Origin of the sequence: Sphingomonas sp., assembly GCF_964263785.1 — a bacterium.
Taxonomy (GTDB): domain Bacteria; phylum Pseudomonadota; class Alphaproteobacteria; order Sphingomonadales; family Sphingomonadaceae; genus Sphingomonas.
The window spans coordinates 1-57,671 of record NZ_CAXVWL010000088.1 but is presented as its reverse complement, the minus strand read 5'-3'; the positions used below and the strand labels follow the sequence as shown (position 1 = coordinate 57,671).

The window sequence follows — 57,671 nt, the reverse complement described above, 5'->3', positions numbered from 1 at the left end:
GTCATCAACACCGCCCGCACGCTCGGCTGAGGAGACCAGACCCATGAGCATCCTCACCGAAAGCGAAGCCTACGCCATCCTCGACAAGGTCGTAAAGCTGTCCAAGGCCGACCAGTGCACCGCGCAGCTGTCGGGATCGATCGACGGCAACGTCCGCTTCGCGCTCAACAACGTGTCGACCAGCGGCATCGTCTCCAACGTCGATCTCGCGGTGGAGGTCGCGTTCGGCAAGCGCGTCGGCATCGCCACGATCAACCAGTTCGACGATGCGTCGCTCGAACGCGTCGTCCGCCGGGCCGAGGATTTGGCACGCCTCGCCCCCGAAAACCCCGAGTTCGTCCCCGCGGTCGGCAAGCAGGACTACAAGCCGACGTCGACCTTCAGCCCCGCAACGGCGGCGATCACGCCCGACTACCGCGCCAAGGTGGCGGCGGATTCCATTGGGCCGTGCCGCGCTGGCAAGCTCGTCGCCGCGGGGTTCCTGCAGGACGGCCAGAGCTTCAGCGCGGTCGTCAATTCCAAGGGCAACCGCGGCTACCAGCGCGCGACCGCGCTCGACTATACCTGCACCGTCCGCACCGACGACGGTCGCGGATCGGGGTGGGTGGGGCGCAGCCTCCAGGATGCGGCCAGTTTCGACGCGGGCACCGAAATCCGCACCGCGATGCGCAAGGCGAGCGCCTCGGCCGACGCCAAGGCGTTGGAGCCCGGCAAGTACACCGTCATCCTCGAACCCGCCGCCGCGGCGGGGCTCATCAGCTTCATGCTGAACTTCTTCGACGCGCGCCAGGCCGACGAGGGCCGCAGCTTCCTGTCCAAGAAGGGCGGCGGCAACAAGGTCGGCGAGCAGGTCTATGCGCCGTCGGTGACGATGTTCTCCGATCCCGGCTATGCGGCGGCCCCGGTGCTGCCGTGGGACGGCGATTTCCTGGCGCGCGAACGGACGCCGATCATCGACAAGGGCAAGGTCGCGAACCTGCAATACTCCCGCTACTGGGCACAGAAGCAGGGCAAGCGCGCGGTCGGCGAGCCGGGCAACCTCATCATGGAGGGCGGCACGAAAACGACCGCCGAACTGGTCCGCACCACCGAGCGCGGCATCCTGGTGACGCGCACCTGGTACATCCGCATGGTCGACCCGCAGACCGTGCTGCTGACCGGCCTGACCCGCGACGGCACCTTCTATATCGAGGGCGGGCAGATCAAATATCCGGTGAAGAATTTTCGGTTCAACGAGTCGCCGGTGATCATGCTGAACAACGTCGAGGAGCTCGGACGGCCGGTGCGGGTGCAGGGTGATGAATCGAACCTGATCATGGTGATCCCGCCGATGAAACTCAGGGACTTCACCTTCACGTCACTGTCGGACGCGGTTTAGGCCGGATTGTGAGGGCGGGCGCGAGCCAAACAATCCTTCGTCACCCCGGACCTGTTCCGGGGTCCAGCGTGCGGCGGGCAGTGCGGTTCCAGGCTCGAAGGTCAGCGCTCACGCCGCCCTGGGCTCCGGCACAAGGCCGGGGTGACGGATTCCTGTGACCCGCTCGGAGTTCCTCCGGCTGGCAACAGCAGGACTTGCCACCGCCCTGCTTCCCCGCGTCCTCACCGCCGCCGCCACCTACGACTTCTGGTTCACCCGCCTCAGCTACCAGTCCGGCGACTGGGACGTCGACCAGCGGATGCCCGCCAGCCTCATCACTGCGCTGATCGACTACACCAATCTGCGCGTCGACTCCAAGGAGCGCGTCGTCGCGCTGTCCGACCCGAAGATGCTGACCGCCCCCTTCTGCTACATCGCGGGGCACAAACTGGTCGAATTCTCCGCCGCCGAGCGCCGCAACTTCGCGGCCTACGTGCGCAACGGCGGCTTCGTGCTGGTCGACGATTGCAACCACGACATCGACGGGCTGTTCGCCAAATCGTTCGAGCGGCAGATGGCGGCGATCTTCGGACCCAAGGCGCTTCGGAAGCTGCCCAACACCCACCCGCTCTACCGCAGCTTCTTCAAATTCCCCGGACCGCCCAACACCGGCCTCGAACTCAACGGCTGGGGCGACGACCTGGTCCACGATTATCTCAAGGGTATCGAGATCGGCGGGCGGCTCGGCGTGCTCTACAGCAACAAGGACTACGGGTGCGAATGGGACTACGACTGGCGCAACAAGCGCTTCCTGGCCGAAGACAATACCCGGTTTGCGGTCAACATCGTCATGTATGCGATGAGTGTCTAGGATGACCGAACAAGAGGTCCAAGACCAGCTCGCCAAGCTCGCCACCCTGCGCGACGCCATCGCGCAGGCGATCGTCGGGCAGAACGACGTCGTCGAGCAATTGCTGATTGCGCTGCTCGCAGGCGGGCATTGCCTGATCGAGGGCGTGCCGGGGCTCGGCAAGACCCTGCTCGCGCGCACGCTCGGCCAGGCGCTTCACCTCGACTTCCGCCGCATCCAGTTCACCCCCGATCTGATGCCCAGCGACATCCTCGGCACCGAGGTGCTGGAGGAGGACCACGGCACCGGCCACCGCGCTTTCCGCTTTCAGCAGGGTCCTGTGTTCACCAACCTGCTCCTCGCCGACGAACTCAACCGCACGCCGCCCAAGACCCAGGCTGCATTGCTGGAGGCGATGCAGGAGCGCACGGTCAGCTATGCGGGCGTCACTCACCAATTGCCCGCGCCGTTCTTCGTGCTGGCGACGCAGAACCCGCTCGAACAGGCGGGCACCTATCCGCTGCCCGAGGCGCAGCTCGACCGGTTCCTGCTCCACGTCCGCGTCGGCTATCCGACCGAGGCCGAGGAGCGCGACATCCTGTCGCAAACCACTGGCGCAGCGCAGGCCGCGGTGCCGCAGGTGATGACCGGCGAGACCGTGCTGGCCCTTCAGCGCTGGGTCCGCGACGTCCACGTGAGCGCCGACCTGCTCGACTGGGTCAACCGCCTCGTCCGCGCGACCCGGCCGGGAGAAGGCGCACCAGACGTGGTTGCGCGCTACGTCCGCTGGGGCGCAGGGCCGCGTGCCGGGCAGTCGCTGATCCTTGCCAGCAAGGCACGCGCGCTGCTCCATGGCCGGCTGGCGGCGACCCGCAACGACGTGGCGGCGCTCGCCGCCCCGGTTATGCGCCACCGCCTGCTGCTGTCGTTCGCCGCCGAAGCCGAAGGGCGCACCACCGACGACGTGATCGCCGCCACCTTGCGCGACGTGGCACCTCCGGCGGCGTGAGGCCGTGGCGCACGACCTGATCCCTCCCGATGTTCGCGCCCGCCTCAAGGGCCTCGTGCTCGTCAGCCGCTGCGCGACCGGTGGCCACGGCCTGGGCCTCCACGCCAGCCGCAGCCGCGGCGCGGGGCTCGAGTTCGCGCAATACCGTGCCTACGAACGCGGCGACGAGCTGCGCCAGATCGACTGGAAACTCTACGCGCGCTCCGACAAGTTCTTCGTCCGCGAGGCCGAGCGCGAAAGCCCCTTGGCGTTGTGGATCTTGGTCGACGGCAGCGCGTCGATGGCGCAGCGGCTCGGCGCGACCAAGGCGCTTGCCGCCTGCCTCGCCGAACTCGCGATCGCAGGGGGCGACCGCTTCGGAATGATGGCGCTGAGCGAGGATGGGCTGGCACTCGTCCCGCCGGGAACGGGCGCGCGCCAACGCGACCGCTTGCTCCTGGCGCTTCACGCGTTCGACGCGGTGGGCGGCTTCCCTGCCGAGGCGACGCTCGCACCCTTGTGGGAACGCATCGGCCAGCGCGACCTCGTCGTCATGCTGAGCGACTGGTTCGACCCCGCGGTCACCGCCGCCGCTACCAAACTCGCCGCAGCAGGCCGTGAGGTGCTGGCTATCCAGCTGTTGACCCCCGAAGAGCGCGACTTCCCCTTCGACGGCGGCCACCGCTTCCGCGATCCCGAGACCGGCGAGGAATTGCTCGCCGACGCACCCGCACTGCGCGCCGGCTATCTGCAACGCTTCGGAGAAGCCCGCTCCGCGCTCCACGCCGAGCTCGAGGCCGCAGGCGTGCGCCACGTCGATTACGTCCTGGATCAGCCGCTGGACGCCCCGCTGAAAGCGCTGTTCGGGTGACCCCGGTGCTGCTGCTTCCGGCTGCGCTGGCGGCGCTCGCCGCCCTGGCGATCCCGCTCGTCATCCATCTTGCGCGCAAGACCGAGCAGCGCCCGACCGACTTCGCCGCGCTGCGCTGGCTGCGCGAACGCCCGCGGCCGCGCCATCGCCCGCGACTCGACGAATGGCCGCTGCTGCTTGCCCGGCTGCTGCTGCTGGCGCTGCTTGCCTTATGGCTCGCGCGCCCGGCGGTGTTCGGGGCAGCGGACACGATTCCGGTGGTTGCGGTCGCGCCGGGCGTCGATCCTAACGGGCTGGCCACCAATGGCATGCGCGCGGTCTGGCTTGCGCCGGGCTTCCCCGACCTCGCAACAGCGCCTCCGCAGCACGTGCCGATCGCCAGCCTCGTCCGCCAACTCGACGCCGAGCTGCCGCCGCAGGTCCGCCTGCGCTTGGTGGTCCCTGCAGTACTGCAAGGCGCAGACGCCGAACGCCCGCGGCTGACCCGCGCCGTCGACTGGCACATCGTCCCCGGCGCGATGGCGCCATCGCCCGCGATGCGCGCCACCGCCCCCGCGATCGCCGTCCGCAGCGCGTCGCGCTACATTGCCGCCGCCGCCAGCGCCTGGGGAGCGCGCGACATCGGCGCGCCCGGTCGCGCGGTCGGCAAGGATGCGACTGCTCTCGCCTGGATCGGACCCGGGCCGATGCCCGCAGCAGCGCAAGCCGTGCTCGACCGTGGCGGCGCGGTCCTGCTCGCCGCCACGACGCCGGTCGGCGAAGGCGCAGCTACCCCGGTCTGGCGAGATGCGCTCGGCGCGCCTTTGGTCGAGAGCATCGCGGTGCCGAGCGGACGTCTGCTCCGCTTCACCCGCCCGCTCGTCCCCGCAGCGATGCCCCAGTTGCTGGAACCCGACTTTCCCAAGCGGCTCCGAGTGCTGTTCACGCCCGATCCCACACCGCCCGCGCGGGTTGCCGCTCGCAACTATGCGCCGACGCCGGGTGCCGCACCCTACCCGCAGCCCGCGATCGACCTTCGCGCGTGGCTGGCGGTCGCGATCGCCGCGCTGTTCCTCGTCGAGCGCCTTCTCGCCACGCGGCGCAAGCGCGCCGTCGCGCCATGACCGCCTACGCACCCGACGCCTTCATCGGACCCGTGCGGACCCGCGTTGCAGCGAACGTCGCTGCCATCGGCGCGCCGCTTGCGATCGTCGCGACGGTCGCAACGCAACGGGTCGGCGAGGTCGCCACGGCAGTCCTCGCCAGCTTAGCGTCCGCGGCAGTCATCGCCGCGGTCGCTTGGCTGCGCACTCGCCGGTACGACGCACGCTGGCTCGTCCGCGGGCTCGACGCGCGGCGCGGCGACCTAGAGGACAGCGCCGACCTGATCTTCACGGGCAACGCCGCGCTGACCCCGCTACAGCAGCTTCAGCGCGCGCGCCTGCTCGACCGCCTCGCTGCCGACGCGGGTCCCGACCTGCGTCCTGCCTGGTCCACCCGCGTAATAGCCGCCGCGTGGGTCGCCGCCGTCGTGGCGGTCGCCGCGCTGCTCTGGCGACCCGCCGACGCACCTCCGACGCTCTCGCCAAGCGCCGAAGGCCTTCCCACCGCGCCCGGGGTGCCGCGACTGACCGGCCAGCGGCTGCGCATCGTGCCTCCGGCCTACACCGGGCTGCCCACGCGCGATGTCGCGACGCTCGATGCACGCGCGCCGGAGGGATCGCGCCTCGAATGGACCCTGGCGTTCGCGCCCCAGCCGAACGGCGCGGCGCTCGCCCCTCAAGACGGCGCGCGCATTGTAATGACCCATCACGACACGTGGCGTGCAGGCATGACGCTCGCGCGCTCGACACTTTACCGCGTCATCCCGACCGGCGCCGACCGGCTGCCCCCGCTCCACCGCCTCGATGCTATAGCCGACCAGCCGCCACGCGTGACTACGACCCAGCCGACGCTCCAGCGCGTCGTGCCCGGCCAACGCGCCTGGACTCCCGCGTTCGACGCCACCGACGACTATGGCGTCGGCACACGCGCGTCGCTCCACATCACCCTGGCCCAAGGCGACGGCGAGAACGTCACCTTTCGCGAACGCAACATCCCGATCGCCGGCAGCGGCTCGCCGCGCGCCCGCCGCTTCGCTCCCGGCCTGAACCTCGCAAGCGTCGGCTTTGGCGGCACGGGCGACCTGATCGTCCAGATCACCGTCAGCGATGCGCGCGGCCACCTCGTCCGCGGCCCGAGCCTGATCCTGCGTCGTCCGTCCGCGACGATCGACGCCGGAACCGGGCTCGACGGCGCGGTAAAGAAAGCGCTGCCCGCCTATTTCCGCAGCCAGCGGCAGATCATCATCGACGCCGAGGGCTTGCTCAGGCAACGCCGCGCGCTCGCTGCCCCCGCGTTCGTCGCGCGCTCGGACGCGATCGGCGTCGACCAGCGGATGCTGCGAATGCGCTACGGCCAATTCCTGGGCGAGGAAGCGGAGGGACCCAGTCTTGCGCTCCCCACCAGCGACGACGAGCAGCCTGCGGACGATCACCCGAACACCGCAGCGCCGGTCGCCGGTCATGCCGAGGACGTGCTCGCCGAATACGGCCACACCCACGACGAGCCAGAGGCGGCGACGCTGCTCGACCCCGACACGCGCAACACGCTGCGGCAGGCGCTCGACCAGATGTGGCAATCCGAACTTCACCTGCGCCAGGGCGATCCCGGCGGCGCGCTGCCTTTCGCCAACCGCGCATTGGTGTTCATCAAGCGCGTTCAGCAGGCGACGCGTATCTTTCTCGCTCGCACCGGGAGTGCGCAGCCCGCGATCGACGAGGCCCGGCGGATGAGCGGCAAGCGCGACGGGTTGGCTGGCGGCACGCTGGGCCTCGCGCCGCCAGCCGCCAACGGTGCCGAGCCGGCCGCGACGTGGCGCGCGCTGGCGGCTCCCGGCGCGATCCGCCTCGACCCGCTCGACCGGTGGCTGCGCGGCGGCGGGCGAGCGCCGGATCGACTGGCACTCGCCGCTGCCATCGATACGGTCCGCCGCGATCCCGCCTGCGCGACCTGCCGGGCGACGCTACGCGCGCTGCTGTGGTCCGCCCTTCCGCGTCCCACACCGCGGGTGACGCGCCGCGATGCGGGCGACGCGGAAAGCCGGCGCTATCTGGACGCGCTCGCACGATGAACGATGCGGTCCTCGCTGCGCTGCTGATCGTCGCGGTCGCGGTCGCCTGGGCACGGCTGGCGTTTTGGCAGGCGCGCGCGCCCATTCACCTGCGCGCGCGCGGATGGCGCGTGGCCCTGCTCGCAGCGATGCAGGCATTGTGCGCAGCGCTGCTGTACCTCACGCTCGTGCCGCCCCCCACGCCCGGTTCCGCGGCGACGCTGGTGGTGGCGACCGCGCATGCGCCGCGTCTGGCCGGATCCGCGAACACGATTGTTGCACTTCCAGAAGCCCCCGCGATCGCCGGTGCAGAACGCGTTCCCGATCTCGCCACCGCGCTCCGCCGCCATCCGGGCACGACTCGGCTGCATATCGTCGGCGCGGGGCTCGAAGCCCGCGACCGGAGTGGACTCCGGGGCATGAGCGTGGCGTTCGATCCGCCTGCCGAACCGCGCGGCCTGGTTCGCCTCGATGCTCCTGCCCCGATTGCGCCCGGCGGCGAGTTCCAAGTCGTTGGCCGCGTCGCACGCGTCCCCGGCGGGTGGGTCGAACTGCGCGATCCTGCCGGAACGGTCGTCGACCAGCGGCCGCTATCGCCCGCGGGAGACTTCGTACTGACCGGCGCCGCGCGTGTTGCGGGGGTGGCGCTCGTCCGTATCCGCGTGCGTGCGCCGGACAAGGCCGTCGTCGAGGCGGCGGCGCTGCCGATCCGCACGAGCGACGACTCCCAGCCCCGCCTGCTGCTGCTCGCCGGCGCGCCGGGGCCGGAAATCAAGTACCTGCGTCGTTGGGCGACCGATGCCGGGCTCGCGGTTACCACGCTGATCGCCGCGGGCGGTGGGGTGGTGCTGGGCGATGCGGCACCTGCGGTGGATGCGGCCACCTTGGCCCGGTTCGACGCCGTGGTCGTCGATGAGCGCAGCTGGGCCGGGCTCGGCGGCGGTCAGCGCGCTGCGATGGCAGCCGCGGTGCGCGGCGGCATGGGGCTGGTCGTCCGCATCACCGGCCCGGTTGCGAGCGAGACGCGCCGCGCCTGGGGCGCGCTCGGGCTGAGCATCGGCAACGCCGCGACCGCCGCCACCGCGCCGCTGGCAGACGGCGTGCCTGCGCTGACCCGGCGGATCGTCGGCACCACGCCGAACGCGGTGGCGGTGTGGCGCGATGCGCGCGGCGCGATCCTGTCCGACTGGCGCGCCGCCGGGCGCGGCCGCGTCGCCCTGTGGCGCGTCGATAACGCCTTCGCGCTTGTGCCGAGCGGCCACGGCGACCGCTACGGCAACGCCTGGGGCGAGACCCTCGCCGCGGTGTCACGCCCGCGCACCGCCCTCACCGTCGACATCCCGCCGCTGCCCCGCGCCGGCGAGCGGATGACGCTGTGCAGACTCGACCGGGGTGCGCGGGTCGACTTCCCGGGCGACGACGCGGTGTTGGCGATCGATCCGGCAAGCGGCCCATGCGCCGGCTATTGGCCGCAGCGCCCGGGCTGGCATCGCCTGATCGACCACGGCGTCATCCAGCCCTTCTACGTCTACCCCGCCGATGCGCTCCCGGGTGTCCGCGCGCACGATCGCGCCGAAGCCACCGTCGCGCTGCGCCGGATGTCCGCATTGCCGGTTCAAAGTGCACCAGACGAACGCGGCGCATCGTGGCCGTGGTTCCTCGCGCTGGTCGCCGCGCTGGGCGCTTTGTGGTGGATCGAGCGCGCGCGATGGGGACGTCGGTCCATCGCACCGCAAACTGGCGCGAATTCCGCATGATCCTGGCAAACCTTGCCATTGACCTAAGGTACGGATCGCGGCACCAAGCGAATACAGTCACTTACGGAATTGGCACGCCGCCTGCAAGGCCACGGATATCGACCGCCGGATGATCCAGCGGCGCGCTACCGAAGGACCCACCATGTCGACCCGTTTCGCCGCGCTCCAGCACACCGCCGCTTCGCTCGCCGCCGCGCTCGTCTTCGCCGCGCTGTTCGTCGGCGCCGCCATCCCGCTCACTCCGATCGCATAAGAGGCCGAAAGCTTAAGTCCTCACCGGTTGGCGCCGCGCCCATCGATCGTCGCGCGCACCTTGGTCGCCAGCTGCTCGACGGTGAAGGGCTTGGGCAGGAACGCGACGCCCGCGTCCAGCACCCCGCCGTGAACCACGGCATTGCGCGTATAGCCGGTGGTGAACAGCGTCATCAGCCCCGGCTGCCGCGACAGCGCCGCATCGGCGAGCTGGCGTCCGGTCATCCCCGGCATGACGATGTCGGTGAAGAGCAGCGCGATGCCTGGCTGCTCGTCCATCATCGCCAGCGCATCCGCCCCGTTGGCGGCGTGGCGCACGGTGTAGCCGAGATCGCGCAACGTCTCGACCGAGATCATCCGGACGCGCTCGTCGTCCTCGACCACCAGCACGATCTCGTTCGCACGACCGGTCGGCAACACGGTGGCCGACGGCGCAACCTTGCCCGGTGACGTGGGCCGTTCGGCGCCGTGCCAGCGCGGCAGGTACAATCTGACGGTCGTGCCGTGGCCGAGCTCCGAATAGATCTTGGCGTGTCCGCTGGATTGTTTGGCGAAGCCGTACACTTGCGATAGCCCGAGGCCGGTGCCCGTTCCCACCGCCTTGGTGGAGAAGAACGGATCGAACGCCTTCGCCAGGACGTCGGGCGCCATGCCCGATCCGGTATCGGTGACGCAGATCGCGACATATTGGCCCGGGGCCACTTCGGGATGTTCCGCGGCATAGCCGTCGTCCAGGTGCGCGTTGGCGGTCTCCACGGTCAATCGGCCGCCGTCGGGCATCGCGTCGCGCCCGTTCACCGCCAGGTTGAGCAGGACGCGCTCGATCTCGTGCGGGTCGGCGTTGACGCTCCACAGCCCGCCGGCCAGCACCGTTTCCACCTCCACGCGCTCGCCCAGGGTGCGCCGCAGGATCTCCGACATGCCCCCGACCAGCCGATTCAGGTCGAGCACCGCAGGCTGCAACGGCTGCTGGCGCGAAAAGGCGAGCAGCCGCTTGGTCAGCTCCGCCGCCCGCCCGGCGCCGTCCTCGGCCGCGGACACGAGGCGCAGCAGACCCGCCGCTGCGTCGCCGCTACCGTATTTGCGCCGGATCAGGTCGAGCGAGCCGATCACGACCGCCAGCATGTTGTTGAAATCGTGGGCGATGCCCGCGGTAAGCTGTCCCAGCCCTTCCAGCTTCTGAAGCTGACGCACCTGCCCCTCGGCGATCTCGCGACGCTGCACCTCGTCGCGCTGCCCCGAATGCGCGGTTTCCAGCTCGACCGCCTGTGCGTCGACCCGCGCCGCCAGCATCGCGGCGCGGTTGCGCTCCGCCTCCATCGCGAGCCGCTCGTCGGTGCGGTCGCGGACGATCTTGACGTAGCCGCTGAGCGTCCCGTCCGGCGTCAGCACCGGCTGCAATTCCCCGCTCGCCCAGAACCGCGATCCGTCCTCGTGCAGGTGCCACCGCTCGTCCTTCGCGAACCCCGCCGAGCGGGCGACCGACATCTCGGCTTCGGGTACGTTCGCCGCGACGTCCTCGGGCGTGAAGAAGAATCGCACGTGACGGCCAAGCGCGTGCTCGGCGGACCAGCCGAAGACGCCTTCGGCGCCCCTGCTCCAGCGGGTTACAAGGCCTTCGGCGTCGCTTATCACGATGCCGAATTCGGTCGCGGCATCGAGCACCAGGTCGAACCGGTCGTTGACTCCGCTGAGCTCGACATCGCGCAACACGGCTTCGCGCCCGAGACGCTCCGTTTCGATCCGCCGATCCTCCAGGCTGCGCGCGTTGCGGGCGACAAAGGTGCGGATATCGCGCGAGACGCGGCGGAGCAGCAGCGGGATCGCGAGCAGCGCCAGCGACAGGACCGCGACCAGCACCCATCCCAGCCGGCTTGCCGATGCCTGCCGCTGTGCCGCAACCAGCGCCGCGCGCGCCTGCAGATCGTCGATCCCGCGCCGGATCGCGATCATCTCCTGCAGCCCGTCGCCCGAGCGGACTCGTGCCAGCGCCGATCGCGCGTCGCCGGCGCGGCGCAACACCACGGTTGTCTCGAGTTCGCGCATCTTGGTCGAGACGCGGCCGCGGACATCGGCGAGCAGGCGTTCCTGCTCGGCGTCGCCCGCGACCCGGACGCGCACCTGCTCCAGCCGTCGCGGCAGCACATCCACCGCCTGCTCGTAAGGGGCCAGGTAGCGATCCTCGCCGGTCATCAGATAGCCGCGTTGGCCGGTTTCGGCGTCCTGCACCGTGGACAGCAATACGGTCAGCGCCGCCCGCGTCTCGACCGACGCCTGCGCCGCGCGCAATCGCGCGTCATAGTTCAGCCCGAGCAGCAGCGCCGCGAGCAGCGCCGTCAGGATCAGGATCGTCACGATCGGCGCCGCCATCGTCGCGAGCGAGCGGCGCGGCGCGATCGACATCGCACCGTCCGGTACTGGCGGAGCTACGTCGGCTTGCATGCTGCGGGCCTATATCCGCCCACGCCATTTTCCAACCACGAACTGCACGACTTTCTAGCCGACACGAACCGCCGAGGATCGGATGGCAAGCGACCTTCCGGGCGCGATCGGAAACCGTACGACGCCCACGGCATTGATCATCGGCATCAGACCCGGGTCGTGTGACGCCTGATCCAGCGGTGACATTGCTCGGGCCACAGCGCGCCCGAATTGCCGGTGGGCAGGCCAACGCCGAAGCCGTGGCCGCCCGCCTCGATCAGATGCGCCTCGACGGGCACCGCGGCGGCGCGGCAGGCGGCGAGCCAAGCGAGGCTGCACGCCACCGGCACGATATCGTCGTCGAGCGCGTGGAGCAGGAAGCTGGGCGGCGTGCGGGCATCGACGTGGAGGACGGGCGAGCGGCGTGCGACCTCCGCTTTGCCCGGCGCGGTCCCCAGCAGATGCTCGCGCGAACCGGCATGCGTGTCGGGCAGCACGAGCGTGGTCACCGGGTAGATGAGCGCGGCGAAATCGGGCCGGGCGGAGAGGCGGTCGGCGGCGTCCGCTGGTGTATAGACGTCCTCGTCGTGTCCCGTGGCGAGGCTCGCCGCCAGATGTCCTCGTGCGGAAAAGCCCGCGATGCCGATCGACGTCAGTCCCAGCCGCGCCGACATCGCCCGGAATACCCGCATCGCACGCTGCGCATCCTGGAGCGGCACGTCCGCGCGGTCTCGCCAGCCTTCCGCGGGCAGCCGATAGGTCAGCACCGCAACCGTATAGCCGAGCGCGGTGAACACCCGCGCCACTTCGCTGCCCTCGTTGGTGATCGCCAGGAATGCGTAGCCACCGCCGGGAATCGACAGCAGGCCGACGCCGTTCGACCGCATGGGACGGTAGATCTCGATTGCCGGGACGGCGATACCGGTCAGCCAGGTCTCGGGCTTGTCGTGCGACCTGCGCAATTCGGCATGGAACCGCGGCGGCGGCGAGGTCGCGCCGGGCGGCGGCCCGGCCCACAAGGCGATGCGCGCCGGAGCGGCTTGTGCACCCGCAGCGCTCGCCGACAGCGGCACAGCCATCGCGCCTCCGAGCAGCATGCGGCGGTCGACGAGCATCGGCATTCTCCTGAGCGGCGGCATCCTGATTCGAACATCCATGTTGCCAAGCCTCGGACGCACTAATATGTACGATAAATAAGGAGAGTTCGAGTGCCCGATCTGACTTACGCCGACCGACCAGCGGCTGGCGAGCACGGACCGGCGGACGTGGAAACGGTGTGCGCCGCTGCGCAAGCCGCGTTCGACCCGTACCGAAGCACCGACGCCCAAACGCGCGCGGCGTTCCTGGAGGCGATCGGCGAGGAGATCGTTGCGCTCGGCGAGGCGCTGATCGACGCGGCGTGTCGCGAGAGCGGGTTGCCGCGCGGCCGCATCGAGGGCGAGCGCGGGCGTACCGTCGGGCAATTGAAGCTGTTCGCAGGCGTACTGCGCAGCGGCGACTGGATGGCGTTGCGGATCGACCCGGCGCTGCCCGACCGCGCGCCGCTGCCGCGCCCCGACCTCCGGTTGCGGATGGTGCCGCTCGGGCCCGTCGCGGTGTTCGGCGCATCCAACTTTCCGCTCGCCTTCTCGACCGCAGGCGGCGACACCGCCGCCGCGCTCGCCGCGGGATGCACCGTGGTGGTCAAGCAGCATCCGGCACATCCCGACACCGGCGCCATGGTAGCGCAGGCGATCCGGGCCGCGGCGGCGCGTTGCGGCATGCCCGAGGGGGTGTTCGGCGAATTGAGCGGGCCGGGCAACGATCTCGGCGCGGCGCTGGTCCGCGATCCGCGCATTGCGGCGGTGGGCTTCACCGGATCGCGCGGCGGCGGGCTGGCGCTGATGAAGCTGGCGGCCGAGCGGCCCGTGCCGATCCCGGTGTATGCCGAAATGTCGAGCATCAACCCGGTGATCCTGTGCCCGCAAGCGTTGCGGGCGCGGGGTGCCGCGCTGGGGACGGCGTTCGTCGGTTCGCTGACGATGGGCGCGGGGCAGTTCTGCACCAATCCGGGTCTCGTCGTCGCGATCGACGGCGAGGGTCTCGACGCGTTCGTCGCCGCTGCTGCTGCCGCGTTGCCCGAGGTCGGCGCGCAGGCGATGCTGACGCCGGGCATCCATGCGGCGTACGAAGCCGGGACGGCCGCGCTCGACGCCCACGCCGAGGTCGATCTGGTCGCCAAGGGCAAGGTGGGCGAGGGCGTGGCGCAGGGGCGTGCGGCGTTCTTCGCAACCACCGCCCAGGCGTTCCTTGCGGACGAGGCGCTCGGCCATGAGGTGTTCGGGGCGTCGTCGCTGCTCGTTCGCTGCCGCGACGAGGACGAACTCGTCGCCGTGCTCGCCGCCGCCGAGGGTCAGCTGACCGCAACGCTGCAGATGGACGCGGGCGACACCCCGCTTGCCGCGCGGCTGGTGCCGCTGCTCGAGCGCAAGGCTGGACGCATCCTCGCCAACGGCTGGCCGACCGGGGTCGAGGTCGCACATGCGATGGTTCACGGCGGACCGTTCCCGGCGACATCCGATGGCCGGTCGACTTCGGTCGGCAGTCTCGCGATCGACCGCTTCCTGCGCCCGGTCTCGTATCAGAATCTGCCTGCCGAGCTGTTGCCGGACGTGTTGCGCGATGATGCGCAAGGTGGGGCACCCGTGCTGATCGACGGCGTTCGCCAGTAATCACCGCGTGACCGCAAAGCGGCGCGCGAACGAAGGAGAGGGAGATGGCCTTGCGCCTGTTGCAGCATCGGAGCGCCGCGGGCGCGCGCAGCGTGATTGCCGCTGACGAGTCCGGCGCGTGGATCGTTAAAGGCGCAGGCAGCGTCTACGATCTCGCTACCCGCGCGGTGGCCGCAGGGCACGGCCTCGCGGCCGAGGTCGCGGCGTGCGAGCGCGGCGATGCCGTCGATCTCGCCGCGGAACTCGCCGCCGGTCGCCTGCTCTCGCCGGTGGACCACGCCGATCCGGCGCACCTTATCATGACCGGCACCGGGCTGACCCACCTCGGCTCGGCCGAAGGGCGCGACAAGATGCACAAGGCGGCGGCCGAAGCGCAGACCGATTCGATGCGCATGTTCCTCGAAGGGGTGGAGGGCGGCAAGCCCGCGATGGGCGAGACCGGGCAGCAGCCCGAATGGTTCTACAAGGGTGACGGATCGGGTCTCGTCGGACCAGGCGAGGCGCTGACGATGCCCCATTTCGCGCAGGACGGCGGCGAGGAGCCCGAGCTGGCGGGCGTCTACCTGATCGGTCCCGACGGCACGCCGCATCGCCTGGGCCTCACCCTCGCCAACGAGTTCAGCGACCATGTCACCGAGCGCCACAACTATCTGTGGCTCGCGCATTCCAAGCTGCGCCAGGCCGCGCTGGGGCCCGAGCTGCTCGTCGGCACGCCGCCCGAGCATGTCGAGGGCATGAGCCGCATCGTTCGCAACGGTGCGGCCATCTGGGAGAAGCCGTTCCTGAGCGGCGAGGCGAACATGTCGCACAGCCTGGCCAATCTGGAGGCGCACCATTTCAAATACGACCTGTTCCGCCGTCCGGGCGACATCCACGTCCATTTCTTCGGCACCGCGACGCTCTCCTTCGCGGACGAGGTGCGCACGCAGGTCGGCGACGTGTTCGAGATCGGGGCCGCGCCCTTCACCCTGCCGCTGCGCAACCCGCTCGCGCGCGCCGCCTCCGCTCCCGTCGTCGTGAAGGTGCTCTGATGAAGCTCGTCCGTTTCGCCGCCGCGCTGCTTCTCTCCGCCGCGCCCGTCGCCGCGCAGGAAGCCCCGCGCACGACCGTCGTCGTCCATGCCGACACGCCGGGACCGACCTACGACCGGCGCATCTTCACCCAATTCGCCGAGCATCTCGGCACCGGCATCTACGGCGGATTGTGGGTTGGCGAGAAATCGTCGATTCCCAACACCCGCGGCTTCCGCAACGACGTGGTCGGCGCGCTCAAGCGCTTGGGCGTCCCCGTCGTCCGCTGGCCAGGCGGGTGCTTCGCCGACGAATATCACTGGCGCGAGGGCATCGGCCCGCGCGCCAAGCGCCCGGTCAAGATCAACACCCATTGGGGCGGCGTCACCGAGCCCAATACCGTCGGCACGCACGAATTCTTCGACCTGGCCGGGCAGATCGGCGCGGAGGCCTATGTCGCGGGCAACGTCGGCAACGGCACGCCGCAAGAGATGGCGGAATGGGTCGAATACATGACCTCGCCCGCCGGGAGCCTGGCCGACGAGCGCGCGCGCAACGGCCGCAAGGAACCGTGGGCGGTGCCCTATTTCGGCGTCGGCAACGAACTGTGGGGCTGCGGCGGCAGCATGCGCGCGGAATATGCCGCCGACGTGACGCGCCGCTACGCGACCTTCATCAAGGCGCCCGCGGGAACCCGGATCATGAAGATCGCTTCGGGCGCCAACGTCGACGATTTCAAGTGGACCGAGACGATGATCGCGCAAGCCGCCGGTCAGATCGACGGCATGTCGCTCCATTACTACACCGTCCCCGGCGGCTGGCCGCCGCGCGCGTCGGCGACGCAGTTCGACGAGGCGGGCTGGGCGGAGACGCTGTCCGAGGCGCTGCGCATGGACGACCTCATCACCCGCCACACCGCGATCATGGACAAATACGATCCCGCCAAGCGCGTCTGGCTCGCGGTCGACGAATGGGGGACGTGGTATGCGGGCGATCCCGGCACCAACCCCGGCTTCCTGCGCCAGCAGAACACGCTGCGCGACGCCCTGGTCGCGGCGGTCAACCTCAACATCTTCGCGCATCATGCCGATCGGGTGAAGCTGACCGCGATCGCGCAGATGGTCAACGTGCTCCAGGCGATGGTACTGACCGACGGCGCGAAGATAGTTCTGACCCCGACCTATCACGTCTTCGCGATGTACAAGCCGTACATGGACGGAACGGTGCTGCCGATCGACGTCAAGTCGCCATGGTACAACAAGGACAAATGGGTCATGCCCGCGGTCAGCGCGTCGGCGGTGCGCGGCAAGGATGGGATCGTGCGCGTCGCGCTCGCCAACCTCGATCCGAACCGCGCCAACACCGTCTCGGCGACGCTGGCGGGGATACGGCCGACGACGGTGACCGGGCAGGTGCTGACCGCGGCGCAGATGACCGCGCTCAACACCTTCGATGCGCCGGATGCGGTGAAGCCGGTGGCGTTCGGCGGTGCGAGCGTCGCCGGCGATACGCTGACCGTCGCGCTGCCGCCGAAGTCGGTCGTCATGCTGGAACTGCGGTGAGGGCGCTCGCCGCAGCGCTGCTGGCGCTGGCAGCGGCCGGTGCATCGGCGCAGGTTCCGACCGCCCCGAAGCCTCCCGCCCCGACGACCGCGGAGGACTGGCCGCAGGGCGACGTGCGCCCGGTGCACGACCCGGTGATGATCCGCGAGGGCGACACCTACCACGTCTATTCCACCGGCATCGGCGAGGGCGACCAGCGATTCGTGTCGCACCGCATCTCGACCGATCTCGCGACCTGGACGCGCGCACCCGCGCCGTTCGGCAAGCTGCCGGACTGGGCCGCCGCCGCGATCCCCGGCGCGACCAACATGTGGGCGCCCGACATCAGCCTCGTGAACGGGCGCTATCGCCTTTATTATTCGGTCTCGACCTTCGGTTCGAATCGCTCGGGCGTAGGCCTCGCCACCAGCGCGACGCTCGATCCGGCAAAGCCCGGCTACGGCTGGCGCGACGAGGGGCTCGTCGTCATGTCGACCCCGGGCGACGATTACAACGCGATCGATCCCGCCTTTGTCGCGGGCGCCGACGGGCGCCATTGGCTTGCGCTCGGCAGCTTCTGGACGGGATTGAAGCTGTTCGCGCTCGATCCCGCCACCGGCAAGCTTCTCCACGCCGGTGAGAAGCCGATCGCGATCGCGCGCCGCCCGGTCCCCGCCGGTGCGCCGTCGATCGTCGAGGCGCCGTACATCTTCGCGCACGGCGGCTGGTACTGGCTGCTGGCCAGCTACGACTATTGCTGCAAGGGCGTGAACAGCACCTACTACACCGTGATCGCACGATCGAAGCGGGTCGAGGGCCCGTATCTGGGCAAGGACGGCAGCTCGATGCTGGCGGGCGGCGGCACGGTCCTGCTGCGCGCGGACCTGCAGGAGAAGCAACGCTTCCGCGGGCCGGGCCATTCCGCCTATTTCCGCGACCGGGACGGGACGGACGGTTCCGACTATGTCGTTTATCATGCCTATGACAAGGCCGCCCACGGCGCGCCGACGCTGCGGATCGCGCCGCTACGCTGGGATGCGCAAGGGTGGCCCAGCGTCGCACCGGGGAGGATGCCATGACGACACGCCGCACCTTCATCGCCGGCGCCGCCGCGCTCGCCGCCAGCCCTGCGCTTGCTCGCGCCCGGACGCCCGGCGTCGTCAACCCATTGGTGAAAAACCGCGCCGACGCGCAGGTGTTCCGCCACACCGACGGCTGGTATTACATGACCGCGTCAGTGCCCGAGTACAACCGGCTTGTGCTGCGACGGTCGCGTACGCTGGCGGGGCTCACGACGGCGCGAGAGGCGGTGCTGTGGCGGCACCAGAAGACCGGCCCGTTGTCGGGTTTCATCTGGGCGCCCGAACTCCACCTGATCGACGGCAAATGGCTCCTGTATTTCGCAGCGGGGCCGAGCGGCGGCGGCGAGGACGTGTTCCGCATCCGCACCTACGCGGTCGTCTGCGACGGCGGCGATCCGATGGCGGGGCACTGGTCGCTGCTGGGCCAGCTCCAGACACCATGGGACACGTTCACGCTCGACTCGACCAGCTTCGTCCACCGTGGTGTCCGCTATCTGGCGTGGGCGCAGCGCGAACCGGGGATCGAGACGAACAGCAACCTCTACCTGGCCCCGCTCGCAACCCCGCTGACGCTCGCCGCCAGACCGGCGCGGCTGTCGGTGCCGACGCTGGCCTGGGAAGTGCAGGGCTTCAAGGTCAACGAGGCGCCGGCGTTCCTCGCGCGCAACGGTTGCGTGTTCCTGACCTATTCGGCAAGCGCCACCGACGCGCGCTATTGCATGGGGATGCTGAGCGCGCGCGACGACGCCGACATCATGGACCCGGCGGCGTGGACCAAGTCGCCGACGCCGGTGTTCGCATCGTCCCCGGAGAACAACGTCTGGGGGCCCGGGCACAACAGCTTCACCGTCGACGCGCGCGGCAGCGACATGCTGGTGTTCCACGCCCGCGACTATCGCGCCATCAAGGGCGACCCGCTGTTCGACCCCAACCGCCACACCCGCGTCCAGCCGTTCGCCTACCACCCCGACGGCACGCCCGATTTCGGCGTGCCGGTGCGCAACGGGGTGCTGCGCGCCTGAGCTAGAAGCGCAGGCGCACGCCGGTGCTCACCGTCTCCTGGTGATCGTCGCGGCCGCTTTGCGCCGAGACGGAGCTGAACAGGTCGAGGGCATCGGAGACCCGGTAATCGAGGCCGGCCGACGCGGTGCCGACCACCCTCGCTCGCGACGCACCCACTGCGGTCAGTGCCAACGGCCCACCGGCATAGCCGGCCAGCGCGTCCGCGCGGCGGCCCTCGATCTGGTAGCGGAGCCCCAGGCCCACGAACGGCCGGAACGCCGCCGTCGAAGCCTCGCTGCGACCAAAGCCAAACCCCGCGTCTGCGAAACCCGCGACGTGCCGATCGCGCGCAACGGTCAGCGCGAACGGTCCGCCCGTCTCGGTCGCGCCATTGCGGGTCGTGCGCAGGTAGGTGATCCCGAGCCTGGGCTGGAGCGTCCACTCAGTCCCCATGCCGAGATCGTAGCGGACCGACACGTCCGCCGCCCAGCTGTGCAGGTCGTAGCGCCCGCTTGCCGAGGCCACGCCTGGCAGCGCGCGCGTCGTGCGCGCAGTGCCACCGTCGTACAGGATCGAAGCGGAGAGCCCCAGGCCACCGTGCGCGTAGCGGCCATGCACGCCGGCGACGACGCCATCGGCCTTGGTGCGCGCGCCCAGCGCCTCGATCCCCTGCCGGGTGTTCAGATAACCGCCGAACGCGCCGACCGACCAGTTGCTGTCGCCGTAGCCGAGGCCTCCCAGAAAGCCGTAACCGCGAGTCCGCGCGTTGGCGCTACCCGCCGCCGGATCGGCGCTCAGCGTGTGCCACTGCCCGACCGTCTGCGCGAAGGTGAACAGGCCCGCGTCGTCGCGGGTCGTGGCGAACGCGGGGCCGCGCGCCGCGGCGGTCAGGGTCAGCGCATCGTCGACGCCGATCTGGGTGGCCGACGCATAAGCCTCAGGCGTGAGCTGTGCAAAGCCGTGCGGATCCGACGCACCCGCAGGGGTGAGCAACGCCGGCAGCGCCGCGAACAGCGTACTGGTGGCGGGCTGCACCGCCAGCGTCGCATTGGCATAGGCGATCGAGCGCGAGACCTGCGGCGAGAAGCTGCCATCGCCCACGAACTGGCCGAGCAACTGGATGCGGTCGGCCCGCTGGATCACGAGACCGAACAACGTGTCCGGCTTGACCACGGTCGAATAGCTGCCCGCGATGCCGCCGCTGGCGACGATCAGGTCGTACGAGGTGCCGGGCCGCAGCGCGCCCGTGGGCACGAGCTGGAGCGTCGCGCCCGATGCGATCGACACCGCACCGTTCACCACCAGCTTGTCGGAGATCGTGGGGGTCAGCTCGAACACCGACACCGATCCGCCGGCGATCGCGACATTGCCGTTCACCGTCATCGTGCCCGGCGAAGCACCGGGGCTCAGCGTGCCCGCGACCGCGATGTTGCCCGTGACAATTCCCGCCGAGCCGAAGGTCGCACCTTGGCGCACCGCGATCTGCGGGGCGGTGATGGTCGAGCCGCTCAAGCCGACAAGGCGACCGCTCGTCAGGTCGACGCTGCCCACCGCCGCGGCGCCGGCGACCGTCGCATAGCCGCCCGACTGGGCATAAGCCTCGACACTAGTGACACCGGACAACGCGACCGGAGCAGCCGCGCTCCCGCCCGACACCGCGATCGTGTCGGTGCCCGCGCCGCCATCGACGCCGCCCGCGAAGGCGCCCGCGATCGAGAAGCGGTCATCGGTCGCGCCGAACTGCACCTGTCCCGCGCTCAGCACGCCATCGGCGGCGATCGTGAGATTGCCGGCCGAGACAAGGCGATCGTAGCGGTGCGCGCCGGTCAGCGTCAGCGTGCCGCTGCCCTCGGTCGCCAGCGTCTCGACATCGCGCAGAACGCCGCCCAGCGTGCGGTCGCCCGCGAGCTCGATCGTCGCGCGGTCGTTGCCCGCACCACCCGACACGGAGCCCGCAAGCGTGCCGCGCGCCGCCAGGCGGAAGCCGTCGTCGCCCGCACCCAGGTCGATCGTCCCCGCCAGTGTCCCGCCGTTCGCGACGGTGAGCTGCTGGGCGCCATCGCCGAACGAGAGCGTCGCGTCCGCCGAGCCGAGCGTGCCGGTGACGCTCAGCGCATTCGCGGCGAGGACCAGTTGCTCGAAACCGGTCGCATTGCCCGCCAGGGTCACCGGCGCCGTGGCGGTGAAGCGTAGCGTGTCGTTGCCCGCTCCGCCGCCGTAGGTGCCCTCCGCCCGGACCGCGCCGATCGCGAGTGTGTCGTTGCCGCCACCGAGCGCGACGCTGGCAACGTCGCCGTCGACCGCCAGCGTCTCGGCATCGTCCGATCCGGCGATCGCGCCGACGGTATATCTGCCGAGCGCAAGGTTGAGCCCGGTACCGCTGAGCGCCACGGCCTCGAACCGCTGATCGAGCGCGAGCGACAGCGTCCCCTCGCCGTCTACCGACAACCGCTCGAACCCGGTGCGCCCGCCGATGCCGGTGCGGTTGCCCGCGAGCAGCACGGTGTAGAGGTCGCTGCCGGCGCCGCCATCGACGCTGCCCGCGACGCGGCTGCCTGCGCCATCGACGAATGTATCGTCGCCACTGCCCAGAGCGACCGAGCCGAGGATCGCGCCGCGATTGACGACGCGGTCGCCACCGCCGGCTAGGTCGAGCGACCCTGCAATCGTGCCGTCGTTGACGACCGTCTCGTCCGCATCGCTGCCGGTGACGGTCACGCCACCAGCGCTGGTCAGCGTTTCGCCCTTCGCAACGGTGACGGTGCCGCCGGAAAGTCCGATCGTGTCGAAGCGGAAACGGCCCGAATAGACGACATTGCCCACGCCGGTTTGGCTGAAGCGTTCGAAGTTGACGAACCGGTCGCCATCGACTGCACCACCTCCGGCCGCGTCGATGATAAGGCTATCCAGCCCCAGGCCGCCGTCGACGATGCCGGTCAACGTCGCACCGGCACGATGGAGCAGGGTGTCGTCGCCGAACCCGAGAAAGACGTCGCCCGCGATCCGCCCGTAATTTTCGATCCGGTCATTTCCGGCACCCAGATCGACCGACCCGATGATCGTACCGGAGTTGACGATTCGGTCGTCGGCGTCGCCGATCGTCTGAATCGCGCCCGCCAGAGAGGACAGACCGAACGAGTCGGCGACCACGTCGTCGGCAGCCAGCATCGTGCCGCTACCACCCCGAACGATGCCGGCATTCGCGAGGTCGAGCGCCGCACCATAGGTCGTGATGGCGGTGGAGCGCGCACCGACGGCCTCGATCACGCCGGTTGCGGTGTTGATGACGGTGGCGGTTGCGTCCGTGCCGCCTTCGAGTTGCAGTGCGATGGCCGGGACGGTGTAGCGATACGTCTCGCCCGACCAGTAATCGGTATAGGTCTGCTCGCTGCCGCCGCCATTGGCGCGGATCGTGCCTGCGTTGGTCACCGCGATGGTAAGCGGGGTCGAACGCGCGTTGTAGGCCTGGACGCTCAGATACACCGCCGACGCTCCGGAGCCGCTCGCGTCGATCGTGCCGCCATTGTCGAGCGTCACCGCACCGGGCGCGGCCGTATCGGTGTCGAGAGCGAGGCGGACCGCTTCTCCGCCGGCTGCGACATCGGTGATCGTACCGGAGTTGGTCAGCGATACCGACAGCGCGCCGGTCTGCGGCGTGTCGAACAGATACGCGTAGCGCGACAGCGACGCCTGCACACCGCCCCCTTCGATGCTGCCGCTGTTGGCCGCGGCGATGCTGTCGGTCGCCTGCCAGCCGTAGAGCGCAACCGCCGGCTGCGCGCCGTTTCCGGCGATCCGGCCGGCGTTGCTGAAGGATAGGGCGTCGGCGGCGTCGATCGCCACCGCCGGGCCGGACAGCGTCGTCGCTCCGATCGTGCCGGTGTTGGCGAAGGTGCGCGTCTGGCCGGAGAACCCGCCGGCAATCGTGCCCTGATTGGTGAAGGCGGCGAGCACGCCCTCGCCGCTCGTGTACGGATCGCCCATCGCATAATAACTCTGTGCGCGCGCGGCGCCTGCGATGGTCGCGGTGTTGACGACCGCGCCGTCGCCCGTGAGCGCGAGGTCGCCGGCGATCGGAGCATCGGCGCGCACCGTCACCACAGTGTCGCTCCCGAACGCGCCGACTCCCTCCGCCTCGAAGCCGGCCACGTTGACCGTCCCGAGCGTCACCGTGTCGCTTGCGCGGCGGACGTAGATCACCGTGTCGATGCCGCTGCCACCGTCGATGGTGCCGCTGACCCCGAGATTACCGCCAAAGGAAATCAGCGTGTCGTCGCCGTTGCCGAAGCGCAGATCGCCCGCGATCGTGCCGCCGTCGGCGATGTAGGTGGCGCTGCTATAGGAGGGGCCATAGGGAGAATAACCCAGATCGACCGTGCCCGTGATCGTACCGGCGTTCGCGAGCGATCCGCCCCCCAGCAGGATCGCCGCCTGCCCGCTCGCACCCGCGATCGTCCCGCCCGCCTGATTGGTGATCGCGGCATAGCCGGTGATCGCCGCGCCGCCCGAACTGGCGATACGGCCGCTGTTCCGGATCGTGGTGAGACCATCGCCCTGCACCGCGACCCCGGCGACGTCGATCGTGCCGCTGTTGACCAGCATCCTGACGCCGCGAACGCCCGCCGCCGCCCGGCCACCTGCCGCTTGCACGATGCTGCCGCTGTTCGTCAGCCCCGCGGTGCTTTGCACGCCGATCGTGCCGTCGAGCGTGATCGTGCCGCTGTTGACGACGTCCTTGCCGCCCACGATCGCGAAGACTGAGCTGTAGAAGGTACCCGCTCGGTCATTTGCGACGATCGCTCCGACGTTGGTCAGGCTATCTTCGGTGCCGAGCGCGACGGCCGCATAGGGATAGGTGTTGCTGTCGGCGCGCGTCACGGTCAGCGTGCCGCGGCTGGTGATGCCGAGCCCGCTTGCGACCCCCGCCTCACCTGGCGCGAGCTGGACCGAGCCGATCCTGATCGCAGGCTGCGTGGTGGTGGCGATGTCGGCGGTCAGATCGACGCTGCCCCGCCCGGCGAGTTGCAGCGGCCGGGTGCCGGCCACGCCGGTCAGCGTCAGCGTCGCGCCGTCGAACAGGTCGTAGCCGACTCCGGCGAAGGCCCCCGGCACGCTCAGCGATGCGCTGGCGTCGCCGCGGACGCGGTAGCGCAACAGCGCACCCGTGCCCGACACCGTACCGGCGATTCCGGCAAAGGCGCCCGGACCGTCGTTCGCCAGTTCGGCGATCAACGTGTCGGTGGGCCCGAGCGTCAGATTGCCGTTGAGCATTCCGCCGGGCAGCGCGAAGAAGCGGTTGGCATTGTACGAATCCGCATATGGGTTGACCATCGCGACATTGCCGTTGATCGTCCCTGCATTGGCAACCGTCGCCACCAAGACACCGCTGCCGCCGTTCTGCGCGCCGATCGCCGCGGTACCGCCGCTCACCACGCCGCCGGCGCGATTGTCGAGCACGCCGTACCAGTCGAGGACGACCCCGGTGCCCGCCGAGGCGATGACGCCGGTGTTCACCAGATTGCTGGAGATGCGAGCGCCGGCAATCGCACCTTCGATCAAGCCGCTGTTGCTCCAGTTCGATCCGTACGAGCCGCTCAGGACGACACCGGTGCCCCCCGTCGAGCGGATCGTGCCGCTATTGGTGAAATACGGCCCGAACAGCGACGCCGCTGTTCCGGCTGCGGTGATGGCACCGCTGTTAAGGAAATAGCCGCCGTAACCGAACGACACGCCATCGCCGGTCGCCGCGATCGTGCCGCTGTTCTCGAAGCGCCTGATGTTGCCGAGAGCGGCGGCGAAGGTCCCGCTGGCTCCCCCCGTCGTCGTGATCGTTCCAGCGTTGACGAAGACCGGCGAACCGCTCGGGTCGTAACCGTTGAATAAAACCGCCTGCCGTGCGCCGGACAGGGTGGTGCGATTGACGATCGTCCCCGCTCCGGCGAGCGACAGGATAGCGGACGCCGCGAAGCCGTCGGCCAGCGTCGCCGTCACCCCCGCATCGGGCGCCAGGCTCAGCTGCTCGAAATTGGCGGGCAGGACCAGCGGCGTGGCCAATGTGGTGTCGGCGGCGAGGCGAACGCGCACGGTGTCGGTGCCCTCGCCGCCGTCGATCGCGCCGGTGATGCCGGTCGACAGGCCGCCGCCGTTGTAGGTCGCGACCAAGGTGTCGAAGCCTGCGCCGAACGTGACCGAGCCGTTGATCCGGCCCGCGGTCGAATCGACCGTGCTGTCGCCGGTGTAGCCCGGCGCCGCGGCGGTCACGACGTTGCCGTCGATCGTGCCGGCATTGACGAGTTGAAGATAAGTGTCGGTACGGATCGCGGCCGCGCCCGCGCTGGCGATCCGGCCGCCGCCCGCATTGGCGATGGTCAGCTGACTGCCCGCGATCGCCGTACCCGTGCCACTGTTCGCGACGGTGCCGCTGTTGGTGAGGTTGCGCCCGGAGGGCACGTTGGCGAGCGTCGCCGCGTTGCCGGCCGACGCGATCGTGCCGGTGTTGCCGAGGTCGCCGTAGTAGATGAAGCCTGGGTTCGTTCCCCAGTCGATCGCGCTGCGCGTGCCGCCGTCGATGATGCCGGCGTTGGCCAGCGTGCCCACGGGTGCGCTGATCGCGCCGATCGATCCGCCCTGCCGATTGGTGATCGACGAAAATCCGGCAAAGGTGGGGGCGGTCGACAGCAGCGCGACGCCACCGGTGCCGCTGATCGTGCCGGCGTTGTCGATCGTCACCGACGCGCGCCCGTACCCCGAGCTCGCTTGTCCGGCGACCACGCCGTTGGTGCCGGTAACGACGCCGCCTGCGAGCACGGTCAGGCCGAGGAACTGGTCATATCCGAAGACGCTTGTCGACGGCTGCCAGAGGTGGCTCACGCCCGCCTGGACCCCGCCATCGACACGCCCCGCAACCGACAGGGTGACCCCCGGATTGTACGCATCGGACGCAATCCGCACCGCGATGGCCGGCCCTCCCGATCCGAGGACAATAGCCGACGGTGCGACGCTCACGCGGGTGCCTGCCGTGGTGACGCGCAGGCCGTCGGCATCGGTGCCGGTGCAGGTCGTGGTGCCGTAAGGCGTCGTCGGATCGGGCGCGCATTGTGCCTGCGCGGGTGCTGCCAGCGCTATCGCCAGCGCCATGGCGCTCGTCCCCAACGCACACGCGCGCACCTGCCGCCCGCGCGCGGCAACCCCTTGACCGTTCATGCAAACCCCCGTTTGCGACGCGCACGGTATCGCCGCGCGACGCGCCTGTCGAGAGCGGGATAGTGCGCCTTCCGGTCACATGTGGCGTGCACCCGCGCGCGTCACCGCGGTGCGGTCAGCCCCCGTCGTGGCCGTCGGCGCGTTTGCCCTCGAGCCGGTCGAACAACCGGCCGGTCCATCCACGGCTATAGGCCAGCCCCTGGTAGACGGACAGCGCTGCCCTCGCCCACGCGACGTAGAATTTCGGCGCGCCGCACCGCCTCGCCATTCGTGCCAACCGGTGGCTCCCCGCGGAAATCGCAAAACGCGCGCGGTAGATCAGCTTGCGCCGCCAGCGAAGCCCATTCGCACTCGGCGCGACCCGCTTGCGCGGCGTGAGGCCGCGGCGCGCCCAGGTGAGGCGGTAAGCCAGCCCTTCGCGCCGCTGGCGTAGCCCCGCGGCCTGCGTATTCGCGATGAAATCGGCGTCGACCCCGTCCAGCGCCAGCCGTCCGTCCGCCACCGCCGCCGCGAGGAGGTCGCGCAGCGCGGGCGAGCGGACGATGGCGACGTTGGTGCCGCGTCCGTCGGAGGCATAGGGCTCCACCCACGCGTCGCCGAACGCGACGTCGGCGGTTTCCGCGACCACGTCGTCGCACCAGTTGCACGCCGACGCCTGGAAGAAGCCCGCGCCCCAGTCGCCGTCGGCCAGGTTCCACCAGTCGCGCGCGCGCACCTCGCCATCGGCGAGCGTCAGCTGCGCGGTGTACCAATTGGCGGGTCGCCCGGCATCCTTGCGGCGGTATTCGACCGCGCGGACCTGCTTTGGTGGCGCGCCGAGCTGCCAGGCGAAGCTGTCGACGAACGTCGCGCTTTTCATATGGCCGCAGAACAGCCCGAGCAGGTGGGTGACGCGTTCTGCTATCACCGAATCCTCCGCACGGAGCAGGTTCACCGCCTTGACGAAGCACGGCACCCCGACGATCGCATAGCGGCCGGGCGTTTCGCGGATCTCGCGCAGCACCTCGGCGAGATCGACCGGAAAATAGCGCGAGCGTGCGCCGCGGGCGATGTCCTCGGCAGAGCGGGAGATGCCGTAGCGGAAGAAGACGCCGTCGGCCCCGTCGGTCGGCATGACATGCGCGACGCCGTCGATCGCGCCGGTGCGCAGCAATTCGGCCGCGACCCAGCTGACGAGGCCGCCCGAGCTGCCGTTCGCGCGGAACTCGGCCACGGCGACATGGCCGACATAGGCGGCCTCGAACCGGCCGATCCGCGCGTCGACTGCAGGTGCGGCGGGAAAGCGTTCGGCGGCGATCGCGTCCTCGTCGCGCGCGGCGGGGGAGAACGGGCAGGTGCGCGCGAACACCGTCGTCGCCTCGCCCAGATCGCCCGAAGGCTTGCGCAATCCGTAGGAATCCCACGCCATCGTCCGCGCGGGCGTGACCGCGCACCCACCGCAGCCGATGCAAAGTCCCGAGTCGACCACCGCGGCGGGGCTGAGCGGCATTGCGTCAGCCAAGCGCCTGGTCCAGATAGCGCGCCGATCGTGCGCGGCCTTCGGCGATCGCCTCGTGGACCGCGTCCTCCAGCGGCGTCGCGAGCAGCGCGGCGATCTCGTCGTCGCTCGTCGCCGCGTCGATCAGCCGGTGTTCGGCCCCTAACGCGGACGTCAGGCCTTCGAGCTTGATGCGCCGGTACGGAGAGGCGGCAGCGATGAAGGGCTTGGCATAGTGGAGCGCGAACACCGTGCCGTGGAAGAAGCTGGTCGCCACCGCGCGCGCGCCCGCGATCAAGCTGGCGAACTCGATCGGCCCCGCGTCGGTCCGGTCGTCGTCGGCGACCGCATTGAAATAGCCGATCGTGACGATCCTGACCCCCGCCGCATCGGCCCAGCGCCGCACCGCCTGCGCGAACCAGTCCGGCAACCCGTGTCCGTACAGCACGATGTAGTTTCCCGGTGCGGCGGGCGAGGGCGGGAGGACGTCCGGGAATTGCAGGCAGGGATCGAGCACGAGATCGGGTTCGTACCCTAACGCGTCGGCGATCAGCGCGCGCGAATTGTCGTCGCGCACCGAGATCGCATCGAAATTCCGCAGCCGCGCGACGCAATCCGCGGCGATGCCGTGCTCGGCGGCATGGTTGCCGAAGCTTGCGGCGTAGGAGACGAGGCGGCGCGTCCGCAGTGCTTCCCCGAAGAACAGCGGTCGCCCGCCGTACCAGGGGTGCGCGAAGTTCCACACCTCGTCGCTGCCGACCACGACCGTGTCGAACGGCTCGGCCTCGTGCGGCGCATCGAGCGGAAAGGCGGACGAATACGGCAGCGCCGCCAGCGCGTGCGCGAAGGCGCGCACCTTGCGGCCGAGCGCCGCATGGTGATGCCGCGGGGTGCGTGCGGGCAGCTCGGGCTGGAACGCGTTGCGCAGCTCGGCCGACAGCACCGACGGCGAGCGGTGATCGAGCAGCACCGCCGGCTCGCCGCGCGCGCGCAAGTCCTCGACCAGGCAGCGCGCCTGCCAATAGGAGCCGTAGTTGATGCTCGCGTGAAAGGTCAGGATACCGATCGACATGCCGCGCGTCAGGCCGCATCCTTGCGTGTGGCATAGTCGAGCGGCGACGGCGGGGTTGCGTCACGCGCGACGAACGGCGGGGGCGATGCGGTGGCGACGCCGGCGGGCGCATAGCGCTCGATCATCGCGGCGCAGAAGTCCGCAAACGCCTGCGGCTCTCGCGCCGGACTCGTGTGGTGCGGCTGGAGCCCAAGATGCTCGGGCGTGAAGCAGAAAGTGACGGTGACGTCGAAATCGGCCAGCGCTTCCATCTGCCGGTCGAACCAGTCGATCGCGTTCGGGCGGAAGCTGTCCGCCCAGCTGAGGCCGGTGCGCAGATGGCGCGTGCCGAGCCGCTTCATCCACGTCACCGCCTCGTCCAGGCGCGGGTCCTCGAAATGGAACCATTGCATCAGCCCCATGTCGCGGGCGTGCTTGGCATAGACGTCGAGCGCCGCCTTGGGCGTGCCGTCGGGACGGATCAGCCCCATGTAGAAATGGCGGTAATAGGACGATCCTTCGGCCTCGCGGTGGCGCGTCTCCGCGCCCCAGGCCATCGGCAGGTCGAACAGCGAATACCAGAAAATGCGCGGCACCCGCCCGATCAGCAGCTCGGCGGTGCGCTGCAGGCCGAACACCTGCACCTCCTCCGCGCCGAACGATCCGACCCCGACCTCGGTCACCCACACCGGCTTGTCGGGAACCACCGCCTCGATCTCGGCGACCTTGTCGCGCCAGGCGTCGATCGGCCACAGGTTCCAGTCGAGCGGGAAGCCGTGCACCGCGACGACGTCGACCGCATCGAGCGCGCCTTTCGCCCGCATCACGTCCGTCCATTGCGGGTCGATCGGCGACATGCCGCCGAGCACGCGCAGGACGCCCGGGTTGACGTCGCGGATCGCCTGTCCGGCACGGATCACGGTGTCCGCGAAGATGTCCCACGTCGGGTCGAGCGCCGGGTCCCAATGCGATTTGTTGTTGGGCTCGTTCCAGATCATCGCGGCTTCGATCACGCGGATTCGTTCCTTTTCGTCGGGTAAACGGCGGCGGGCCCGAATTTGGCGTAGGGCACCGGCGCGGCGCGGCACAGGAATACTTCGGGTTCGGGATTGTCGAGGATGTCGAACCCCGCGGCGCGCAGCATCGCCGCGCTGCCGGCGCGATTGGGGGCCCACCAATTGGTCCAATCGTCGGCGAAGCGGCGTTCGATGAAATGCATCCTGGGATAGGCCGGATCGTCGAAATAGGCGGGTTTGCTGTAGCTGCCCGGCACGAAGAAGGGGTGGTTCTCCGGCACCTCGGCGACCGCGTCCGAACCCTGCTGCATCGTCTGGAACAGCATAAGGTCGCCCGCGACATGCTCGCGGATCAGGTCGAGCGCGAGCAGCGGGTGACGCAGGTGATAGAGGACGCCCATGAAGATGACGAGATCGAACGTCTCCGCCAACGCGCCGACCTGATAGACGTCGAGATTGCGGAATTCGATGTCGTCGAAGCCGAGCGCGGCGCTGGCGAGCCGCGCCTGCGCCAGGTAGCGATCGTCGCTGTCGATCCCGACCACGCGCGCGGCGCCGCGGCGCTTCATCTCGACCGAATAGAAGCCCGCGTTGCAGCCGATGTCGAGCACCGACTTGCCCGACAGGTCGGCCGGGACCGCATGCGCGAAGCCGGCGAACTTGGACCGGGGGTAATCGCCCAGGAAATGGTCGGGCGCGGTCTGGACGCCGCCCAGGTCGATGTTGTGAAACCAGGGAGCGAGCGCATCGATGGCGGTCTTCAGGTCGGCTCCCGCCGGCCGATCGGCATTGTCTTGCATCATTCCCGAAACTTGCCCCCGATCGATGCCGGCCGCTTTGCGGCGGAACCCCGGCGGGTTCAATATCATTTCGCATCGCGTGGGGGGATCGATGCAGCAGTGGACCGAGGCGATGCGCGCCGGGCGCTACGAAGACGCCTGGGCGATGGAGGCGGCGACGCTGGCCGCACGCAATCCGGCAACCCGCGACGATCCCGCGCTGCCCTATCATCTGCGCTGGGTGTGGGACGGCCGCGCGGTCGACGGCCGCGACGTGCTGGTGCGCTGCTATCACGGGCTCGGCGACACGATCCAGTTCGCGCGCTACCTGCCCTTGCTGGCGAGACGAGCACGTGGCGTGACGCTCGAAGTGCAGCCGAGATTGATGCCGCTGCTCGCCGGCATCGGTGTGGACAGGATCGTGCCGTTCGACGTTGCCCGTCCGCTGCCGCCCGCCGACTGCGATATCGAGATCACCGAATTGCCGCGCGCTATCGGCGTTGCGCCAGACAGGGTGTCCGCGCCTTATCTCGCCTGGCCGGCCGCGGATCTGGCCCCGGGCACGGTCGGCATCTGCCACATCGCAGGCGATTGGGACCCGGAGCGGTCGGTCCCGGCCGAGCTGTTTCGTACCATCTGCGAGCGGCACCCGTGCATCATGCTGGCAGCGGGCGAAACGACGCTGCCATGCCGCAATCCGCAGGGCTGCCCGCTCGACATGGAGGAAACCGCGGCGCTGGTCTCGGCGGTCGATCTCGTCATCACCGTCGACACGATGATCGCACATCTGGCCGGCGCCATGGGCAAGCCGACCTGGCTGCTGCTCAAGGCGGAGCCCGATTGGCGCTGGTCGCCCGGTCGCCGCGACAGCCCCTGGTATCCGGCGATGCGGCTCTACGCGCAGCCGTCTGCCGGCGACTGGCGGTCGGTTCTGACCATTGTCGCCGACGATCTTGCACGCTTCAGGAGCACCCGCGCATGACCGGCCTAGCCACACCCTCGATTCCCGTCTCGTGGGGCGAATTGCTCGACAAGCTCACGATTCTGGCAATCAAGCGCGAGCGGATCGAGGCGGCGGCCCCGCGCGCCAATGTCGTGCGCGAACACGCGTTGCTTCACGCCGCCGCCGCGGCCGCATTGCGCGAGCCGGTGGTCGTCGATCTCGTGGCGCAGCTCCGAAGCGTGAACGAATCCTTGTGGGAGATCGAGGACGCCATTCGTGCCGAGGAGGCGAACGCGCGGTTCGACGCCACCTTTGTCGCGCTCGCCCGCTCGGTCTACCGCAAGAACGACGAACGCGCCGCGATCAAGCACCGGATCAACGTCGCGCTCGAATCGGATCTGGTCGAGGAAAAGAGCTACTGGTCGGCAGCTCAGAAGACGGCATGATCGCCGCGGTCGACGTCGGCTTCGCCCCGTACAAGCCGTGCATAGAAATCGAACAGCGTCTCCGACCCCGTCGATGGCGTCGCGTCCGCGTCATATCGTCCCGTGGCGCTATCCAGCACGAGCATGGATTCGGTCGCGTAATAGCGCCCGATCCGCGCGAGCTCGGCCTTGGCCGCCAGCGCGGGCGAGACGCGGCCCAGCGCGCCGAGCACGCCAATCGCGGCGTCGAGCACCCCGACCGGCACGTGCCTGAACCGGGCGGGGCGGCCCAGCAGCGCGAAGAGCCGTTCCGCCTGTTGCATCGGCGTGATCGCTTCGCCGGGGCCGCCGATCGGCAGCACGCGATCGTGCCGCGTCTCGTCCTCGATGCAACCGGCGAGATACGCGCCAAGGTCGCGGTCGCCGATCGGCTTGCACGCGGTCAGCGCACCATTGCCGAATACGAGGAAAGGCTTGCCGCGCTTCACCCGATCGACCTGCCCGGACAAGGATTTGAAGAACGCGGTCGGCCTGACGATCGAATAGGTCAGCCCCGAATTCACCAACGCTTGCTCGAATGCGCGCTTGGCATGCTGAAACGCGAGGCGCGGTTTTTGGACGCACAAGGCCGACAGCAAGACGAAGTGCCGGACGTTCGCCTCCTTCGCAGCCGCCAGCACGCCGAGATGCGCCCGGCAATCGATCGCCCAGGCGTCCGCGGGCGCCCCCGTCCGGGAGGCCAGGCAGGAGACGATCGCATCGAAGCGCTCGCCGCACAGGCCATCGCGCACGACCGATGCGGCGTCGGTCACATCGCCGAAACGCAAGGTTGCGCCCGCCAGGACCTGCGCGCTGTCGGCTTGTGTCAACGTGCCGCGCGGGCCGGCGCGAGACCGGATCAGGCAGACGACGTCGTGGCCACGCGCGACCAGCACGGCCACCGTCGCGCGACCGATCGTACCGGTCGCGCCCAGGACGAGCACACGCCGCGCATCGCCGCTGCCTACCGGCATGCCGCACTTGCCGACAGCCGCGCGAAAACGCCGAGCAGCTCGGCGGCGCCCGCCGCTTCGATCGCGCCGTCGGCGACCTGCGCCGGCGACCATGCCAGTGACGGATTCTGGTCGTCGAGCATGGTCCAGTCCGGAAACATGCGCCGGTCTGCCGTATCGCTCAGCAACAGGCGGACGTCGCTGTGGCGATCATCGACCGCGATCCGCGCATAGAGCGCATCGATCGCCGGGGCAGGCCCTTCGATCAGTTGAAGATAGAGGTCGTGACGGCACAGCAGCGCCCCGGTGATGGCGTCCCGCGCGTTGTTCCGTCGTGCGCCCAGAAGGATGCCGGCCAGCATCGCCCGGTCGAAACCGAGGGGCGTGGAGCGATAGATCAGATACTGCATGCCGCGTGACCCCTGCCGCCTCCGCCTGAACGGCTATTGGGCGAAGGTGGTCGCCGCGCCAGGATTTGTCGACCCGAACCAGGGGTTCAAATTCTAGGCGGACGTGTCCTCGATCGGTCGATCGGGCAGCGCATGCGTCACCCGCGCGCCCCACAGCGCATAGAACAGGATGTACAGCTCGCACGCTGCGGTCAGCAGGAACGAGTTCTGCAATCCGTACACGTCCGCCAGCTTGCCCTGCACCGCAACCAGCGCACCGCCCGCGATCGCCATGATCAGCAGCCCCGATCCCTCCTCGGTCAATGGTCCCAGCCCCTTGATGCCGAGCGTGAAGATCGTCGGGAACATGATCGAATGGAACAAGCCGACCGAGATCACCGCCCACATCGCGACGTGGCCCGTGGTGAACACCGCGATGGTCATCACGGCGAAGGCGCCGATCGAGAACACCGCGAGCACCGTCTCGGCGCGCACCTTCTGCATGATCGCCGAACCCGCGAAGCGCCCGACCATCATCCCGCCCCACAGCAGCGTCAGGTAACGCCCCGCCGCCTCGGTCGTCATGTTGCCGATCTCCGGGCGGCTGACGAAGTTGACGAACAGATTGCCGACGCCGATCTCGGCGATCAGGTAGATGAAGATCGCGGGGATGCCGAACACCAGGTTGCGGTGCGTCCACAGCGAATGGTTCTTGCGATCGGCCTTGGCGACGCGGTTCGTCGCGGTGCCCATCGCGGGCAACGGAAAGCGCGCGATCACCACCGCCAGCACGATCAGCACGCCCGCGACCAGCACGTACGGCAGCACGACCGAATGCGCGTCCGCCAGCCGCTCGGCCGGGGTCAGCACGGTGCCGACCTGCGCGGTACCGCCCTTCGACCGCCCGAGAATGAGGTATGCACCGAAAATCGGCGCGAGCATCGTTCCCGCCGAATTCATCGCCTGCACCAGGTTCAGTCGCGACGACGCGGTCGCGGGCGGCCCGACGACGGCGACATACGGGTTGGCTGCGACCTGCAGCAGCGTAATCCCGCTCGCGATCACGAACAGCATGAGCAGCGTGACGTAATAGGACGGGATGCTGGCGCCCACCGTCATCCCCAGTGCACCCGCCGCCATGATCAGCAAGCCGGTAACCAGCGACTTCTGGTAGCCGATCCGCTCGATCAGCTTGGCCGACGGGATCGAGGCGAAGAAATAGGCGATGAACCAGACGCTCTCGATCAGCGCCGCTTGAAAATAACTGAGGTCGAACACGCTGCGCAGATGCGGCAGCAGCGTGCCGTTGATGACGGTAATGAACCCCCACATGAAGAACAGGCTGGCGAGCAGCGTGAGCGCCGGGCGGTAGCTACGCGCAGCACTCGCCGGGGCGGCGGCATCGCGCGGTATCGTGGAACTCGGCAGGGCCATCGGTCATCCTCGTGTGTGCGGCGCTCCGTCTTCGCGGAGGCGCGATGCTGATCAGTCGGTCCAGCGGAACGGCGCGACGACCTCGCGCCGGCCGAGCAGGAAGGCGTCGGCGACGAGCCGGAACGGCGCGAGATCGGCGTCGACCTCACCGCGTCCCACCAGGTCGGCGAAGCGATCGTACAGCCGCCCGTATTCGGTCGGCTCGTCGAGCGGCACATCGGCGCCGTCGATCGCCAGCTTGCCGCCACCGTCGCGCAGCACCGCGGTGCCGCCATCGGTCTTGACGGTGATCGTCCAGGTCTGCGGGCCGCGCTGGTCGAAGGAGAATTCGGCGGTCACCGCGTCCGCCGCTTCGCTCGCCATCGCCAGGCTTGCCGCAATCGGCGAGGCGCGGTCGGCGGGGAAGCGCAGTGTCGCGGTCTCGATCGTCGCGGGTGCCGGCAGCAGGCGCGTCAGGATCGACAGCGCATTGATGCCCGGATCGAACACGCCGATCCCCGGCTCCCAAATCCATTCCTGACCCGGATGCCAGACGCGCACGTCCTCCATCCATGCGATCGCCAGGCGACGGATCCTGCGCCCTTCCAGCCAATGGCGCAGCGGCTCGACCCCGTTGGCTTGTCGCGAATGCCAGGTGAGGTACAGCGCCCGTCCCGCCGCGCGCGCCATGTCGGCGAACCGCTCGGCCTCGCTCAGCGTCGCCGCGGGCGGCTTTTCGACCATCACGTCGAGCCCCAGATCGAGCGCCTCGCGGATCACCGCGGCGCGCCCGATCGGCGGGGTGCAGATCGACACCGCGGCAAGCTCGGGCACCTGCGCCTTCAGCGCGCCGAGCGTCGCCGCCGCGGGAACGCCGAGATCGTCGGCATGACGCGACACCACGCCGGCCAGCGCGAACCGGCCGCTCGCGGCGATCGTCGGCAGATGCTGGTCGCGCGCGATCTTGCCGACGCCGACCAGCGCGATTTGGATGGTCATCGCTCCTCCCCCTCCTCGATGCCCTGTTCGACCGAGCGCTCGATCAGCACCAGGACCTTCTCGATCAACACCGCCATCGCCGCGCGCGCGCCCTCGGCATCGCGCCGCAGGACCGCATCGTGGACCGCCGCATGGTCGGCGATGCTCGCCGAACGGCCCGACAACCGGTTGGTGAATTTGATGGAGGTGCGCAGCGCGGTCGACACCACATCGCGGAACTGGCTGAAGAACGGGTTGTTCGACGCACGCAGCACCGCGATGTGAAAGGCGATGTCGGATTCGAGTACGTCGTCGTCGCCGCGGTCCGCCGCCAGCATCCGCTCGAACCCCGCGCCGATCGCCGCCTGCTGCTCCGCGGTGGCGCTCTGCGCGGCAAGCGCGCACGCGGCGGGCTCGACCGCGATCCTGAGCTCGCTGAACCGGCGCAGCAGCAGCAGCGACGATTTGCGCTCCAGCAACCAGCGCAGCACGTCGATATCGAACAGGTTCCACGCCTCCTGCGGCCGCACGAAGGTGCCCTGCTTGGGCCGCGCGCCGAGCAGCCCCTTGGCGCCGAGCATCTTCACCGCCTCGCGCGTCACCGAACGGCTGACGCCGTGCTGCTTGACGATTTCCGCCTCGGTCGGAAACGCGCGGTCGCTATAATTGCCGACGACGATCGCGCGCCCGAGCACTTCCTGGAGCCCGAAGGTCAGGTTGCGCCCGAGCTCGCCACGGACCAGCGGATCGTCGGCGGCCATCAGCGGCGGCGGCGCGGCGGCACGGGGACCGGCTCCGCGCCCGGCACCACCCCCTTGGGCGCCGCGGAAAGGCGGCGGATCAGGTCGGTCTCGGCCTTGCGATACGGCGTGCCGTCGTTCCGGAAAACCTCGTGGAACCAGATCGTCGGTTCGGACAGCACGTACGGCTTCTGCCAGCTGTCCCACGGCAGCCGCGTCTGCGTCTTGCCGTCGACGAACCCCCAATTGATCATGCCCACATCGTAGCGCTTGCCGATCGGCAGCGACCCGTCGAAGGTCGATCCGTTGCCGCGCGCCATATATTCGGTGCAGATCACCGGCCGGTTGTACGGCAGCAACTGCTTGACGCGCCCCTCGAACGCCTCGGGCCAGCCGTAATCGTGGAAGGTGATGACGTCCGACTGGCCGAGCTGGAGCTTCTCCATCGCGGTCAGCTTGCCGCCGGAGGGTGTCCAGTCGTCGTGCCACCACACCCCGCTGGTGACCGGCTGCGACGGGTCGGCATCGCGCGCCCAGTCGAACACCTGCGCCAGCAGCGCGCGGACCAGCGGCTCCTTGCCCTCCTGCCCCCGATATTGGTCGGCACCGTTGTCGGGCTCGTTCCACAGGTCCCAGCCGAGCACCCGGTCGTCGTTGGCGAATGCGCCGATCACGCCCTGCACATACGCCTTGTACGCCGGATAGCGCGCGCGGTCGCGCAGGCCCGGCAGCCCGGGCGACTGCACCCAGCCCGAATTGTGGACGCCGGGGATCGGCGGATGCTGCGGCCCGAGCTTGGGATCGGGGTCCCAGCAACTGTCGAACAGCACGAACAGCGGCTTGATGCCGTGCGCCTTCGCGATCGTCAGGAACTCGCCGATCCTGCGCTTGAACCCTTCCGGGTCTTGCGTCCACAATTGGTCGTGGAGGAACACCCGCATGGTGTTCATGCCGATGCCCTGCGCGAGCCCCAGCTCGTAATCGATCCGCTTGGGGTCCCAGGTCTCCGCCTGCCACATTTCCAGCTGGTTGATCGCAGTGGCGGGGGCGTAGTTCGAGCCAACCAGCCATGGCTGCGCGGCATACCAGTTCTTGGCCTGCGCCTCGGTCCAGCGCCCGCGCGCCTCGGCAGGACTGGCGGCGAGCGCGGTGGCGGCGAGGAGCGCAACGTAAAATGGCTTCATGGCTCAGCGCTCCGTGAACAATTTATAGGTCATCGTGTTGCGATAGGTCTTGCCCGGATCGAGCCGCACCGAGGGGAAGCTCGGCTGGTTCGGCGCGTCGGGGAACAATTGCGGCTCCATCACGATCGCATCGCCCATTCGGTAGATCTGCCCCTTCTTGCCCGTGATCGTGCCGTCGAAGAAATTGCCCGAATAGAATTGCAGCCCGGGCTGGTTGGACCACAATTCCCAACCCCGCCCCGAGACCGGATCGAGCACCCGTGCCATCATGTGCTGGGTGGGCGTCACCGCATCGCCGATCACCCAATTGTGATCGTAACCGCGGCCATACGCGATTTGGCGGTCGCGCGCGTCGCGGACCCGGTCGCCGATCGCATGCGGGGTGCGGAAATCGAACACCGTGCCCGCGACCGAGACGTGCTGCCCGGTCGGGATCGAGGTCGCGTCGGTCGGCGTGTAGCGCTCCGCCGGGATCGTCACGACATGCCCCATCGCGCCGCGCGGGGAACCGACCCCGGCCAGGTTCCAATAGGCATGGTTGGAGATGTTGACGACGGTCGCGCGGTCGGTGGTCGCCCGGTATTCGATGCTGAAATTGTTCTGCTCGTCGAGCGAATAGGTCGCATAGGTCGTCAGCGTTCCCGGATAGCCCATGTCGCCATCGGGGCTGACGTAGCGCAACGTCACCGACGCCGCCCCCCCCTTTTCGGCGCCGCTCTTCACCTCGGTCACCTCCCACAGCACCTTGTCGAATCCCTTGGTGCCGCCGTGGAGCGAATTGGGACCGTTGTTGATCGGCGTGTGATAGGTCTTGCCGTCGAGGACGAACCGCCCCTTGGCGATCCGGTTGGCGACGCGGCCCACGGTGGCACCGAAGAATTCGGGCTTGGCCAGATAGCCGTCGATCGTATCGTAGCCGATCTGCACATCCTCGCGCTTGCCCGCCTTGTCGGGCATCACCAGCGCCTGGAGCGACGCGCCGAGCGCGATCACCGTCGCCGAGACCCCGCGCGCGTTGGTCAGCGTCACCGCGGGCACCGCACGGCCGTCGGGCATGGCGCCGAAGGTCGAACGCTTCGCATCGGCGGCGAGCGCGGGGCTGACAATAGCAGTGGCGGCAAGCGCTGCCGCCAGGATGGTTGCTCGGTTCATGCTCTCTCCCATTCTTATCGTTCTTGTTGGTCGGTCAGCCTCGGTAGCGATACGGCGGCAGGCCCCGGCAGCCGGGATCGACCTCGAACAGGCATCCGCCCTCGGCCTCGTCGATCCCGTCGCTTGCCGAGGTCACGAACATCCGGTCGAGCCCCTCGCCCGCGAACGCGCAGTTGGTGATCTGGCTGGCGGGCAGCGCGATACGCCGGTCGAGCTGGCCGTCGGGGGCGAAGCGCGCGACGCACGATCCGCCCCAGCACGCGACCCACAGAAAGTTCTCGGCATCGAAGGTCATCCCGTCCGGGTGCCCCCAGCCATCCTCGAACACGATGAAATGGGTGCGGTCCGCGAGCGTTCCGTCGTCGCGCACGGTGTAGCGATAGATGGTGTTCCGCGCGGTGTCGGTCTGCAGCAGGAAACCGCCTTCGGGCGGGATGGCCGGCCCGTTGGGGATCGTATAGCCATCCTCGACGCGCGTCGCGCGGCCATCGGTATCGAGCCGGTAAAGGCTGCCGCTCGGCTGATCGCAACCGAACGGCATGGACCCGGCCCAGATACGCCCCCGCGCATCCGCCTTGGCATCGTTGAAGCGGTTGCCGTGCCGCTCGTCCTCGGGCGCGGCGATGGTCTCCACGGTCAGCGGATCGAGCGTCAGCCGCACGAAGCGCCGCCCGAGCCCCGCGACGAAGCCTTGCCGCTCCTCGCGCTCGATCACCCAGCCGAGCACGTCGGGCATGTCCCAGCCGTCGACGCTGTCGTCGGCCAGCGACAGGCGGTTGAGCCGCTGCCCGAGGATATCGACCCAATACACCGCATTCTCGCGCGCCGACCACAGCACGCCTTCGCCGAGCGTGTCGCGCCGGTCGCGGGCAATGGTGCGGACGCGTGCCATCAATGGCTGTCGCGCGGCAGCCCGCGGGTCTGCGCGATCCGCTGGTATTTGATCGCGGGCTCCAGCACTGCGCCGGTATCGAACTGCCCGGTCAGGCTGCGCTGGATCTCCTGCCAGGGCGTCTGCGAAGCGGGGAACAGCTCGTCCTCGATCGCGGCAAGGTCCACCTTGCGCTGCGCGATCTCCGCATCGCTCAGCAGCATGTTCGCGGTGCGTGCGTTCAGGTCGATCCGCACCCGGTCGCCGGTGCGCAGCAGCGCGAGACCGCCGCCGACCGCGGCTTCGGGCGAGGCGTTGAGGATCGACGGCGAGCCGCTGGTGCCCGATTGCCGCCCGTCGCCGATACACGGCAGCGCGTGGACGCCCGACCGGATCAGCGCCGCGGGCGGGCGCATGTTGACCACCTCGGCGCCGCCCGGATAGCCGACCGGCCCCGCGCCGCGAATGACCAGGATGGTGTGCGAATCGATTTCCAGCGCCGGATCGTCGATGCGGTGATGGTAATCCTCCGGCCCGTCGAACACGACGACCTTGCCCTCGAACGCCCCCGGCGACGCCGGGTCGCTCAGATACCGCTCGCGGAACTCGTCGGAGATCACCGACAGCTTCATCACCGCGCCGTCGAACAGATTGCCGGTCAGCACCGACAGCCCGGCGCCGCGCATCAGCGGATCGCTAAGTGGCCGGATGACCTTGGTATCCTCGATCGTCGCCCCCGCGACATTGTCGGCGACGGTCCGGCCGTTGACGGTCATCGCGCTGCCGTCGATCATCTGCGCACGCAGCAGCTCGGCCATCACCGCGGGGACGCCGCCGGCACGGTAATAATCCTCGCCGAGATACTCGCCCGCGGGCTGCAAATTGACCAGCAGCGGCACGTCGGCACCGTGATCCTCCCAATCGGCGAGGCTCAGCGCGACGCCGATGTGGCGCGCGATCGCGTTCAGGTGGATGGGCGCGTTGGTCGATCCGCCGATCGCCGAATTGACCCGGATCGCATTGAGGAACGCCGCGCGGGTCAGGATGTCGGACGGCTTGCGGTCGGCGTGGACCATCTCGACGATGCGCCGACCGGTTTCCCACGCGCACTCCTGACGGTCGCGGTACGGTGCGGGAATCGCCGCGGAGCCTGGCAGCGACATGCCGAGTGCCTCGGTCAGCGAGTTCATCGTCGTCGCGGTGCCCATCGTGTTGCAGAAGCCGGTCGACGGCGCCGACGATGCGACCAGCTTGATAAAGCCCGCATAGTCGATCTCGCCCGCCGCCAGCATCTGCCGCGCGCGCCACACGATGGTGCCGGAGCCCGTGCGCTCGCCCTTGAACCAGCCGTTGAGCATCGGCCCCACCGACAGCGCGATCGCGGGGATGTTGACCGTCGCCGCCGCCATCAGCGCAGCGGGTGTCGTCTTGTCGCAACCGATCGTCAGCACGACGCCATCGAGCGGATAGCCGAACAGCACCTCGACCAGCCCCAGATACGCCAGATTGCGGTCGAGCCCCGCAGTCGGGCGCTTGCCCGTCTCCTGCAGCGGATGGGTCGGAAACTCGATCGGAATGCCGCCTGCATCGCGAATGCCGTCGCGCACCCGCTCCGCCAGCACCAGATGGTGGCGGTTGCACGGCACCAGGTCGCTGCCCGACTGCGCGATGCCGATGATCGGCCGCCCCGACTGGATTTCCTCCAGGCTCAGCCCGAAGTTCAGGTATCGCTCGACGTAGAGCGCGGTCATGTCGGGATTGGCCTGATTGTCGAACCAAGCGCGGGAGCGCAGCCGTGGCGTGGGCGCACCGGTGCCGGTCACGCGGATCGTCCGTGGCATGAGTTCGTCTGCATCGCTGCCCCTCCTCGTCTCGGTCATGCGTCATGTGCGTCCGCTACCCGGATCGCCGACCCATACGGCGACGAGCAAACCCGCCACCTGTCGGATCGTACCTACCTTGCAATCCTTTTGTCCTACAAGACCCCGTTCACGATTTTGTCGAATAATCTGATAAATGCGTATTGCCTGACGCGTATGATCGTTTTACCAACCCGGCATGGCCGCTCGGAATACCGACGGTGGCAAACGGGGATGATGATATGACGGGCAAGGCGTTTCTGTGTGCATCGGTGTCGGCGATCGTGGCTCTTGCGGGTGCCTCGTCCGCGACCGCGCAGACCGGTCCTGCGGGCGGCGCGCAGGAAGCGCCCAAACCCGACACCGCGTCCGACCAGAGCGTCACCCCGACCGCGCCCGACGCGTCGGTGCAGGATACGCCGACCGAGGACACCGGCGACATCGTCGTCACCGGCCTGCGTCGCAGCCTCGAATCGGCGCAGGCGATCAAGCGCAACTCGGACGGCATCGTCGATGCGATTGTCGCGCAGGACATCGGCAAGCTCCCCGACACCTTCGCATCGTCGGCGTTGCAGCGGGTCGCGGGCGTGGCGGTCACCCGCGGCGGCGGCGAATCGGCGGGCGTCACCGTGCGCGGGCTGCCCGATCTCACCACCACCTACAACGGTCGCCAGATCTTCACCGCCGAGGGTCGCTACGTCCAGATCCAGGACTTTCCGGCCGGCACGGTTGCGGCGCTGGAGGTGTACAAGTCGGGGCTCGCCAACCAGATCGAGGGCGGTATCGCCGGCTCCATCAACGTGCGCGGGCGCAGGCCGTTCGACTTCAACGGCTTCGAACTGTCGGGCTCGCTCAACGGCGTGCTGTCGCAACAGTCCGAAAAGATCGTGCCCAACGGCAACCTGCTGATCAGCGACCGCTGGAATACCGGCATCGGGGAGATGGGGTTCCTGGTGAACGCCTCCTATGTCGGCATCAACTTCCTTGATTCAACGCGCGAACAGTCGCTGGTGATCGGCAGAACCAATCAGGTTGACCCGAATACAGGCGCCATCTCGAACAGGGCGCCGGGTCAGCCTGCGGGGCTGCGCTTTCCCGACGCGCAGGGCAATTTCCTCGGCTATGGTGCTCGCTATCGCCCGTCGGCCAACGCCGCTTTCCAGTGGAAGCCCACGCCCGAGCTAGAAATCTATGCGGACGGCCTGTACCAAGGCTTCCGGTCGAAGGATTACAACCGCTGGAACTTCATCCCGATCTTCGGTGACATCACGCTGTCGAACGTCACGACGATCCCCGGCACCAACCAGATCTCGACCGCGACCGTCACCAACGCGGTACGCCCCGATGGTTACACGGGCTCGTTCAATGGCAAGACCGACACCTACCAGGCCGGCGCCGGCGCGATATGGAAGAGGGACCGGCTGCAGATTTCCGCCGACGTGGCCTACACGGACAGCAAGTTCACCGCGAACCTCGTCAACGTCGATTATCTGTTCGCCAGTTCGCCGGTGCGCAACGTCCAGTTCGATGCTTCCAGGGATGGCGGGCCGACGCAGACCTTTGTCAATTTCGACATCACCGACCCGGCCAATTTCCTCAGTCGCGGCCTGTACCAGGAGCTGACGGTCGTCAGCGGCAAGGACTGGCAGTCGCGTGCCGACCTGGAATACAATTTCGATGGCGGCTTCCTGAAGCGCGTGCAGTTCGGCGTGCGCTACGCCGATCGCGATGCCGCTCGCGACTTCGGCAACATCTACATGAACAATGAGGGAGACAGGATCCCGTTGACTTCGCTTCCGGGCGCGATCGTCACGACCAGCCTGCCCGGCTTCACCTACAACAATGTGCAGCCCAACGTCGCTTATGCGGCGATCACCCGCAACAGCATTCGCGACAATCTCGTCGCGCTGCGCGCCTTCTTCAAGGAACCCGCCGGGCTGCCGGCATTCGACCCGGCCAACAATTTTCGTGCCAACGAGAAGTCCTATGCTGCCTACGCGCAGTTGAAGTACGGCTTCGATGTGGGCAATATCGTCGTCGACGGCGTCGCGGGCCTGCGCGCGATCAAGACCAAGACGCGGATCGACGGCTTTTCGCGTGTCGATGCCGGCAACAACGTGATCACGTTCCCGCCGATCACGTCGAACAGCGAAACCACCGACTATCTGCCAAACGTCAGCGGACGAATCGCCTTTAACGATAAATTGCAGCTGCGACTTGCCTACACGCAGACGCGCACTCGGCCGAGCTTCTTCGATCTCCGTCCGAACACGTCGCTGGGACAGCCGGTCGTCATCAACGACGTCAACGATCCTTGTTTCGACCCTGCCGTCACGACCGCGCAATGCGTCGAGCGTCGGCGTCGCGGCGGTTCGGCGGGCAACCCGAACCTGAAGCCGCTCACGTCCAACAATTACGACGCGAGCCTGGAATATTATTTCTCGCGGTCGGGCTCGTTCACTGCGGCGATTTTCCGGCATGACGCGGCAGGGTTCCTGGCCACGAACCAGGACCGCTCCACCCCGGGCATTCGCATCGACCGACCGTACAATCTGGGCAACGTCCGGCTGCAGGGCGCGGAGGTGCAGTTCACCAGCTTCCTCGACATCGGCGGGCTGCCCGAATGGGCCAAGGGCTTCGGCGTTCAGGCCAACGGCACCTACAACGACGCCAAGGAGGATCTCAATCCAGGGTCCCGCCCATTCCTCGGGGTCTCGAAATGGACCTACAACGTCGTGGCTCTGTACGAACGGCCGATGTTCTCGACGCGGCTCGCCTACAATTACCGTTCGAAGTTCGTCACGGCTTATACGAACGAGGCGCTCGACCCGTTCACCCACCCGATCGTCGAGCGCGGTCGCGGACAGCTCGACTTCTCGACCTCGATCACGCCGGTGCCGAACATCACCGTCGCGTTCGATATCGTGAACCTTATCGGCAATCCGCTGAAGCGCTATCGTCCGTATGACACCGGCGACATCTACACACGGCAGATCGTCTACCTGGAGCGTAGCTATTCGCTCGGCGTACGGTTCCGCTTCTGATCCGAAGCCCGAGCAAGGAAGTTTCGGCCATGCGTTTCGCCCCCCTCGCCGCGCTCTGCCTCCTCGTCGCACTGCCCATCGGCGGTGCGGCGCAGGGGCAAGCGAGCATGGCCGACCGCATCGCCAACGACCCTCGCGTCGATGCGCTCAACCCCTACGGTCTCAACCTGCCCCCGGCGATCCGCGCCGACAAGGACGTCCAGTTCGGCAAGGCGATGCGGATGCCGCTCGCCGGCCATGCCGATTTCTGGCGGATCGGCATCACCACGCCCGTCCTGAAACCCGTGAAGAAGGGCGATCGCATCGTCATCGCCTTCTGGGCGCGCGCAGTCAAAACCGAGAACGGCGCGCCCGGCAGGATCGGCCGCGTCCAGCTCGAGGCGACCCCGGTGGTCCGCGCGATCTTCGAACAGCCCTTCGACGTCGCGCCCGAATGGAAGATGTATCAGGTCAAGGGCAATGCCGACCGCGACTACGCCCCGCGCGCGCTCAACGCCGCGCTGCATCTCGATGCGGCGAAGCAGGTGCTCGACATCGGCCCGGTGTTCGTCCTCGATTACGGGCAGCCCACACAATGAAAATTCGCCTGCTCGCCGCACTGGGTTTTGCGCTTGCCACCGCGGCGGTCGCGCGCAATCCCGAATTCCAGGGCGCCGACCCGCACGCGATGTTCATCGACGGCGAATTGTGGGTGTTCCCGACCGGCGGCCCCGGCGGCAGCTGGGTCGCCGACCGCTTCGGCGCCTTCTCCTCGCGCGACCTCAAGACCTGGCGTCCGCGCGGCGAGATCCTGCGCCGGGACCAGATCGCGTGGATCGGCGACGACGGCGCGAAGGACCATTTCCTCTGGGCTCCCGGCGTGGCCACTCGCGACGGCAGATGGTACCTCTATTACTCGGTCGGCCCCCAGAACCCCACGCCCAGCCGCATCGGCGTCGCGGTCGCGGATCATCCGCAGGGCCCCTATCGCGACAGCGGCAAGCCACTCGTCACCGGCTTCAAGACCACAGATGGCGAGTTCGAGGCGATCGACCCGATGGTCTTCGTCGATCCGCGCTCGAACAAGGCCTATCTCTACGCCGGCGGCAGCGCAGGCGCGAAGCTGCGCGTCTGGGAGCTGAACCCCGACATGGTCAGCCTGGCCCGCGAAGTCCCGGTCGATCAGCCGCCCGAGTTCACCGAAGGCGCCTTCATGCACGAACGGGGCGGCACCTATTACCTGTCCTACAGCCACGGCCACTGGAACCGCCCCGATTACTCGGTCCATTATGCCACCTCCCTATCGCCCATCGGCCCGTGGACGTACCGGGGCGCGATCCTCACGAGCGACGCGCGCCACCAGGGTCCCGGCCACCACAGCTTCGTGACAACGCCGAAAGGTGAAACCCTGATCGTCTATCACCGCTGGGAGCAACGCGCCGGTCCCGCACCGCTCAAGGGCGAGCGTCAGGTCGCGATCGACCGCGTCCGCTACGCCGCCGACGGCACCATCCGCCCGATCGTCATGACCGACGGCGCCGCCGCCCCGACCCTGCCGGCCAAGGCCGTGCAGGTGCAGACGGTGCACTGATGCTCGATCGCCGCGCTTTGCTGTCGATGGGGCTGGCCGGCGGCGCGCTGGCGCTGACGCGAGGCGCGTCGGCGGCACCGTCACCGCTCAACGACCAGCTCTCGGGGTATCTCACCGGGCTCCACGACCCTGTCATCATCCGCGAGCGCGACACCTATCACGTGTTCGGCTCGGGCGGCTGGTGGGGCAAGCCCGGTCCGAGCTGGCGCACCTCCACCGACCTCCATGTCTGGCGCGAAAACGGCTCGCCCTTCGACGCGGTCCCTGCCTGGGCGGCAAAGGCGATCCCCGGCGCCACCGCGATGTGGGCGCCCGACATCCATTTCGTCGACGGCGTGTTCCGCCTCTATTATTCGGTCTCCACCGGCGGGTCGATGCGATCGGTCACCGGCTTCGCCACCAGCCCGACGCTCGACCGCGCGAGCCCGCGTTACGGCTGGACCGACCACGGCCTGGTGATCGAATCCTTCGCCGGCGGCACCTACAACGTCATCGACGCCAATTTCGTCATCGACCTCGCCGGCAACCACTGGCTCGCGTTCGGCAGCTACTGGAGCGGCCTGAAACTGGTCGCGCTCGACAAGGCGACCGGCAAGCCCAAGCCCGGCGCGCAGCTCCATTCGATCGCCTACCGCCCCGCGCCTTCCGGCGGCGATAACCCGGTGGAGGGCGCGTTCATCCTGCCGCGCGACGGCTGGCATTACCTGTTCGCCAGCTACGATTATTGCTGCAAGAAGGACCAGAGCAATTATTACGTCGCGGTTGGCCGCGCCCGCACCGTCACCGGCCCGTACCTCGGTCGCGACGGCAAGCCGATGATGGAGGGCTACGGCACCGGCGTGATCGTCGAGCGCCCCTGGGGATCGACCAACTGGCGCGGCCCCGGGCACTGCGGCCTCTACCGCGACGCGACGCGCGACCTGGTCGTCTATCACGCCTACGATGTCGCCCACGCCTCGCGCCCGACGCTGCGCCTCGCCGAGCTGACCTGGGACGCGCAGGGCTGGCCCACCGCGCTGACCTGACCGCGAGGGCGAGCACGCGCCCGCCCCGGCGCGAATCAGCGGGGCGTGGCTGCAGGTGCCACGGCTTGCGGCGCAGCGCCGGCCGCGCGCGGCGGCGGTGGTGGCGCGTCACGGTCGGGACCATGCCGCGCGCCATGGCGGCCGGGCCCGTCGTGCGGGCCGCCCAGCGGCTCCAGCGCCACCGCCTTGTGGTCCGCGCCGACCAGGAACGCGGCGTGGACGAGCCGTCATCGAAGCGGCCCTGCACCGTCACTGCCTCGCCCACGGTGACCGGGGCGCCGCCCTCGCCCTCGCGCCCAGTATCGACCAGCGCCCGCCCGCTGGCATCGGCCATGACAAAGGCCTTGCCATGGATTTCGGCGACCCGCCCCTTGGCGGTGCTCAGCCGTTCCCCGCAAGGCGGACTCCGCGCTACCCTGACGATCCCGCGATCGGCGCGCGCGACACGGCCTGAGGACCGTTGTTGCAAGCGGCACCGCCGGCTCTCCCGGGACCTGCTCCGAGCAGGTTGAAGCACGCGCCGTCCTTCGTCACCCCGCGCTTGACCCGGGGCCCCGCTTCTTCTCGGCAGTAGATCAGCCTCCCGCACGGTCTTCGAGGGTGCAGCGCCAAGGAGGCGTGGTGAGCTCACGCGGCCCCCGCAGCCGCGTCGCCTTCGGGCACAACAGCCTCAACAGCGATCACCGCCTCACCCGCATCGCTACCCGCCACGGACAGACCTCGCAAACAACCGGCAGTTGCAGGGCGATGGGTCACCACAGCTGCGACATGGCGCCGAACAGAGCCGCATCGAACGGCTTGAACGCGTGCCCCGCACCGGCAGCGCGCGCTGCGGGTCGGATCGACGGCTGCGGTCGCGGGGATGTCGACGGCATGCCCGGCCGCAACGCGACCGGCGACGCAAGCACACGGAGGCCAGGACGCAGCGACCGAGCGCTTGAGAGCGACATGACGTTATGTTGAGTCGTTTTGAGCCCCGGCCCGCCAGGAGTGTCGGGTCGGCCATGCCCCCAGCATGGCCTGAACGATGCGGGGCATCGTTCACCCGACACTGAGTTGGGGTGGGACCTATCCCCGGGCGAGGCACTTGCGGCACCGCCCCACCCCCAAACCCAGCGTCAGGTCGTTCAGGCTCCCAGCCTGACCTCGACCGCGCGGAGTGCGATTCACCCGACGTTCCTAAAGTGGAGGGGAAACAAGGCAACGTCATCCCGCTCTAAAGCGCATGTCGCTCCGTTGGCACGTCGGTCGGCCTGCAAGCAATCACCGCCGAGCCAACGAAAAAGGGAGGCCGGCTTGCGCCGACCTCCCCGATTCCGTTCCCGCTCGGGAAAGGGTCTTACTGGCCCGAGCCCGGACCGTAAGTGATCTCCACGCGGCGGTTCTGCACTTCGCGGACACCGTCGGCGGTATCGACCCGCGGACGGCTTTCGCCGAACGCTTCGGTCGAGATCGAGCCCTCGGGGATCGACCGCGACGTCATATAGGCCTTGACCGAGTCCGCGCGACGCTGAGACAGGCCGACGTTGTACGACGTCGAACCCGACTTGTCGGTGAAGCCCGCCAGCATGACCTGCGCATTGCCGCACGTCTGATACTGGGTGACCGCATTGTCGAGGATCGACCCTGCTTCCGGGGTGATGTCCGACTTGTCCCACTCGAAGAACACGATGAACGGTCCCTGCGTGCACACCGGCGGCGGCGGCGGCGGTGCTTCGACCACCGGCGGCGGCGGCGGCACGTCGGCGGGCGGCGGCGGCGGGGGTGCCTCGGGCTCGCCGAAGTTGAACGTCAGGCCGCCCAGGATGCTGTGCGACCGATACCGGCCGTCGAACGTACGGTTCGACGCGTCGACCAGCTTGACGTTGTCCGCGTTGAAATAACGATACTTCAGCGTGGCATCGACGTTCTTGGTCAGCGGTGCGCGAACGCCTGCCAGGCCCTGATAGGCGAAGACCGTGTCCGAATCGTCGAGGAAATCGGAGTTCCTGTTCAGGCCGTAATTGGCCTTGACTCGCGCCACGCCGACACCGCCGCCGACGAAACCCTGGATGCCGTCGTCGTCACCGAAGTCGAGCAGGCCGTTCAGCATGAAGCTGAGCGCCGAGGTCGTGCCGCCCGCGTAATTGTACGGGCCCCGCGGCGCATCGAACCGCGCACCCGCGCCGGTGGTGATCGGCGTCGTCACCGTCGAGCGGTAGCCGTCGACCGTCGCACGGCGATAGCCGACTTCGGTTTCCAGGCGGAACGCGCCGAAATCATAGCCGATGGTCCCATCGACATCGAACCCATAGTCGTGATCGACCGAACCCGCGTTGTTCGCGGCGCCGATATCGTAATCGATATCCTCCACGATCATCGCGCCGCCCTCGACACCGACATACCATGCCTTGTCCTTTGCGAGGGCGGGCGTGGCGAGAGCGGTGGAGGCGAGTGCCAGGATTACGGCAAGCTTCCGCATAAAAAGTCCCCTTTCTGAGTTGTCACTACGGACACGGCAAACCCAGTACTGGATGCTTGGTTTCTTCGCAAGCCAACAAAAGCCGGAGTGTGACCCGAACGACACACCTATATCACGCCAGCAAGCCCCCGGTGCGCAGCGCCGCGAGGATCGCGGTCACGGCGTTCCGGCACTCCGCATCGATCACCGCGCCTCCGCTCGGCACCGCGATCGGCGCCGCCCGCTCGATCCGCCACCCTCCCGCACCGTAGCGCACGAGCGTCCCGTCCGCGACACTCCACGCCGCAAAGCCGGCACGTGGCGCGACGAAGCGCCAGCCGCCCTCGGTCCACCCCGCGATCGCCGCCGCCCGGCCCGCCCATGCGCCCGTAGGTGCCGCGCCGGCGATCCAGCACGCGCCCGCTGCCGGGTTCTCCGGTGGCACGTCGACACCCACCGCTTCCACGCTCGCCTGCACCGCGATGTCGAGAAGCGCGAGCGCCTCGTTGTGGGTCCATTCCTTCTGCGCCTGCCCCGCCGCGAGCCAGGGCAGCGCCAGCCGTGCACTGTCGGTCATCTCAGTCTCTCCTGTTCAGGCGGGAACGACGATCGTCGCCCCCCTCGAATCCCCATGCGTGCCGCGCTGGCGCACCGTCACCGTCGCCGGCCGCGCCACGCGCACCGACGCCGTGCCGCTCACCGTCGTCGCATCGGGTTCACCCGTCCGCGTCACGGTCACGACATACATCTCGGCCTCCTCGCCCCGCGGCACGTCGGCGCCATCGCGCCATCGCCAACCAACCCTGCTCCGCCGTACCCAGCGGACCACCGCCTCGTCTGGTGCGCCTGCCTCCCACCGCAATCGCGCAACCGAAGGCGGAAGCACCGACGCCCCGTCGAGGATCGCGGCCGCCGCCACCGGCACCGTATCGCCCACCCCCGACGCCAGCACCCGCACGTCGCGCGCTCCCGCGGGCAACGCCACCGCGCGCACCGCTCCCACCTCGAGTCCCACGAACCGGTCCCCGGCCGCTTGCGCACCGATCGCCCATTCGCTCCCCCGCCGCCCGCGCAGCAGCCGCGACAACCGCCACCGCGCGCCGCCCAGCGGCTCGGCCACCCCGAACTGAAGGAGCTCGTCTCCCACCAGCGCCAGGTTCGCGCCCCGGTCGAGCGCGACATCGTCCGCATCGGTCAGCAGCATCCCCGCATGCGCCAGCCGCACCACCATCGCTCCCGCCAGGTCGGCCAAAACCGCAGACCCCGCATCCGGCGGCGCCTCGATCACACCGATCATGCCCGGCGCCGCGGTCGTCCCCGCCTCGTTCCACGTCGCGCCCGCGTCGGTGCTGACCAGCAGCGAAGCCGACCGCCACCCCGCACCCTCGCCCGCCGCCACGATCGTCAGCCGCGGCGCATCGAGCAACGCGTCATCGAGCGTCGGAATCTCGAATGCCGCCAGCACCGTCCGGCCCGCCACCGCATCGCGCTGCGCCAGCACCCGCCCGCCGCTCGCCCCGGTCGAGACCACTCCCGGCACCAGCCGCACCAGCTCCAGCACCATCGCCATCGCCTCCAGCGACGCCCGCGCCACCCGCCACGCGCCCGCCTCGCCCGCGATCGCCACCACATCCCCGGGCACCACGCCGATCGCCGCCAGCCCCGGCGCGACCGTCCGCCGCATCCGCTCGACATCGCCGCGCGCCAGCACCGCTTCGGCCACCGCCTTGGCCGCGCCCGCCTCGATCACCGCGGGCACCTCGACTCGTTCCACGCGCACCCCGCCGCCCGGCCGCCGCGCGCGCTGCAGCCCCGCCTGGTAATCGCGCGCTGCGTCATAATGCGACACCGCCACGACGCCGGGCGCGGTCCTTGGCGCCGCGACCGTCCGGGCACCGGTCGCGCGGCCGAACCCCGCGTCCTCCACCGTCCGCGCCGCACCACCGCCGGTCCGGAATGCCAGCCCGTCGCCATCGGGCGCGAACCACCCCCCGCTCGCCTGCGCACACGTCTCCAGCACCGCGCGCACGCTCCCGCCCGCCGCCCCGAAGCCCCCGAGCGCCAGCCCGCCGTCCGCTGCGGTCACCTCGTTCGCCAGCGTCCGCACCACCGCGCCGCACGCGACCGTGCCATCGTCGGCCACCACCTCGAAGGTCAGCGACGGAATCCGGTTGCCGAACTCCGCCAGCTCCAGCCCCTCGAACACCACATAGGCGCAACCCCGGTGCGCCGGTGCCAGCCCCACCCCTTCCGCCGAAGCGATCAGCGGATCGACCGCCTGATCCTCGCTGCCGAGATGCACCCGAAACCCGGTCCGCACCTTCCAGTCCCCCGCCGCCCCGCGCAGCAAGCGCCCGTCCGCCCACACCCGCCGCACGTCGCGCACGCTCCGTGCCGACAGCAGCACCGCGAAGTTCGCCGCATAGGCATAGACGCTCGTCTTCGCGCCCTTGCCCCCGGTCGTGCTGCGCGTCTCGACCAGGTCGGTCGCCCAGATCACCGTCCCCGCCACCCGCATCGTCCCGAATAGTTTCGGGATCTGCGTACCGTAGGACGAGGTCTGCACCGCCAGCTCGGTCAGCCGCGGCCCCTCGCGCCGCGTGCCCAGCACCGCGCGGTCGACCCGCTGCCCCAGCAAAGCCCCGATCGCGCCACCGACAGGCCCGCCCAGCGCGGACCCCGCCGCAGTCAGGATCAACGTCGCCATCTCATGCTCCTATCCGCCACGCGCCGAGCACGGGCCACGGCACCACCCCTGGCCGCTCGACCACCCGCCCCAGCCCCGCATCGGCATGGATCACGCCGTCCTCGACCCGGATCGCCAGGTGCAGCTGCCCCGGCCCCGACGCGCACAGCAGCACGTCGCCCGCAGCCTTCCCGTCGCCGCGCGCCAGCATGCCATCGAGCATCGCCGCCACCCGCACCGGATCGCCGCCACGCAACCGATACCCCCGCGGCACCACGCCGGAGAACCCGCCGGCGCGCAGCGCCACCGCCGCCAGCCCGACGCAATCCACCCCCTCGCGCCCGCGCCCCTGCGCGCGGAACCGCACCCCCAGCATCCCGCGCGCCGCCGCCGCGACCGCGCTCATGCGCCCGGATACCGGGTCAGCAGGTCGACGCCCGGCAGAAACGGCTCGCCGCGAAAGTTCGCCGCATTGCCGAACCGCGCCGCACAGGTGGCGATGCTCTTGTCGCACCCCTCGGCGACTTCGACCAAGGTTCCCGGCTCGACCGCGAACGCCGGCTCGGCGCGCAGCGTCACCGTCGTCCCCCGCGACACCGCGACCGCCGCGATCATCCCGCCGTTCGCGCCGCCGAACCACCGCAGCCGCCCGCCACCGTAGCCATTCGTCACCGGCTCGACCGCATCGAGCGTCACCACGGCGCCTTCGACGCCCAGAACCCGCGCGAACCGCCGCCGCCCCGCCATCGCCACCCGGCACCGCGCATCGCCCAGCTCGGCACGGCACTCGGGCGACGTCTCCTCGACCACCGCGCGGTCCAGCGCCGCGCTCGCCCCGAGCAGCTCGGCCGTAAACCCGCCCGCCTTCGTCTCCACCGCGCCGATCGTCCCCGCACCCAGATCGACCCGCCCCGAACCATCCCGCCAGTCGACCGCGAACACCGCCACCCGCGCCCCGTCCCATCGCCCGGCAAGCAGATCGTCCTCCCCCACCGCCGCAGACGTCAGCGCCCCCGCCACCTCCATCGTATCCGCCTCGAGTCCCTCGGAGCGCACCACGGCGGAGGGCACCATCCCCGGCGCCGCCCGGTGGACCAGCCCGTCGACGACCAGGTCGCGGTCATGCCCCGTCAACCCCACCGCCACCCCATCCCCCCGCTCCATCCGCCAACAGATCGCGAGGCAAGTCAGTTCGGTCATGTCTGTTCTCCCCCTTCTTGATCCTCCCCCGAACGGGGAGGAATTGCGTTGCCCGCAATCTCGGCCGCCCTACCCCTCCCGCACCTCCACCAACGGCACGCTCGCCGCTTCCCCCGCGCGCCACGCCGCTGCGGTCACCGCGAGCCGGTCCTCGGCAAAGCGCACCGGCACGTCGAAGCCGAACCCCGCGCGCACAGGGGCACCCGCACCCGGCGCCACATCGAGCACCACGGAGCCACCGCCCTCGACCGCAAACCCCTGCGTCGCCACCCCCGCCACCGTCACGCTGACGCTTCCCGCCACCGGCCGCGTGATCCGCCGCACCTGATCGCCGTAGTGCTTCACCAGCGCGAACCGCCGCTCCACTCCGTCGCCGGTCCCGATCGCCTCGTCGGCGCCGGTACAATCGAACGGATCGCGCAACCGGAAAGCCCGCGCCGGCCCTTGGCGCGCACGAAAGAACGCCAGCAACGCCGCGATGTCCGCCTCGGATCGCACCCCCGGCCCGACATCGTAGAACGTCCGCGCTTCCGCCCACGCGGCGTTTCGCTGCTCGGCACCCCCCGCCGCCGTCACGATCGCGGTCGAAAAGGTCGGCGCCACCTCCGCCGCCGCGCCGATCGCCAGCGGAAATTGCACATCGTCGAACGCCATCGCCGTCTCCTCTGAATCGAAGTGCACGAACCCGTCGCGCATCACCTGCGGCAGCGCCCACAGCACCACCGCCGCCACCCCGCGCGCCCGCGCCACCTCGGCGGCCGCATCGATCGCGCCCCATTGCAGCGCATCCTCGGGCCTCGCCACGAACCCGGCGAGGTAGTGCTGCGCCGCCGCCGGATAGCCCAGCCGCGCCTGCGCCGCCGCCACCCCGCGCGCGGTATCCGCGGTCGCCCCCGCGGCGGCCCAGTCGTAATCCTCCAGCTGCAGCACATCGAAGGCCGGCGAGGCCCACCCCACCGGCATGTTCGCGCGCTTCGCCTCGGGCGCAGCCGGATCGAGCACCGTCGGCAGATACGTCAGCAGATGCGTGACGCACCCCCCACCCCCCGCCTGAACCGCCGCCGCACACAGCGCCGCAGTCGACGCCGCCAGGCACGCCCCCGCCCGGTCCAGCGTCGCGCGCTGCGCCGCGTCGAGCGGCCCCCGCAACGTCGGGATCGCCACCGGCGCAAGCGCAGCCACGGCGGCTGCATCGTAGAGGCACGGGCGACCATCGGGCATCGTCCACCACCAAGGCTCGCCGACCTGAAACCGCGGGTTCAACCCCGCCGCTGTACCGATCGCCAGGAACGCCGCCGCGACGCTGCGCAGATACGCCATCGCCCCCGCATGCGCCGGGCTAAGCAAGGTCGACGGCGGCACCCACCCGGTCAGCGCCGGGGACCCATCGGCCGCCCGCTGCTTCCACGTGCTCGGACAATGCGCGTCGAACAGCTCGTAGCTCAGCGACCAGATCAGCTCGTACCCGAACGCCTTCGCCCGCGTCGCAAAGTCCCGGTGCCACGCCGCGCACGCGACGTTGAGCACGCCCGTGACCTTCAGCGCCGCGTCGAGCCGAAAGTAATGGCTCATCCCGACATAATGGATCAGCGCGCCGCGATACCCCAGGTGCAGCGCGTTGCGCAGCAACCGCGCGGGCGTCAGATTGTAGCTGTCGTCATAGCCGCTCGCGATGCCCAGCCCATGTTCGGGCACCACCACATCGCCGATCGCGATCACCGATCCCGCCCCGTCGCAGCGCACCCCCGTCAGCTCGACCCACCCTTCGGCCGGACCGCTGAGCATCGCATCGCTCGCGTCATACCCCGGCGCGACCAGCGACACGAACATCCGGTCGACATCCCCCGCCCAGACCGGGTCCGCCTCCTCGGGCAGCAAGAACCCGCCATCCAGCTTCGCGAAGTCGAGCACGACCTGCGCGTCCTCGGGAGCCCCGGCCGCATAATTCCACAGCCGCACATACCAGGCCCTCGGGCTTCCCGCGGCGTCGCGCCCCTCGATCGTCAGCGTCGGCCCATGCACTGCATCCAGCGGCTTGATCCCCGAAGACCGCCACCGAAAGCTGAGGCGACACCCGCGAAAATCCCGCGCACTCTCATAGGCAAGCAAAGGATGATCGAACCGGTCCTCCGCCTCCCAGATCAATCCCGCCAAGTCGTCGCGCCGATAGAACACGGCATCCACCCGGATCGCGTGCGGGCCCGGGGTCGTCACCGCCGCCATCATCGGCCGCGGGAAATTAACCGTCCAATATGCGGACGCGAACCGCGTGATCGTATCGACAGCCTGCACCGTCCGCCGCTTCGCCAGCCACCAGCCCATACCGCTTCTCCTGCTTGTTCAATCCTCCGCCAAGGCCGCCCGAACCGCCCGCGCCACCTGCCGCGAGGACCGCGCCAGCGCCGCCGGTGCCTCTCCGGCCGCCGCGTTGACGGTGATCGCCACCCGCACCTCGCGCACACCGGCGGACACGCCCCCCTCCACTCGCCCGCTCGCCGTCGGCACGAACAGCTCGGGCCCCCGCTCGCCGACCAGATAGCCCCGCCCCGGCGTCACCGGCCCGCCGGTCGCGCGGCCCGGCTGCCCACCGACGACCCCCGCCAGCACCCCGGACACCGAGCTCCCGCCGAGTACGGAAGCAAGACCCCCCTTCACCGCCTCGGCCGCGATCTCCGCCAGCGCCGACAGCGCCACCCGCTTCAGATCGTCGAATCCCAGCTTGCCCGTCCGCACCGCGCGCAGCAGCGACGTCTCGATCGCCCGCCCCGCCCGTTCAGCCCCGGTCCCCAGCGACCCCTCCAGCGTCTCCCGCATTGCCGCGACATCGCGCGCAAACCCTCCCGTATCGGCACGCACGCCGATCACCGCCGCATCGAAATCATCGCCAAAGTCTCTAGGCATCCGGAAACTCCCTCATCAGCGCAGCCAGGCCACGCCCATCGATCGCCACCGGCGCATCGCCCCCGAGCACCGCTGTCAAGGCGGCCAGCTCGGCCGGGGTCGAGGACCAGAAGACATCCGGCCCCCACCCCAGAACCACCCCCGCAAACCCCGCCAGCCGAACGGCTGCCCCGGCAAATTCCTCCCCGGCACGGGGAGGGGGCGTGCGAGCGAGATCGTGTCCCCCAGACACGATCTTGGCTTGCCGGGGGCAAGCCAAAGCTCGCGCGCTCGGCGAAGCCGAGGGGTGGAGGGGCAGCCCCACGCACGTCGGCCCTTGTGTCTCTCCCTCCACCACCGCGCTTGCGCGCGGCAGTCCCCCTCCCCGTGCCGGGGAGGCAGGCGTGCACCCCCTCACCGCCCGCTCAAGATCTGCCGCAGCAGCACCCGCAGCACCGGCATCGCCGCCGCCAGCCCCGCCTCGGCCACCGCCTCCCCAAGCCGATCGCGCGTCACCCCCTCGGGCGCGTCCCGCAGGCAATGCCAGAACAGCCCCACGATCTCGCCGAGCCCCAGCCGCCCCTCGGTCGCCCGCTCGACGAGCGCGAACAGCGGCCCCAATTCTTCCTCCGCCGCGACCAGCGCCGCAAACGTCGGCCTGAGCACCAAGGTCTCCCCGCCCACCCGCAACGAAGCTTCGCCGCGAACTGAATTCGCTTGTGTCATGTCCGATCTCCTTTCTCCCTTCTCCCCTTGTGGGAGAAGGTGGCGCGTAGCGCCGGATGAGGGGGCGAGCCGAAGGCTCGCGCGGAGCTTCGCTCCGCCCCCTCACCCTTCCGCCGCTGCGCGGCTCCCTCCCTCTCCCACAGGGGGAGAGGGAACCATCACGCCGCCACCACCGCGCCGGAACTCTCCAGCGACAAGGTGTAGGATCGCTCCCCATTAAAATCCCCGGCATAATCCAGCCGGGTCACCAGGAACCGCCCGGTCATCGTCTCGCCCCCTTCGAACGTCAGCCGGTAATCGTCGAGCACGCCCGATAGCGCATTGCCCTTTACCCGCGCCTCCGCCGCAGAGCCGGTGAACACCCCCGCCCCCGACACGCTGACCGACCGCACCCCCGCGCCCGACAGCAACTGCCGCCACCCGCCCGACTCCTTGGTGGTGACCACCACAGCCTCGCCGTTCACCGACAATTGCGTCGTCCGCATCCCCGCCACCGTCGCGAACGCCGGCGTCGCCGCCCCGTCCCCGACCTTCAAAAGGAACGCGCTACCCTTCTCCACCGCCATGTCCTTGCTCCTTTCTGTTCTTTCCCTCTCCCCTTGGGGGAGCGGCGCAGGCCGTGGAGGGCGGTTTCCTGCTTGCGGGGAGACCCCAGC

Annotated in this window: 44 protein-coding genes and 1 pseudogene (1 of these 45 running past the window's edge); 19 read left to right on the top strand and 26 right to left on the bottom strand. The window is 69.4% G+C overall.

What is annotated here, in order from left to right; all coding sequences use genetic code 11:
* From ACE5C1_RS11895 to ACE5C1_RS11860, 8 genes are all read left to right on the top strand, one after another.
* Nucleotides 1-30 carry the 3' portion of a TldD/PmbA family protein gene (locus tag ACE5C1_RS11895; protein WP_374944292.1) on the top strand. Its footprint begins 1,605 nt before the window's first position, so the window shows 30 of its 1,635 coding nt (coding positions 1,606-1,635); its start codon lies beyond the left edge, outside the window; it ends in the stop codon at nt 28-30.
* A 13-nt stretch (nt 31-43) separates the two neighbouring features.
* Nucleotides 44-1,378: a TldD/PmbA family protein gene (locus ACE5C1_RS11890; RefSeq protein ID WP_374944291.1), complete on the top strand. Its 1,335-nt coding sequence runs from the start codon at nt 44-46 to the stop codon at nt 1,376-1,378.
* A 154-nt stretch (nt 1,379-1,532) separates the two neighbouring features.
* Complete coding sequence (locus ACE5C1_RS11885; protein ID WP_374944290.1) at nt 1,533-2,228, top strand: DUF4159 domain-containing protein; 696 nt, start codon at nt 1,533-1,535, stop codon at nt 2,226-2,228.
* A 1-nt stretch (nt 2,229) separates the two neighbouring features.
* On the top strand, nt 2,230-3,216 hold the full coding sequence (locus ACE5C1_RS11880; RefSeq protein ID WP_374944289.1) for an AAA family ATPase: 987 nt from the start codon (nt 2,230-2,232) through the stop codon (nt 3,214-3,216).
* A gap of 4 nt (nt 3,217-3,220) precedes the next feature.
* Nucleotides 3,221-4,066, top strand: coding sequence for a DUF58 domain-containing protein (locus ACE5C1_RS11875; RefSeq protein ID WP_374944288.1), 846 nt, complete (start codon nt 3,221-3,223; stop codon nt 4,064-4,066).
* Nucleotides 4,063-5,169: a BatA domain-containing protein gene (locus ACE5C1_RS11870; protein ID WP_374944287.1), complete on the top strand. Its 1,107-nt coding sequence runs from the start codon at nt 4,063-4,065 to the stop codon at nt 5,167-5,169. Before ACE5C1_RS11875 ends, ACE5C1_RS11870 begins: the two co-directional genes overlap by 4 nt.
* Nucleotides 5,166-7,217: a DUF4175 domain-containing protein gene (locus ACE5C1_RS11865; RefSeq protein WP_374944286.1), complete on the top strand. Its 2,052-nt coding sequence runs from the start codon at nt 5,166-5,168 to the stop codon at nt 7,215-7,217. The genes ACE5C1_RS11870 and ACE5C1_RS11865 overlap by 4 nt, the downstream gene beginning before the upstream one ends.
* On the top strand, nt 7,214-8,953 hold the full coding sequence (locus tag ACE5C1_RS11860) for a carboxypeptidase regulatory-like domain-containing protein (RefSeq protein WP_374944285.1): 1,740 nt from the start codon (nt 7,214-7,216) through the stop codon (nt 8,951-8,953). The genes ACE5C1_RS11865 and ACE5C1_RS11860 overlap by 4 nt, the downstream gene beginning before the upstream one ends.
* A gap of 273 nt (nt 8,954-9,226) precedes the next feature.
* Here the strand turns inward: ACE5C1_RS11860 and ACE5C1_RS11855 are convergent, their stop codons facing one another.
* Together ACE5C1_RS11855 and ACE5C1_RS11850 are read right to left on the bottom strand one after the other, a co-directional pair.
* Nucleotides 9,227-11,608: a CHASE3 domain-containing protein gene (locus ACE5C1_RS11855; protein ID WP_374944284.1), complete on the bottom strand. Its 2,382-nt coding sequence runs from the start codon at nt 11,606-11,608 to the stop codon at nt 9,227-9,229.
* A gap of 185 nt (nt 11,609-11,793) precedes the next feature.
* Nucleotides 11,794-12,741: an alpha/beta hydrolase gene (locus ACE5C1_RS11850; RefSeq protein WP_374944283.1), complete on the bottom strand. Its 948-nt coding sequence runs from the start codon at nt 12,739-12,741 to the stop codon at nt 11,794-11,796.
* A 93-nt stretch (nt 12,742-12,834) separates the two neighbouring features.
* Here ACE5C1_RS11850 and ACE5C1_RS11845 point away from each other — a divergent pair, with 93 nt between their 5' ends.
* The 5 genes and pseudogenes from ACE5C1_RS11845 to ACE5C1_RS11825 all read left to right on the top strand — a co-directional run.
* The gene (locus ACE5C1_RS11845) at nt 12,835-14,337 is read left to right on the top strand and encodes an aldehyde dehydrogenase (NADP(+)) (protein ID WP_374944282.1); all 1,503 of its coding nucleotides are present in this window, start codon (nt 12,835-12,837) and stop codon (nt 14,335-14,337) included.
* A 44-nt stretch (nt 14,338-14,381) separates the two neighbouring features.
* Nucleotides 14,382-15,368, top strand: coding sequence for an AraD1 family protein (gene araD1 / locus ACE5C1_RS11840; protein WP_374944281.1), 987 nt, complete (start codon nt 14,382-14,384; stop codon nt 15,366-15,368).
* Nucleotides 15,368-16,909 carry an alpha-N-arabinofuranosidase gene (locus tag ACE5C1_RS11835; RefSeq protein WP_374944280.1) on the top strand — a complete coding sequence of 514 codons (1,542 nt, stop codon included), beginning with the start codon at nt 15,368-15,370 and terminating at the stop codon, nt 16,907-16,909. Before araD1 ends, ACE5C1_RS11835 begins: the two co-directional genes overlap by 1 nt.
* Nucleotides 16,906-17,967, top strand: coding sequence for an arabinan endo-1,5-alpha-L-arabinosidase (locus tag ACE5C1_RS11830; RefSeq protein WP_374944279.1), 1,062 nt, complete (start codon nt 16,906-16,908; stop codon nt 17,965-17,967). Before ACE5C1_RS11835 ends, ACE5C1_RS11830 begins: the two co-directional genes overlap by 4 nt.
* A pseudogene (locus ACE5C1_RS11825) lies at nt 17,964-18,983 on the top strand (family 43 glycosylhydrolase); the annotation flags it as partial. The gene ACE5C1_RS11830 and the pseudogene ACE5C1_RS11825, both read left to right, overlap by 4 nt.
* A 10-nt stretch (nt 18,984-18,993) precedes the next feature.
* Here ACE5C1_RS11825 and ACE5C1_RS11820 read toward each other — a convergent pair.
* From ACE5C1_RS11820 to ACE5C1_RS11800, 5 genes are all read right to left on the bottom strand, one after another.
* Nucleotides 18,994-26,109 (bottom strand): autotransporter outer membrane beta-barrel domain-containing protein, encoded by a 7,116-nt coding sequence (locus ACE5C1_RS11820; RefSeq protein ID WP_374944278.1) that lies wholly within the window; start codon nt 26,107-26,109, stop codon nt 18,994-18,996.
* A gap of 181 nt (nt 26,110-26,290) precedes the next feature.
* Entirely contained in the window at nt 26,291-27,676 is a 1,386-nt protein-coding gene (locus tag ACE5C1_RS11815; RefSeq protein WP_374944277.1) for a Coenzyme F420 hydrogenase/dehydrogenase, beta subunit C-terminal domain, read from the bottom strand.
* Nucleotides 27,669-28,724 (bottom strand): polysaccharide pyruvyl transferase family protein, encoded by a 1,056-nt coding sequence (locus ACE5C1_RS11810; RefSeq protein WP_374944276.1) that lies wholly within the window; start codon nt 28,722-28,724, stop codon nt 27,669-27,671. The genes ACE5C1_RS11815 and ACE5C1_RS11810 overlap by 8 nt, the downstream gene beginning before the upstream one ends.
* Before the next feature lie 8 nt (nt 28,725-28,732).
* Nucleotides 28,733-29,716 carry a beta-xylosidase gene (locus ACE5C1_RS11805; RefSeq protein ID WP_374944275.1) on the bottom strand — a complete coding sequence of 328 codons (984 nt, stop codon included), beginning with the start codon at nt 29,714-29,716 and terminating at the stop codon, nt 28,733-28,735.
* Nucleotides 29,713-30,522: a TIGR04290 family methyltransferase gene (locus ACE5C1_RS11800; protein ID WP_374944274.1), complete on the bottom strand. Its 810-nt coding sequence runs from the start codon at nt 30,520-30,522 to the stop codon at nt 29,713-29,715. Before ACE5C1_RS11800 ends, ACE5C1_RS11805 begins: the two co-directional genes overlap by 4 nt.
* Before the next feature lie 88 nt (nt 30,523-30,610).
* Here ACE5C1_RS11800 and ACE5C1_RS11795 point away from each other — a divergent pair, with 88 nt between their 5' ends.
* Together ACE5C1_RS11795 and ACE5C1_RS11790 are read left to right on the top strand one after the other, a co-directional pair.
* Nucleotides 30,611-31,480: a glycosyltransferase family 9 protein gene (locus ACE5C1_RS11795; RefSeq protein ID WP_374944273.1), complete on the top strand. Its 870-nt coding sequence runs from the start codon at nt 30,611-30,613 to the stop codon at nt 31,478-31,480.
* Nucleotides 31,477-31,887, top strand: coding sequence for a DUF6165 family protein (locus ACE5C1_RS11790; RefSeq protein WP_374944272.1), 411 nt, complete (start codon nt 31,477-31,479; stop codon nt 31,885-31,887). The genes ACE5C1_RS11795 and ACE5C1_RS11790 overlap by 4 nt, the downstream gene beginning before the upstream one ends.
* Here ACE5C1_RS11790 and ACE5C1_RS11785 read toward each other — a convergent pair.
* The 9 genes from ACE5C1_RS11785 to ACE5C1_RS11745 form a co-directional block, all read right to left on the bottom strand.
* Nucleotides 31,872-32,879: an NAD(P)H-binding protein gene (locus tag ACE5C1_RS11785; protein WP_374944271.1), complete on the bottom strand. Its 1,008-nt coding sequence runs from the start codon at nt 32,877-32,879 to the stop codon at nt 31,872-31,874. The two genes, ACE5C1_RS11790 and ACE5C1_RS11785, sit on opposite strands and share 16 nt — an antisense overlap.
* On the bottom strand, nt 32,870-33,268 hold the full coding sequence (locus ACE5C1_RS11780) for a BLUF domain-containing protein (RefSeq protein WP_374944270.1): 399 nt from the start codon (nt 33,266-33,268) through the stop codon (nt 32,870-32,872). Before ACE5C1_RS11780 ends, ACE5C1_RS11785 begins: the two co-directional genes overlap by 10 nt.
* A 93-nt stretch (nt 33,269-33,361) precedes the next feature.
* Entirely contained in the window at nt 33,362-34,681 is a 1,320-nt protein-coding gene (locus tag ACE5C1_RS11775; RefSeq protein ID WP_374944269.1) for a sugar MFS transporter, read from the bottom strand.
* Nucleotides 34,682-34,732: 51 nt separating this feature from the next.
* Complete coding sequence (locus ACE5C1_RS11770; RefSeq protein ID WP_374944268.1) at nt 34,733-35,659, bottom strand: Gfo/Idh/MocA family protein; 927 nt, start codon at nt 35,657-35,659, stop codon at nt 34,733-34,735.
* On the bottom strand, nt 35,656-36,399 hold the full coding sequence (locus ACE5C1_RS11765) for a FadR/GntR family transcriptional regulator (protein WP_374944267.1): 744 nt from the start codon (nt 36,397-36,399) through the stop codon (nt 35,656-35,658). Before ACE5C1_RS11765 ends, ACE5C1_RS11770 begins: the two co-directional genes overlap by 4 nt.
* Nucleotides 36,399-37,562 carry a 1,4-beta-xylanase gene (locus tag ACE5C1_RS11760; protein WP_374944266.1) on the bottom strand — a complete coding sequence of 388 codons (1,164 nt, stop codon included), beginning with the start codon at nt 37,560-37,562 and terminating at the stop codon, nt 36,399-36,401. The genes ACE5C1_RS11765 and ACE5C1_RS11760 overlap by 1 nt, the downstream gene beginning before the upstream one ends.
* Before the next feature lie 3 nt (nt 37,563-37,565).
* Complete coding sequence (locus tag ACE5C1_RS11755; protein ID WP_374944265.1) at nt 37,566-38,714, bottom strand: aldose epimerase family protein; 1,149 nt, start codon at nt 38,712-38,714, stop codon at nt 37,566-37,568.
* Between the two features lie 34 nt (nt 38,715-38,748).
* A complete protein-coding gene (locus tag ACE5C1_RS11750; RefSeq protein WP_374944264.1) occupies nt 38,749-39,606 on the bottom strand; it encodes an SMP-30/gluconolactonase/LRE family protein in 858 nt (285 codons plus the stop codon).
* The gene (locus tag ACE5C1_RS11745; protein WP_374944263.1) at nt 39,606-41,426 is read right to left on the bottom strand and encodes an IlvD/Edd family dehydratase; all 1,821 of its coding nucleotides are present in this window, start codon (nt 41,424-41,426) and stop codon (nt 39,606-39,608) included. Before ACE5C1_RS11745 ends, ACE5C1_RS11750 begins: the two co-directional genes overlap by 1 nt.
* A 260-nt stretch (nt 41,427-41,686) precedes the next feature.
* On the opposite strand from ACE5C1_RS11745, the gene ACE5C1_RS11740 reads away from it, so the two are divergent.
* From ACE5C1_RS11740 to ACE5C1_RS11725, 4 genes are read left to right on the top strand one after another with little or no spacing between them, the layout of a single operon-like run.
* Entirely contained in the window at nt 41,687-44,488 is a 2,802-nt protein-coding gene (locus tag ACE5C1_RS11740; RefSeq protein WP_374944262.1) for a TonB-dependent receptor, read from the top strand.
* Between the two features lie 29 nt (nt 44,489-44,517).
* Nucleotides 44,518-45,066: a hypothetical protein gene (locus ACE5C1_RS11735; RefSeq protein ID WP_374944261.1), complete on the top strand. Its 549-nt coding sequence runs from the start codon at nt 44,518-44,520 to the stop codon at nt 45,064-45,066.
* Nucleotides 45,063-46,058, top strand: coding sequence for a family 43 glycosylhydrolase (locus ACE5C1_RS11730; RefSeq protein WP_374944260.1), 996 nt, complete (start codon nt 45,063-45,065; stop codon nt 46,056-46,058). The genes ACE5C1_RS11735 and ACE5C1_RS11730 overlap by 4 nt, the downstream gene beginning before the upstream one ends.
* Nucleotides 46,058-47,083: an arabinan endo-1,5-alpha-L-arabinosidase gene (locus tag ACE5C1_RS11725; RefSeq protein ID WP_374944259.1), complete on the top strand. Its 1,026-nt coding sequence runs from the start codon at nt 46,058-46,060 to the stop codon at nt 47,081-47,083. Before ACE5C1_RS11730 ends, ACE5C1_RS11725 begins: the two co-directional genes overlap by 1 nt.
* A 1,339-nt stretch (nt 47,084-48,422) precedes the next feature.
* On the opposite strand, the gene ACE5C1_RS11720 is transcribed toward ACE5C1_RS11725, so the two are convergent.
* The 10 genes from ACE5C1_RS11720 to ACE5C1_RS11675 all read right to left on the bottom strand — a co-directional run bounded on the left by ACE5C1_RS11720 (nt 48,423) and on the right by ACE5C1_RS11675 (nt 57,581).
* Nucleotides 48,423-49,544 (bottom strand): OmpA family protein, encoded by a 1,122-nt coding sequence (locus ACE5C1_RS11720; RefSeq protein ID WP_374944258.1) that lies wholly within the window; start codon nt 49,542-49,544, stop codon nt 48,423-48,425.
* A 112-nt stretch (nt 49,545-49,656) separates the two neighbouring features.
* Entirely contained in the window at nt 49,657-50,100 is a 444-nt protein-coding gene (locus ACE5C1_RS11715) for a DUF2793 domain-containing protein (protein WP_374944257.1), read from the bottom strand.
* A gap of 15 nt (nt 50,101-50,115) precedes the next feature.
* The gene (locus ACE5C1_RS11710; RefSeq protein ID WP_374944256.1) at nt 50,116-52,230 is read right to left on the bottom strand and encodes a phage tail protein; all 2,115 of its coding nucleotides are present in this window, start codon (nt 52,228-52,230) and stop codon (nt 50,116-50,118) included.
* 1 nt (nt 52,231) lies between these two features.
* Entirely contained in the window at nt 52,232-52,615 is a 384-nt protein-coding gene (locus ACE5C1_RS11705) for a peptidoglycan endopeptidase (RefSeq protein ID WP_374944255.1), read from the bottom strand.
* Nucleotides 52,612-53,409, bottom strand: a complete 798-nt coding sequence (locus ACE5C1_RS11700; protein ID WP_374944254.1) for a DUF2163 domain-containing protein — start codon at nt 53,407-53,409, stop codon at nt 52,612-52,614. Before ACE5C1_RS11700 ends, ACE5C1_RS11705 begins: the two co-directional genes overlap by 4 nt.
* Nucleotides 53,410-53,478: 69 nt before the next feature.
* Nucleotides 53,479-55,731, bottom strand: a complete 2,253-nt coding sequence (locus ACE5C1_RS11695; RefSeq protein WP_374944253.1) for a DUF2460 domain-containing protein — start codon at nt 55,729-55,731, stop codon at nt 53,479-53,481.
* An 18-nt stretch (nt 55,732-55,749) separates the two neighbouring features.
* Nucleotides 55,750-56,310, bottom strand: coding sequence for a tail tape measure protein (locus tag ACE5C1_RS11690; protein WP_374944252.1), 561 nt, complete (start codon nt 56,308-56,310; stop codon nt 55,750-55,752).
* Nucleotides 56,303-56,449, bottom strand: coding sequence for a phage tail assembly chaperone (locus ACE5C1_RS11685; RefSeq protein ID WP_374944335.1), 147 nt, complete (start codon nt 56,447-56,449; stop codon nt 56,303-56,305). Before ACE5C1_RS11685 ends, ACE5C1_RS11690 begins: the two co-directional genes overlap by 8 nt.
* A 254-nt stretch (nt 56,450-56,703) precedes the next feature.
* Complete coding sequence (locus ACE5C1_RS11680) at nt 56,704-57,015, bottom strand: gene transfer agent family protein (RefSeq protein WP_374944251.1); 312 nt, start codon at nt 57,013-57,015, stop codon at nt 56,704-56,706.
* A 158-nt stretch (nt 57,016-57,173) separates the two neighbouring features.
* Entirely contained in the window at nt 57,174-57,581 is a 408-nt protein-coding gene (locus ACE5C1_RS11675; RefSeq protein ID WP_374944250.1) for a phage major tail protein, TP901-1 family, read from the bottom strand.
* Nucleotides 57,582-57,671 lie beyond the last annotated feature (90 nt).

Excerpts from the sequence above, each read along its gene's own strand:
- ACE5C1_RS11735 (WP_374944261.1), top strand. The coding sequence starts at position 44,518 with ATGCGTTTCGCCCCCCTCGCCGCGCTCTGCCTCCTCGTCGCACTGCCC.
- ACE5C1_RS11890 (WP_374944291.1), top strand. The coding sequence starts at position 44 with ATGAGCATCCTCACCGAAAGCGAAGCCTACGCCATCCTCGACAAGGTC.
- ACE5C1_RS11770 (WP_374944268.1), bottom strand. The coding sequence starts at position 35,659 with ATGACCATCCAAATCGCGCTGGTCGGCGTCGGCAAGATCGCGCGCGAC.
- ACE5C1_RS11715 (WP_374944257.1), bottom strand. The coding sequence starts at position 50,100 with ATGACCGACAGTGCACGGCTGGCGCTGCCCTGGCTCGCGGCGGGGCAG.
- ACE5C1_RS11855 (WP_374944284.1), bottom strand. The coding sequence starts at position 11,608 with ATGTCGATCGCGCCGCGCCGCTCGCTCGCGACGATGGCGGCGCCGATC.
- ACE5C1_RS11810 (WP_374944276.1), bottom strand. The coding sequence starts at position 28,724 with ATGTCGATCGGTATCCTGACCTTTCACGCGAGCATCAACTACGGCTCC.
- ACE5C1_RS11790 (WP_374944272.1), top strand. The coding sequence starts at position 31,477 with ATGACCGGCCTAGCCACACCCTCGATTCCCGTCTCGTGGGGCGAATTG.
- ACE5C1_RS11795 (WP_374944273.1), top strand. The coding sequence starts at position 30,611 with ATGCAGCAGTGGACCGAGGCGATGCGCGCCGGGCGCTACGAAGACGCC.
- ACE5C1_RS11800 (WP_374944274.1), bottom strand. The coding sequence starts at position 30,522 with ATGATGCAAGACAATGCCGATCGGCCGGCGGGAGCCGACCTGAAGACC.
- ACE5C1_RS11765 (WP_374944267.1), bottom strand. The coding sequence starts at position 36,399 with ATGGCCGCCGACGATCCGCTGGTCCGTGGCGAGCTCGGGCGCAACCTG.
- ACE5C1_RS11725 (WP_374944259.1), top strand. The coding sequence starts at position 46,058 with ATGCTCGATCGCCGCGCTTTGCTGTCGATGGGGCTGGCCGGCGGCGCG.
- ACE5C1_RS11880 (WP_374944289.1), top strand. The coding sequence starts at position 2,230 with ATGACCGAACAAGAGGTCCAAGACCAGCTCGCCAAGCTCGCCACCCTG.
- ACE5C1_RS11850 (WP_374944283.1), bottom strand. The coding sequence starts at position 12,741 with ATGCTCGTCGACCGCCGCATGCTGCTCGGAGGCGCGATGGCTGTGCCG.
- ACE5C1_RS11700 (WP_374944254.1), bottom strand. The coding sequence starts at position 53,409 with ATGACCGAACTGACTTGCCTCGCGATCTGTTGGCGGATGGAGCGGGGG.
- ACE5C1_RS11760 (WP_374944266.1), bottom strand. The coding sequence starts at position 37,562 with ATGAAGCCATTTTACGTTGCGCTCCTCGCCGCCACCGCGCTCGCCGCC.
- ACE5C1_RS11740 (WP_374944262.1), top strand. The coding sequence starts at position 41,687 with ATGACGGGCAAGGCGTTTCTGTGTGCATCGGTGTCGGCGATCGTGGCT.
- ACE5C1_RS11705 (WP_374944255.1), bottom strand. The coding sequence starts at position 52,615 with ATGAGCGCGGTCGCGGCGGCGGCGCGCGGGATGCTGGGGGTGCGGTTC.
- ACE5C1_RS11710 (WP_374944256.1), bottom strand. The coding sequence starts at position 52,230 with ATGGCGACGTTGATCCTGACTGCGGCGGGGTCCGCGCTGGGCGGGCCT.
- ACE5C1_RS11745 (WP_374944263.1), bottom strand. The coding sequence starts at position 41,426 with ATGCCACGGACGATCCGCGTGACCGGCACCGGTGCGCCCACGCCACGG.
- ACE5C1_RS11750 (WP_374944264.1), bottom strand. The coding sequence starts at position 39,606 with ATGGCACGCGTCCGCACCATTGCCCGCGACCGGCGCGACACGCTCGGC.
- ACE5C1_RS11675 (WP_374944250.1), bottom strand. The coding sequence starts at position 57,581 with ATGGCGGTGGAGAAGGGTAGCGCGTTCCTTTTGAAGGTCGGGGACGGG.
- ACE5C1_RS11835 (WP_374944280.1), top strand. The coding sequence starts at position 15,368 with ATGAAGCTCGTCCGTTTCGCCGCCGCGCTGCTTCTCTCCGCCGCGCCC.
- araD1 (WP_374944281.1), top strand. The coding sequence starts at position 14,382 with ATGGCCTTGCGCCTGTTGCAGCATCGGAGCGCCGCGGGCGCGCGCAGC.
- ACE5C1_RS11755 (WP_374944265.1), bottom strand. The coding sequence starts at position 38,714 with ATGAACCGAGCAACCATCCTGGCGGCAGCGCTTGCCGCCACTGCTATT.
- ACE5C1_RS11775 (WP_374944269.1), bottom strand. The coding sequence starts at position 34,681 with ATGGCCCTGCCGAGTTCCACGATACCGCGCGATGCCGCCGCCCCGGCG.
- ACE5C1_RS11780 (WP_374944270.1), bottom strand. The coding sequence starts at position 33,268 with ATGCAGTATCTGATCTATCGCTCCACGCCCCTCGGTTTCGACCGGGCG.
- ACE5C1_RS11730 (WP_374944260.1), top strand. The coding sequence starts at position 45,063 with ATGAAAATTCGCCTGCTCGCCGCACTGGGTTTTGCGCTTGCCACCGCG.
- ACE5C1_RS11785 (WP_374944271.1), bottom strand. The coding sequence starts at position 32,879 with ATGCCGGTAGGCAGCGGCGATGCGCGGCGTGTGCTCGTCCTGGGCGCG.
- ACE5C1_RS11680 (WP_374944251.1), bottom strand. The coding sequence starts at position 57,015 with ATGACACAAGCGAATTCAGTTCGCGGCGAAGCTTCGTTGCGGGTGGGC.
- ACE5C1_RS11695 (WP_374944253.1), bottom strand. The coding sequence starts at position 55,731 with ATGGGCTGGTGGCTGGCGAAGCGGCGGACGGTGCAGGCTGTCGATACG.
- ACE5C1_RS11860 (WP_374944285.1), top strand. The coding sequence starts at position 7,214 with ATGAACGATGCGGTCCTCGCTGCGCTGCTGATCGTCGCGGTCGCGGTC.
- ACE5C1_RS11720 (WP_374944258.1), bottom strand. The coding sequence starts at position 49,544 with ATGCGGAAGCTTGCCGTAATCCTGGCACTCGCCTCCACCGCTCTCGCC.
- ACE5C1_RS11820 (WP_374944278.1), bottom strand. The coding sequence starts at position 26,109 with ATGGCGCTGGCGATAGCGCTGGCAGCACCCGCGCAGGCACAATGCGCG.
- ACE5C1_RS11865 (WP_374944286.1), top strand. The coding sequence starts at position 5,166 with ATGACCGCCTACGCACCCGACGCCTTCATCGGACCCGTGCGGACCCGC.
- ACE5C1_RS11690 (WP_374944252.1), bottom strand. The coding sequence starts at position 56,310 with ATGCCTAGAGACTTTGGCGATGATTTCGATGCGGCGGTGATCGGCGTG.